The organism is Acidovorax sp. FG60, assembly GCF_057808995.1.
On the sequence record NZ_JBMDJC010000026.1, the window covers coordinates 1 to 57440 of the forward strand.

Here is a 57440-nt window from a genome sequence, read left to right on the forward strand (position 1 = left end):
TGAGGTGTTTTATGACCAGTTCACATGAAGGTTGTCGAATGTCGGACATGGGCCCGTTGCACCCGTTGCAACGACTGTTGCTATTGACCATACGAGCCGTCCAGGGCTACCGGCAACGGATGCTTGATCTACTGAGGAGCGGGAATATTTGCGTACGTTCGCCGCAATGATGGGCTACGCGAAGCCAGTGCGCCAAGGCCAAAGCATGTTGCTATGCCAACCACTGCACACAGCGACCCGAGAGCCACCCAAGAAAACGATTTGGCGATGAGGATGTAGGCTTGCCAACTCATCAACGCGATCAGCATGGTCGCGCAAGCTTTCAGCTTATGTGAGGGCGCGAGCAACACGCCAGTGCAAACAAGAAGTATCGAAACTGCAGCGTAGCTAATCGACCAGATCGAAATTGATACGGGTGGAAAAGCACATAGTCCGGGCGACGAACGCCACCACCCTTCTGGACAGACAAACTTCCCCCAACGCGTGACCTGATAAAAAATCAGCATTTGGCCGACAGTGACAATGCCGAAGCAAAAAATTGCCAAAGCCAACCAACGAACGGCTGCAACAACGCTGAGGGGAAATCTTTGCATAGCTCAGTCTATCCCTTCGTACCTGGCAATGGGCTCCATCAATGATCTCATCGGTAGCAGCGTGCACTTAGCTGAAGGTCACGGCAGCCAACAAGAGCGTCGAGGGCTGGTGGAGTCCTTCACAATCAAGACTTACCCCCGCTTGTTCGAGATGCCGACCCTTCATCATGGATAAATTTTTGCTGCAGAAGCAGGTGCTGGAACGGCTCGCCGAAGACCTGGTGCAAGCAGAACAGGCAATGCGGGCGGCCCATGAAACGGCCACTCACGAAGAAAACATCGCCGAAAACAAATACGACACATTAGGACTCGAAGCCGCCTACCTGGCCACCGGCCAAGCTCGGCGCGCCGAAGCCATCCGCCAGGCGATAGCCAATTGGCGCCAATTCCGCCCGCGCCCCTACGACGCCAGCAAAGGTATCCAGCTCGGCGCGCTGGTCTGCCTGGTTGATTCTGACGACAAGCAGCAGCAGCTCTTCCTCGGCCCGGATGGGGGCAGCATGAAGTTGGTCAGCGGCGCACAGCTCGTTCAGGTCATCAGCAGCGAGGCCCCTTTGGGCGGGGCCATGCTGGGTAAATGCGAGGGTGACGAGGTGTCGATACAGGTCGCTTCAATCAGACAGCAATTTGAGGTGCTGCGGGTTCATTGAGCTGCATGCAAGTCCACGCCGAATGGGCCGATGTCAATAGAGGTTCGGGTGTGGTGAACGTACCGGCTGGCTGGCAAGGTCAGCCGAACTTTGAACCAGGCCACTGGGTCCGAGGTGTCGTATGCGCGTGAATGAGCGCTGAGTGGCCCAGACCGTGAACTCAGAGGGCCGACATCACCGACAGCAACCGCTGCAATGCGCCCGTTCCGGGCAGTCCCGCCGGAACAGTGGCACAGACTGGGCCTGACCTGTAGCGGCATACCCGCCACTTCTCGCTCCCGTTGGGTCAAAAAACTTTGCGAAAAGATAAAATTTATACTCTTTTAGAATATTAAGAGTATAAATAGCATCATGTCTACTGACCTCATACCTACCCTTGCCGCCGCCCGCAAGGCCCACCAGATGACCCAGGCCCAGCTTGCCGAGCGTGCAGGCCTTAGCCGCATGACGGTGCAGCGCACCGAAGGCGGCGACCTGGACCCGCGCTATTCCACCCTGGCTGAAATGGCCCGCGTGCTGGGCATGGACATCATTGCCGTGCCCAGCAGCCTGCGGCCCAGTCTGGAGGCGTTCATCCAGTCGGGGGGCAAGTTTCTGGGGCAGCCCGAGGGCGTGGATGCGCCGCCATCCGTGGTGGACGGCATGCGACGCTGACCAATAGCGGTCACCACGTGCGCACCCATTCCGCCAACACTCCATGAGCACGTCCATCCGCTACCTGCGCCTGTACCTGCACCGCCCGGCGAAGGCGGACGGGGCGGCGGGCGGTAGCGAGCCGATTGGCTACCTCTCGCAATACGGCGACATCCTGCGCGTGTCGTTTGACGAGAGCTACATCCGCAACCCGCAGCGCCCCACCCTGTCGCTGAGCTTTCAGGGGGCCGACGAGGCCGCGACGCAGCAGATCCTCGCGTCGGCGCGCGATGCGCGGCTGGTGCGCACCGATGGGCGCTGGCCGGTGTATTTTCAGAACCTGCTGCCCGAGGGCCACAACCGCGAGCGGCTTGCGCACGAGCGCGGCTGTAGCCCCGATGACGAGTTCGAGCTGCTGGCCGCCGCAGGCCACGACCTGATGGGCGCGCTGGAGGTGGAGCCCGTGCCTGCGCAAGACGGCATCCCGGACGTGGTGCGGCACTGGCACACCACGCAGGGGCTCGATGTGCTGGAGCCGGGGTTTGTGGAATACCCGGTGGAAGACGCGGCGTCGCTGCCCGGCGTGGTGACCAAGTTCAGCGCGGTGCAGGACGGCCGCCGCTACACGGTGCATCGCAAGGGCGCGGCGGGCAGCGTGATCTTGAAGCTGCCCACCACCGCCCACCCCGACCTCGTTGCCAACGAGTTCACCGGCTACCAGCTGTGCAAGGCACTGGGCCTGCATTGCGCCGATGTGCGCGTCATCACCCGCGCTGAGGCCGACCTGCCCGATGCCGTGCCCTTCAACGAAATTTTGGCCGTGCAGCGTTTTGACCACCTGCCCGGCGGCGCCCGCGTGCACATGGAAGAGTTCAACCAGGTGCTGGGCTACACGCCGCGCCAGAAATACGGCAAAACCCATGGCAAGGGCGCGCTGCAGGACTGGGCCACCATGCTGCGCGTGCTCAACCGCCTGAGCCGCCAGCCGGTGTTGGACACGCGCGAGTTTCTGGCGCGCATGGTGGCCTTCATCCTGATGGGCAACACCGACGCGCACCTGAAAAACTGGGCCCTGGTCTACCCCGACGGCCGCGTGCCGCAACTGGCCCCGGTGTACGACCCGGTGTGTGTGGCCGCGTTTTTTGATGGCGTGCCCGACCAGCAATACGCCGTGAACCGCGCCATCGACAACACCCTGCGGGCGCTGACCTGGGACGACATGGAAGGCCTGATGAAATCGGCCGGGCTGCTGCGCGTGCCCCGGCACCTGGCCTTGTTGCGCGACACGGTGGCGCGGGCCAAAACGGAATGGCCCAGCTTGCTGGAGAGCGCCCCGGCGTCTGTGCGCAATGTGGTGGCGCAGCGGCTAGCAGGCGATGTGGCCCTGGCCCGGTGATGGCGGACCACCCTGCAAAATCGGCAGGCCTGCGCGCAGGGTTCGGCGCGGGCCGCGCCTTGTGACCCCGAACCGTTTTTGATTTGCTCCATCCATGCACTCCCCGATCCCAAACACCACGCCCCCAACAGCGTCTGGCTCCTTGCCGCCCGATGCGGACAGGGGCGCCCTGCAGGTCCCACACCTCAAACGCTGTTGGTCACGCTGGATGGCCGCACGCCAGGGCCAGGGTTTGAAGGGCGCCGAAGCGGAGGCCCACCGCACACAGATCGTGCTGGCCGCGCTGGGTGTGGGGCTGGAGCAGACCATGCAATATGTGCTGCGCGAGGCCCCGGAGTTCGCTGCCTTTGAGGACTGGATCGTGCGCACGGCGGGCGCGCCCGATGCCGCCACCGTGGCGCGGATTCAAGCCCTTGTGGATGGCGGCCCGGCGCCCGAAGCGGCCTTGCAGCTGCAGGCCCGGATCGATGCGATGGAGCCCGTGCTGAATGCGGACGACCTGGCGCATTGGGACGAGCATGGCTATGTGGTGGTACGCCAGGCCACCACGCCAGAGCACAGCGCCGCCGCCGCACAGGCGGTGTGGGAAGCCGTGCGCGCCGACCCCGCAGATGTGGAGTCGTGGTACGCCCACGCCCCGCGCAACACCATGGTGCAGATGTTTCAGCACCCGGCATTCGACGTCAACCGACGTTCCCTGCGCATCCACAAGGCATTTGCGCAGCTGTGGGGCACGGCAGACCTGTGGCGCAGCACCGACCGCTGTGGCTTCAACCCTCCAGAACACCCCGGCTACCCCTACGGCGGCCAGGGCATGCACTGGGATGTGAGCCTGCACCAGCCTATTCCCTTTGCCACCCAGGGCATCCTGTACCTGACCGACACGCCCCCCGAACAAGGTGCCCTCACCCTGGTGCCAGGTTTTCACCGCCGGGTGGGCGACTGGCTGGCCCAGCTACCCGCTGGGGTCGAGCCCCGCCAGCAAGACCTGCATGCGCTGGGTGCCACACCCATCGGCGCGGGCGCGGGCGATCTGGTGATCTGGCACCAGGCCCTGCCCCATGGCCCCAGCCCCAATCGGGGCACGCAGCCCCGGCTGGTGCAGTACATCAACCTGGCCCCCGCCCATGTGCCCTGCCACGACACCTGGGTCTGAGAGGCTGAGAGTCTTTTATCCATGCTCGCCTTGCACGCGAAAACGCCCCGGCTCGTCGTTGCAAATGCTCGCCATAGCCCGAGCTATGGCTGTGCTTTGCGCCTAGATTCGAGGCGTTTTCGCGCGCCTTTCGGGCACGGCTAAAAAACTCTCAGCCTCTGAGGTGCGGCGAGCGGGAGGCGCACCTCCCCCAAAAACCGCAAAACTCATAGCAATAAAACCATACGGATAAAGCGCTAGCGGTCATTTTCGATTGAACCGGTCTTGCTAACTCACCGTGGCCGCTGCGCCTTGGTCTTCCTGCGGGTCTCGTAGCGCCGCATCAGCGGCGTTACCGACACCCCGTGCAGCAGCACCGATGCCACCACCACCGCTAGCGTGATCGCCAGCAGGCGCTGCGCAATCACCGGGTGCAGGTCGTGTGTGATGGCGTACATGAGGTAGTAGATGGAGCCAATGCCCCGGATGCCAAACCATGCGATCAGGCGGCGCTGCGAGCGCTCTACCTTGGCGCCCACCAGCCCTGCATACACCGCCAGCGGGCGGATCACCAGCAGCAGCACGGGCACAAACCACAACACCTCGGTGCCAAAGTCCACCACCGAAAGCAGCGCACCCACCACCAGCACCACGGTCACTTCGGCCAGGCGCTCCAGCTGGGCGTTGAAGCGCTCGACCGACTCCATCATGTGGCCCGGCGCCTGAGCGGCCACGGGAGCTTCACCATCGTTGTTGTCGCCTTGAGCAGGCGATGCCACGGACGCAGCTGGCTCCGCCGCCGCGCGCCGCAGCGCCAACCCGGCAGCAAACACCGCCAGAAAGCCGTAGGTATGGCACAACAAGGCCACGCCATAAGCCAGCGCGATGAGCCCCAGCACCATGAACTCGTCCGGGCCCAGCGCCTCGCGGTGGCGGATGCGCAGGTACAAGATGGCCCGGCCCACAACCACGCCCAGCAGGTAGCCAATCACCAGGCCACCCACCACGGCCCAGAGCACGTCCACCGCCCACCAGCGCCAGCCACTCTCGCCCAGGTCGTGCAGCGACATCAGGCCCAGACCCAGCATCACCAGCGGAAACGCCGCCCCATCGTTCAGGCCGCCCTCGCCCGTCAGGCCAAAACGCAAGCGATCACGGTCTTGCGGGTCGGACACCTGCACATCGGACGCAAGCACCGGATCGGTGGGCGCCAGGATGGCCCCCAGCAGCACGGCAGCGCCCAGCGGCAGGTGCAGCAGCCACACGCCCACGGCGGTGATGGCGCCCACGGTGATCAGCATCGACACGGTGGCCAGCTGCACCGGAATGCGCCAGCGCCGGTCGCGCAGGGGCAGATCCAGCTTCAGGCCCACGGTAAACAGCGAGATGAGCACGGCAATCTCGGTCAGCCGCTCCAGCAGCGGGGCATCACCCACCGGGTCCAATACCAGCAGGCCCAGCCCCCAGGGCCCAATGCCAACGCCCACGGCCAGGTACAGGATGGCCGAGCTGAGCGGCACGCGCGCGATGAATGAGCTGGTCAGCGTCATCACCACCAGCAGCAGGCCGACCAGCACAAAGCCCAGGGCGGGTAACAGCTCAGCGGTCATGGAACACAGACTGGAGGAGGAAAAGGTTGCACGCGCATTCCGCTACTGTGCACGCCACCCGGGCCCACTGCTGCGGGGGGGTGGCCCCCCGGGCTGTCAGCAGATGTCGCCAATCGGTGAGGCGCCTTTCGGCGTTACCTGGCGGTGCATCTGTGCACAATTCCGTGACTTTTGTGAAAGCCCATGAACGTCTCCACCCTCCTCAAGATCGCCATGGCCCTGCTCGTGGCGTTTTTTGCCGTCGAGAAGCTCAGGGTGCACTACGCCGACCAGCGGCTGCAAAACCACGGGCTGGCCGCTGTCTCTCAGCCGCTGGCAGACAGCCCCGTGCAGGAGGCCACCAGCCAGGCGGCTTTCGAGTTCCGGGGCTACCAGGTCAAGCCACTGGCCACGTTTGCCGTGCGCGCACGGGTGTTGTCGCGCGAAGACTATTACGTGGGCAAGGAGGCCGAGCTGTCCCCGCTGGACCTGGCCCTGGGCTGGAAGCGCATGGCCGACCCTGCGGTGTACGAAGCCTTGAACATCACCCAGGGCGGCCGCTGGTACCGCTACACCTGGCGCGACCAACCGCCCATCCCGCTGCAGGAGATCATCGAATCGTCAGCCAACATGCACATGATTGCAGCCACGCCCGTGGTGGAGCGGGCGCTCAAAAAGGCCCGTGCGGGGGCCTACATCCGCATCACCGGCAGGCTGGTGGAGGTGACACACCCCAGCGGCTGGCGCTGGACGAGTTCGCTCACACGGTCGGATTCCGGGGCCAATTCCTGCGAGCTGGTGTTTGTAGAGTCGGTGCAGGTGGAGAACTGACCCGCCACCGGGCCCAGGTTGCTCCTCGCACTCCCAATTTGATAGCTGCTTGCGCTTTCCCATCAAACGCCAGGCCCTGTTTTTACTCAAAATCTTACATCTCTACAGGGCAACCCGGGGGCTGGCGCGCCCAAAGTCTGGATACCCTTGGAAGGACAACCTCCCGCCCGAACCACCGCCCGAAAGGATGCCCATGGCCAAGATCCTGGAAGTGAAATACGAAAACCAGGCCGACGCCCACATTTGCGAGGTGGCGCATGAAAGCCAGGCCGACCTGTGCTGGCACGAGGTGCACTACGCCACCCAGGCCAGCGGCGATGCGATCTGGTTCTTTGTGGCCTATGCCAACCAGGCCAGCTTCAAGGTCTACCGCGTCAAGCACGCCAGCCAGGCGGACCTGAAAATCTTCAGGGTCAGCACCCCGGAGCAGGCTGGCTGGCGAACCAAGGACCATCTGCTGATCGGCAAGCTGGGCAAATAGGTCCGGCCCCAAGAGCGCTGCGCCGTGTGAACCGCACCAGGCCCACCGCCCGACTCATCCTCCCACGCACTTTTGCACCTGTTCACCCAGGCCCGTGGCGCCCAGGCGCATCACATCACCGGGCTTGAGGAACCAGGGGGCGGGCTTTTGCCCCAGCCCCACACCTGCGGGTGTGCCGGTCAGCACCACGTCGCCGGGCTCCAGCGTCATGAACTGGCTGATGTACGACACCACGGTGGGCACGCCGAAGATGAAGTTGCGGGTGCTGCCGTTTTGCACGCGCTGGCCGTTGACCTCCAGCCACAGGTCGATGGCGTGCGGGTCGGGGACCTCGTCAACCGTGGCCAGCCACGGGCCGATCGGGGCAAAGGTGTCGTAGCTCTTGCCCTTGTCCCACTGGCCGCCGCGCTCCATCTGCCATGCGCGTTCAGACACATCGTTGGCCAGCACATAGCCCGCCACATGCTGCAGCGCATCGGCTTCGGCCACCTGGCGCGCACGGGTGCCGATGACGATGCCCAGCTCGACCTCCCAGTCGGTCTTGACGGCGCCGGGCGGAATGCGCACATCGTCGTTGGGGCCGCTGAGCGCCGTCACGGCCTTCATGAACAACACAGGCTCGGCGGGCGGCTGCAGGCCCGCCTCGCGCGCGTGGTCGGCATAGTTGAGCCCCACGCACACGATCTTGCCCACCCCAGCCACCGGGCTGCCCAGGCGCGGTGTGCCATAGACGGGCGGCAGGCGGCTTGCGTCGATGGCGACCAGGGCAGAAAGCGTGCGCGGGTTGAGCTGGGCAGGGCCCATGTCGGGCAGCAGCATGGACAGGTCGCGCAGCGTGCCGGTGGCGTCGATCAGGCCGGGGCGTTCTGCGCCGGGCTGGCCGTAACGGATGAGTTTCATGGCGGGAAATCCTGGTGGGGTCGGCGAAAGGTGGCAGTCGCAGCCAGAGCCGCGCTGCGCCGACACGCAGCATAGCGGCACGCAACCCCCAGCGTGTACGCCAATCACCGGCCCTGCCTTGCCGCAAGACGAGGGCCGCACCCCCTGCGCAGCCCGTGTGGCGCGCGTAACATGGTGCGGGGTGCACCGCAGCGCCAGCCGCGCACCCCAAATACTCCTGATTTAATAGCTTCCAACGCTTACCAGATAAGCGCTAGCAGCCATTTTTACTCAATTTTCCATGGCCACTGCCACCGATCTGCCCTCCCCGCCCCCGGAATCCCCACCCCGGCCCCAACCCCGCAACCCGTCCGATCTGTTCTGGTCTTTCACCTGGCTGGCCCTGCAAGGTTTTGGCGGCGTGCTGGCCGTGGTGCAGCGCGAGCTGGTGGAGAAAAAGCGCTGGATGACGAACGAGGAGTTTGTCGAGGACTGGGCCGTGGCACAGATCATGCCGGGCCCCAACGTGGTCAACCTCAGCATCATGATCGGCGACCGCTACTTTGGTCTGCGCGGCGCGTTGGCGGCGCTGGCGGGCATGCTGACCTTTCCGCTGATCCTGGTGCTGGCCCTGGCCGTGGTCTATGCGCAGTTTGCCAGCCACCCGGCCGTGGCCGGTGCGCTGCGCGGCATGGGCGCCGTGGCGGCGGGGCTGATTGCGGGGGTGGGCATCAAGCTGTTTGTGTCGATCAAAAACCACCCGTTGGGCCGCCCGCTGTGTGTGGCGTTTGCAGGGCTGACCATCGTGGCCATGGCGTGGCTGCGCTGGCCTCTGTTCTGGATTTTGCCGATGATCGGTGGCGCGGCCTGCGTGCTGACGTGGAGAAAGCTCGCGCCATGAATGCAGCCACCACCCTCACCACACCCTTGACGGCCCTGAGCGCGGGCGACTGGTTCAACCTGTTCCTGTACTACCTGTCACTGTCACTGCTGGCCGTGGGCGGCGCCATTGCCACCGCGCCCGACATGCACCGCTACCTGGTGGAACGCAACGCCTGGCTCACCGACCCGCAGTTCAACGCATCCATCGCCATTGCCCAGGCAGCACCCGGCCCCAACGTGCTGTTCATCGCCCTGCTGGGCTGGAACGTGGGCATCAACGCAGGCGGCCCAGGCCTTGCAGGCTGGCTGCTGGGCGCCCTGGGCATGGCGGTGTGCATGCTGGGCGTGATGCTGCCCAGCAGCCTGCTGACCTGGACCGCCACCCGCTGGGGCCACCGCAACCGCGAGCGGCGCGGCGTGCGCGCCTTCAAACAAGGCATGGCGCCGGTGGTCATTGGCCTGCTGCTGGCCACCTCGTGGGTGCTGACACGCGCACACGGCAGCTTCGACACCGCTTGGCCCCTCTGGCTGCTCAGCGCCGTGACCGTGGTGCTGGTGTGGCGCACCAGGCTGCACCTGCTGTGGATGCTGGGCGCCGGGGCGGTGCTGGGGGCTATCGGCTGGGTGTAGCCGATGGCAGAGGTGCCGCGCTTGGCACCCCTGCGTGACACGGGGCTGGGTCAGCTGATCCGGCGCCCGTTTTCCGCGTACACGGCCAGGTAGATCGCGTCGGAGCCGATGTAGGGCGCCTTGTTGCCAAAGGCAACGTTGAAGTCCCCAAAAGACAGCGCACGGATGCTGGCCAGGCCCGCGCGAAGGCGGTCGCGTGTGAGGTCCTTGCCCGCGTTTTTGAGACCCTCGATCATGATCTGGCCGTTGAGCCAGCCTTCAAGCGCGCTGCCGCTGTTCAAGAAGGCCGGGTCGGCCCCGGTGGCCTTCATGGTGCTCTGAAATTTGCGCACCACCACCGATTTTTGCGAATTCGCGTCCGGAAACACCTGCACCAGCGCAAGGCCCCGTGTGGACGCAGCCAGCTTGGGCAGCTCGGACGAGATCACCGTAACCGACAGCCCCGCCAGCGGCACGCCCTGTGCCTTGGCACGGAAGGCCTGCACAAACGCGGTGTTGGCTGTGCCCGTGGTGGCCAGCAGGACCGCACCCGGGCGCTCTGCAGCCACCTTGTCTGCCAGCTCAGCGCCGTTCTTGCCGTCCACGGCCAGTGCAAACTCGCCACCGCGTTCGACCTTGATCTCGTCCAGCGCGCGGGACATGTCCTTGAGCACTTCCTTGCCAAACGGGTTGTCCAGGTACACCACGGCAATGCGTTTGAGGCCCATGTCCACGATCTGCTTGACCAGGCGCTGCGTCTCTTCGCGGTAGGTGGGGCGCAGGAAGAATACATGGCGGTTCTCAGGCGCACGCAGCGAGGTCGCGCCCGTCACCGGGCCCACGGTGGGAATGCCCTTGGATTCGATCAACGGCAGGATGGATGCCGTGTTGGCCGTGCCCAGCGGCGAGATCAGCGCGAACACCGACTGGGCCTCGACCATCTCGGTCACGTTCTTGAGGGTGCGTGCAGCCACATAGCCATCGTCCTTGGGGTCCATGCGGATCTCGCGGCCATGCACGCCGCCAGCGGCATTCACTTCAGCAAACGCGGCCTTCATGCCTGCCACCTGCTCGATGCCAGCCTGGCCCAAGGGGCCGGTCAGTGCGATGGAGCAACCCAGGTTGATGGTGCGGGCGGTCAGTGCTTCTTCGGCGGCCTGGGCCGTGTGGGCCCATGCGGGCAGGCCAGTGGCAGCAACGGCCTGGGTGGCGCGCAAGAGAAATTGACGACGGCTCATGGTGTGGGAGATCCCGAAGAAAGCAAAGGTGGGGCAGCCTAGCGGGAGCTGGGGAAACTTGCTGTCAGTTTCGCGACAGAACATACCCAGAAAGGACCGGCTCTCTCCGGGGGATGCAGTACTTGGCGACGGCAGCCTGCAGTGCACAGGGTGCCGAACCGCACGACACCCCGACATCGTGCGAGCCAACGCCGCACTCCGTGAAACTCACCGGGGCATGTTGTGGATCAGCAGATCACCGCACAACGGCGGCGTCTGTCTGCGTCGCTGCGCCCATGGTTTCTCGACCTACAGGCCCTTGCGCCGAATTGCAGCAAATCCCGCAATGGCCAGAAGTCCGGCGAGGAACAGCATCGCCCACTCGGAAAGGGAGGGGATGGTCGAGGGCGGAACGAATCCATCCAAGTTGTTGGTGAAGGTGCACGCGATGGCCGCCCCTGCTGCAGTGGCCGCTGCATCCAGCGTGACGGTGCGCGTCAAGAGGTCGTTTGTCTGCGTTCCACCTGAACCCAGGCCGGTGCAACTGATGGAAGCCAGGGTGTAACCCAAGGGTGGCGCTGCTTCAGTGATGGAAGTGCTGACACCCGCTGCGGTCAGCGTCTGCGTCGCCCCAGCCACGGCCGAGCCGGATGCCAGGGTCGTGATGGACTGGTTGGCAAAGCCGTTGCTGCCGCTGAAGCCAAACGTACCCACGCCACCATTGGAGATTTTGGATACCGTGATCGAAGGCACGGTGGGGGCTGCACACACGCCAGGGAGCGAAATAGCATTGGCGCTCGTCGTGACGGTTCCGCCCGACGTCAAGGCTCGGCCGGACAAGGTGGCACCGGCGCCCATGGACATACCGGCGTTTCCAATGACCGTTCCGATGAAAGTGGAGTTGGCACCCAGCGTGGTCGCGGCAGTGGGCGCCCAAAACACATTGCCGGCGCAAGCGCCACCATTGAGGGAAACGATGGAGTCGGCGGCGGTGTTGAGCGCCGCAGTCGTCGCCCCGGCGCCGGGGCGAAAGACGTAGATTCCAGAACCGTTCAGGGTTACCGTCGAGCCAACACTCATGGCTCCCGTGCTGGAATAACAGCCAGGCGGGATCACTCCAGGCGTGCCGCCGCTCACAACGACGGCGCTGAGATCAACGGCGGAGCCGAGGGGAATGCAGGTGCCCAGTTGGGAATCCAGATCCGCCAACGCAATGCCTTGGTCGGCAATCTCGGTATCACACGGCGTTTTGATGATCCCGGTCACTGTGGTGGGCGCAGTGGACGGGGGGGTGGTGTAGCAAACCGAGCCGTTGATCGTGGTCGGATTTCCACTGTTGGTAAAGGTGTCGGAAACGATGGCGAAGTTGCTGGCACTACCCAGCGGCGGTGCCGTCGCCGCCAATGCGCCACAGCTGTATGTCAGGGACAGCAGGGAAACAAGCCCCAGGCTCAGCAGCAAGGCGGGATTTTTCCGACCGAACTTGGACTGGAGGGGGGCAGCATCGCGTGTGGCGTACGCTGATTTGGAGAGGGTGGTTGTGCTGTCGGATGGCATGGTGTTAAACCTTCTGTGGTGACTTAAAAGTCATTAATCAAACAAAAACTTATCTTGTGTGACCCACAGTACTGCGCTTGTCTGCCCAGCGGTGCGATTTGCGCGACTTATGTCCACGGCGGCCATTAGTCGGGCAGTTGGCCTACACCCATGACCCCGTCGCGTTACACATGGGCGCCCCCTTGGGCAAGCCTTCCGCGCATCGGCCCTGGTTGTGCCACGGCGATGCCTGAACCAGAACAGCGCTCACTTTGGGCCATTGGGCATTGGGGATGCGCAGTGCTTCTTGTGCAGAGGGGTGCGCAAGGGTCATTGCCCCCTATAGCCCCCTATTGACCCCTTGCATGCTCATCTGCCACTCGCATTCCAGCGTCGCTCCGTTGCAGAGATTGCTTCTACATGAGGGCCAAAGGCAGTGCGCGTGTCTGTCGCTTGTTCAAAAAGCAATACGGTTTAACGCCAAGCGGCTACCACTATCCAACGCACTTGCGGCTTGCCGCCTAACATCCGCAAAATGTGCATGCAAAGCCAGAGACTTGAGACATGCCCCTTTGAGGGATCAACCGTTGATCATGCTTGCGAAGGAACAGGCTGATTGACTGGCTGCGGACCCATGCGGTGTATCTAAAGTGCCTATCCATGCCGAATACACCCCGGCGCGATGTCTGAAGGAATTTTTGAACAGCGGCCTGGGGACTGTGCCGCGCAGCCACCCAGCCTCATGAATCGCCAGGGGTCCGCACTTCCGGCATCCAGACAATGAACCAGGGAGACCCACACATGTCCGACGGACCACCCGCTTGTCGCCGCCACAGCACCTTTGCAGCCATGGCATTGAGCGCATTCGTTGGGCTGTGCGCGGCTCCGCAGGCCTCGGCGGAAGGCAGCCGTACGCTGTACCCCTCCACCTACCCTACCAGCGGCGGCACCTGTGCCAACACGCTCGACCGGGGATGCCGCGCCAACCTGGACCTCCAGCCAGGCAACCGCTATGTGGGCAAGGTCCAGCGCCGCACCTTCCTGTACGTCTACGCAGAGGCGGGCGAGTATGTGCTGCTGGGCTCCCGCAACCGCACGACGGGCGGCGACATCCTGGTCTACAACCCGCAGGATTTCGGCACACCGGGCGACGAGACCCTGCCGGCCAGCGCCGACTTCTCGTGCGCATCCAACACGCCGCCGCCGGGGAGCTTTGGCGGCAGCACTCTGGGGGAACTGAACTCCCGCGACCAGGAGCTCGCTGGCCCCCACAGCGCCGACGGCAGCGCTACCGTCACCAACGGGTTCGCGCCCTGCGCCTACCGTGTTCCCGCCACCGGGATCTATGGCGTGCAGTTCATGCCCGCCACCAGCGGCAACACCAATCTGAATGCCGACATCTTCAATCCGCTGCCCAGCACCTCCACCGTGGCCGCCTGGGACGTCACGGTGCGCGCATCGGCCAGCAGTCTCAGCGATCTCAATGGCCGCCTGTTCACCTACGCCTGGCTGGGCTTCACGGGGGTGAACAACCGCCCTGTCTATTCGCGCCACGACTACGTGACGCTTGATGGCTACCGCTACTCGCAGGCACTGGCGGGGCTCGATCCCAATGGCTTTGCGCTGTATGCCAACCGGCTGGGGTTTCTGGACAACGGGCAGCCCCTGTACAAGGGTGTGCGCGGCAGCGACTCGTTTGTGACGAACCTGGCGGCGGGCCTGTCTGCCCAGCGGCCGGAGTTTCCGATTTTTTTCAGCAGCATTGCCCCCGCAGCCCCCCACTCGGCCGAGGTCAACAAGGTGCTCACAGCGCTGCGCATTCCGCTCACGCCCCAGTCACCTTCGCTGTCGGCCGCCACATTCACCGGGCGCCCGCCCAGCGTGGGTTCACGCACCCTGCCGGGTGCGGGCGGCACGTTCCGGCTTTCGATCACCGGTGCCTCCACCTTCCAGATCGTCGTGAGCCGCGACGGTGTGGATTTCAGCCCCTCCAATACGGCCAACGCGGTCATCACGGGTATCGCCGCCACGGGCACACAGGATGTGCCGTGGGATGGCAACGATGCCGCGGGCACCGCCTTTCCCGCCAGCGCCACGCCCTACGCCTACCGGGCATTCGCGCGTGCGGGCGAGATTCACCTGCCCATGATCGATACCGAGAACAACGGCAATGGCACCAGCACTGCCACGGCGACCTTTGGCGGTGGCCCCACCATCACCAAGCTCAACGGGCCGCAGGCTGGCAATACCACCGTGTATTTTGATGACCGGGGCTATGTCACCCAGAGTGGCACCCTGGTGGGTCAGTTGAACGGCACCCTCTGCCCCGGCTCCCCACCACCCGCCTCCGACCCTGCGCAGGCCCTGGGCGGTGCGGATTCAACACTGGTCTATGGCGCTTCGCCACAGCTGTACCGCTGGTGGCCGCCCGGTGCCAATGCCAACGCCGACTGTGCAGCCACCGGCGGGTGGGGCGATGCCAAGGGGCTGGACCTCTGGACCTACATCACATCCCCGGCCGGCAATGGCGTGCTCTGGATTGACCCGCTCCTGCGGGATACAGCGGCGTCCATCTTTGTGCCTGCAGCGGCAAGGCCGGGCAGCGGGGTGCAGGGGCGCCTGACTTTTGCGAACCGTGGTGCAGACACAGCCACGGGGCTGCAGTACACCCTGACCCTGGATCACAGCTGTGCCGATACGGCAGTGAGCTTCTCCAATCTGCCCACCGGTGCGTCCGCATCCTGCGTGGACACGCTGGGCCAAGGCCGCTACGTGTTCTCGGGCTTCCCGGCCACGCTGGCAGGCGGCGCGTCGGTGCTCGGCGCCGATCCCGCGGCACCCATGGCGTTCTCGTACACCGCACCAGCGGCCGGAACCGTGACTGCGGCCGCCACGATTTCCGGCCCCGTGCCCGATGACCTGCCCGCCAACAACTCGGCCACCGGCACCACGGTGATCAGCCCGGTGGATCTGCAAACCACCGCCAGCGCGCCCCTGACGGCGCTGGCTGGTGAATCGGTGACCGTCCTGGCATCGTTTGCCAACCTGAGCGGTACCCCAGCGACACCCTGGACACCCAGCATTGCCATCGGGGCGGCGCTGAACTGCCCCTCTGCCGTGCAACTGGTGAGCGCCCCGCCCGGGGTGACCATGGTCGGCTTCGACGCTGCCACCTGTGCGGTGGCCCTCTCGGGCCTGCCCCCCACGCTGGCCGACGGGCAGATCCTGTCGTTGAGCTTCCGCTACCAGGCGCCCACCCTGGGTCAGGTGCCCATCGCCACCACGGTGGCAACCCCGGGGGACGCGCACACCGCCAACAACAGCGCCACGGCCACCACCACCATCGCGGTGGTGAACATGGTCATCAGCCTGTCGGGCATGCCGCTGCAAGCGATCTCCGGGCAGCCCTATTCCGGGACGTTTTCCTGCACCAATGCGGGACTGCTGGACGCAGTCGGCGGCACGCGCTGCGCCATCGACTCAGGACTCCCCCCGGGCCTGAGCCAGACCGGCTGCGTGCTGGACAGTACAAATGCGGCTTGGTCGGCGGGAGACACCGTGCCAGCAGGCGCCACCGTCATCTGCAGTGTGGCCGGTACGCCTGTCACCATCGGGCAGATGGTGATTGTGGCCAGCACCGCCGCCGTGGGCGAGGCCATCCTGTCTGACAACACCGCCGCCCAGGGCTTGGCGGTGGTGCCCTTGCAAACCATCCCCACGCTCACACAGCCTGCGACCGTGGCAGTGGCTGCGCTGCTTTTTCTGATGGCGGCGCGCCTGCGGCCCCGGCGCCGGGCGGGCTGATCGGCGTGTCCCGCAGGAACGGCCCCCCGCCGGCGCACTTGAGCGCCTGAGAGCGTTTCAGGTGCGCTGGCGCAGCGCCTCGTACAGGCACACGCCGCTGGCCACCGATACGTTCAAGCTCTCCACAGCGCCCTTCATCGGGATGCTGACCAGCTCGTCGCAGGTCTTGCGCGTGAGCTGGCGCATACCGTCGCCTTCGGCGCCCAGCACCAGGGCCACGGGGCCTTTCAGGTCGACCTGGTAAATGGTCTTGGGCGCGTCGTCGCTGGTACCGATGCACCAGATGTTGCGCTCCTTGAGTTCGTTCAAGGTGCGCGCGAGGTTGGTCACCATGAAGTACGGCATGGTTTCGGCTGCGCCGCTGGCCACCTTGGCCACGGTGGCGTTGATGCCAACGGCGTGGTCCTTGGGGGCGATGACGGCATGCGCGCCCGCTCCATCGGCCACTCGCAGGCAGGCGCCCAGGTTGTGCGGGTCGGTCACGCCGTCCAGCACGAGCAGCAGGGGCTGCTCAATGCCGGCGGCTTCCAGGTCTTCCAGCAGTTCATCCAACGAGGTGGCAACCTTCACGGGCTCAACCCGCGCAGCCACGCCCTGGTGGCCATGGCTGCCGGCCAGCTTGGCGATGCGCACGCTGTCGGCTTCAATCAGGCGGGCACCGGCCTCGCGGGCGCGGTCGAGAAACTGGCGCATGCGGGCATCGCGCCGCGTGGCCTCGTAGTAAATCTCGATGATGGATTTCGGCGCGGTCTTCAGACGCACGCCCACGGCGTGAAAGCCGAAGAGAACTTTGGGGCTGGACATGGGGGGATTATCCGCTGGCGCAGGACACCGGCTTTAGAGAGCTATCAATTTGATAGCTATTGGCGCTTTATGAATAAGCGCTAGAGGCCAAAAACACTCAAAAACCTGGTTTCCTCCTCCCTCTCAGCGCGGCAAATAGCGCTTACACGACCCGCCCAGCTTCGATGGTGATACGCCGCTCGCACTGCTCGGCGATGGCGCGGTCATGGGTGACCAACACCAGCGTGGTGCCCTGCTCGCGGTTCAGGTCGAACATGAGCTTCATGATGGTTTCGCCGGTGGCAAAGTCGAGGCTGCCCGTAGGCTCATCGGCCAGCAGCACGGCAGGTTGCACCACAAACGCCCGCGCCAGCGCCACGCGCTGCTGTTCGCCACCCGAGAGCACCTTGGGGTAGTGAGAGAGGCGCTGGCCCAGCCCCACGCGGGCCAGCATGTCGGCGGCGACCTTGCGGGCATTTTTGCGAACTTCAGGGCGGTTGGCCAGCTCCAGCGGCAGCATCACGTTCTCCAGCGCGGTGAGGTTGCCCATGAGCTGAAAGCTCTGGAACACGAAACCCACCTTCTGGGCCCGCAGCGCAGCGCGTTCATCCTCGTCGATGGCAAAGAGGTCGTGGCCATCGAGCCGCACCGTGCCACGGCTGGGGGTGTCCAGCCCCGCGATGATGGACAGCAAGGTGCTCTTGCCCGAGCCCGACGCGCCCACGATGGCGGCGGTTTCCCTGGCGGCCAGGCGGAAATCGATATCCCGCAGAATGTCGAGGGTTCCGGTGGAATCCGTGACCGATTTGAAGACATGCTCCACGGCAATGATGGGTGTGGCAGCAGCTGTCTTGGGCAATGGAGAGGATTCGGACATGAAAGGCTCTTTACTTTGATTCGATATCAGCAACGGCGCCACTTTATCCTGCGCGCCTCTATCGGGCTTCTGGTGGGGCTTTCGGCGCCCTGCGCCATGGCCCAGGCAACGTCCAAGACAGCGGCCGCGCCGATTCGCCAGCCCGTGATCCTGGTGCTGGGAGACTCTCTGAGCGCCGAATATGGCCTGGCACGCGGCACGGGCTGGGTGGCTCTGCTCGAAAAACAGCTGACCCAGGAAAAGCTGGCCGCTACGGTGGTCAACGCCAGCGTGAGTGGGGAGACTACTTCGGGCGGCCGTTCGCGCCTGGCGGCGCTGCTGGCGCAGCACAAGCCCAGCCATGTGGTGATTGAACTGGGCGGCAACGATGCCCTGCGGGGATTGCCGCTCAAGAACACGGAAGAGAATCTGACGGTTATGACGCAGGCGGCGCAAAAGGCCGGGGCCAAGGTGCTGCTGGTGGGCATGCAGGTGCCACCCAACTATGGCACCGACTACGCCAACAAGTTCGCGGGCCTGTTCACCACAGTGGCCAAGGCCCAGAAGGTGGCCGTGGTGCCTTTCTTCCTGAAGGGGGTGGCCGACGGGCCCGATCCGACCCGCCTGTTCCAGCCTGACCGCATCCACCCGCGCGCCGAGGCGCATCCGCAGATGCTGGCCAATGTGTGGCCGGAACTGAAAAAACTCTTGCGCTGAGGGCTCAGGCGCCGGGAGCGCCTGTGGGCTGGTCCGGGGCCGCAGCATCGCCGTTCGGCTGGCCGTCAGCGGGCTGGTCGTCGCCTTGCGGATCGTCCGGCCTGCGCTGTGTTTTGGACCTCAGCTTCTCTTCCTTTTTTTTCTTTTTGGCGAGTTCGCGCTGGCGTTTTTCGTATCCGTAGTTGGGTGTTGCCAAGGTAATTGCTTCCTGAAGTTGAGACTCACTGTAACAGCATGGGTTTTTCAAGCCCCCGCTGGGGGGCGTTGGAGCGGGATGACCGATGCGCGGTACGCATGCCAGCTTGCAAAGCCCAGAACCGGCCCGGCCACCAGCAGCCCGATGCCCCAGAACCAGAGGGAAAACACCACGATGGTGGTGATGAGTGCGCCCCAGAGCAGCATGACCAGGGGGTTCTCCAGCACCACGCGCATGCTGGTGATACCGGCCGTGAGCGCATCGGTGTCTCGGTCCAGAATCATGGGGATGGACACCACGGAGGTGGAGAACACCAGCGCTGCAAATACGCCGCCCACCACGAGGTACACCGCCACAAAGCTCCAGTTCTGTGGGCTGAAGACCGCCTGCAGCACGCCCGTGGTGGACGGCATGCCGGTGTTGAAGAACACGGCAAACACCACCAGCGATGCACGCCCCCACAGCAGCTCCAGCACCACAAGCACCAGCACCAGCATGCCCATGCTGCCCATGTGGCTGTCCCAGCAGGTGAGCGATTCGCTCAGCTCGGGCTTGAGCCCCGCCTCGCGCCGACGGCTGGTGTCGTACAGCCCCATCGCCAGGAAGGGGCCTACCAGCAGGCAGCCACTCGCCAGGGACATGGTGTATTCAGGCCGGGTGCGGAACACCCAGCCCAGCACCAGCGCCATGCACCAGAAGCAAACGCCATAAAACAGGGCAATGCCGGGAGCCGCGCGCACATCCTGCAAGCCCCTGGCCAGCCAACGGAACGGGTCCGCCAACCCCAGGCGCTGCAGGCTCACGGGCTGGGCCACCGAGGTGTCTGGCGCCGGTTGCTGGACCGGATCGGCAGACGCAGGGAGGGGGTTGGAGGAATCCGATGGGGTGGCGGTCATTCGGGCAGTTCGTGGAAGTGGCAGCGGGACACCCGCGAACACTCACACTAAGCCAGCCCTCGGCGGTGCGCCACTGAGGAAACTACCACCCCGCGCAAAAAAGACAGGCCTCAGCCTGCCGGGAAGGCGTGCTCCAGGGCCTGCTGCAGATCGCGCCGCAGGTCTTCCACCGCCTCCAGCCCGATCGAAAACCGCACCAGCGTGCCCGGCTTCAAGTGTGCGGGCGGGCGGCTGCGCATGCTGGCGATGTTGTAGGGCACCACCAGGCTCATGGGGCCGCCCCAGCTGTAGCCCAGCTTGAACAGCCGCAGGCCGTCGCAGAACGCATCCACCTGCTTCTGGGTGTAGCGGGCATCAATCATCACGCTGAACAGGCCCGCTGCCAGCCCCGCCCCGCCCTGCCCGGCGCCACACAGTGCCTTCCAGTGTGCGTGGCCGGGCGCGCCTTCCAGCGCGGGGTGCAAAACCTGCGCGATGGCGGGCTGTTGCTGCAGCCATCGCGCCAGAGTGCGGGCCGCTTCGTCATGGGCGCGGTAGCGCAGGCCGATGCTGGGCAGTGCGCGCAGCACAGCCTCTGCGTCGTTGGCCCCCACCCCCAAGCCCAGCCGCATGTGCGTTAGCTTGATCTTCATGTGCAGGCCCGGGTCTCGCGTCATGACGCTGCCCATCAGCACATCGCCACCGCCACTGGGGTACTTGGTGAGCGCGTGGGCCGAAATGTCCACTCCCAGGCTGCCATCACCTGGGAGGTCAAACGGCGCAAACGCGAGACCCGCGCCCCAGGTGTTGTCCAGCGCCGTGGTCACGCCGTGTGCGCGGCAGATGCGCACCTGCTCGCACAGGTCGGGAAACTCCATGCTGACCGAGCCCGGAGCCTCCAGCCACACCAGCCGGGTTGCAGGGGTGATGCGGGCGGCCAGATCGGCTGGGTCGAGCGGATCGTAAAACCCATGGGTGATGCCAAAACGCGCCAGTTCACCATTGGCAAGGTCTTTGCCAGGGCCGTAGGCGTTGTCCGGGATCAGCACTTCGTCGCCGGGCTGAAGCAGGGCCAAGGCCACGTTGGCAATGGCGGCAAGGCCGCTGGGAACCAGCACGCACTGCAGGCCACCCTCCAGCGCACACAGGCGCTCTTCCAGGATGAAGGTGGTGGGCGTGCCGTGCAGCCCATAGGTGTAGCCGCTTTTGTCCTTCCATTCGCGCGAGCGCATGGCTGCGACGTTGGGAAAGATGACGGTGGAGGCCTTGTAGACCCCCGGCTGGGGCGCTACGAAACCAGCAGGAGGAACGTAGTCGTGGTGGACGATGCGGGTGGCGAGGTCGGTGTCGTGCTCTTTCATGCCGACCATGGTAGCGCGCCGCCAGGGCGTGAACCCGGGCGGCGCGTGGTGTGAAGCGCTGTTTGCGGCGCCGGGGCTGATGCCAGCCCGCGCGCTTAGCTCGCGCTGACCACCAGCTGATTGTTCACAGAACTAACGCCATTCACGGCCTTGGCAATGCCTTCGGCGCGCTCACGGGCCACGGCGGAGGGTGCGGGGCCTTTCAGCGTCACACGGCCATTGGCTGTATCGACATCAATCTTCACTGCGCTCAGGTCGGGGTCCTTGGCAAGGCTGGCGCTGATCTGTGCGGTGATTTCTGCGTCACTCAGAAAAACCATGCCCTTATTGGCGGCATCCTTGGCCGAAGATTCTGCATTCGCAGCACCCTGCTCCACCTTCGTCTGAGCGTTCTCCATGGCGCTTTCGGCCTTGGCGCGGGCTTCGGCAGCGGCCTGCTCGGTCTTTTCGACGGCGGAATCCAGGCGCTGGCCCACAGTCGGCTCTTCCTTCTTGCCGCAGGCAGACAGGCCCAAGGCCAGGGCGCTCACGGCCAGGATGGTTGCAATACGGTGTGCAGGACGCTGGGAAATCTTCAGATTGTTCATGCGGAAACTCCTTGCGGTTGAAACATGGCGAGACTGTAAACGCAGGCAGGTGCGCACTAGGTCGGATGCAGCCTAGGCACCTGTAGGACGATGCCGCAAATTGCGCAAAGCTGGCCCGATGCCGAGGCGCGACAATGTACCCATGGCTTTTTCCGCTGCGTCACTCACCCGTTGGTTCCCCTTTTTGTCCTGGCCCCGGCCAGACCGCGCCCTGATCAAAGGAGAGTTCTGGGCGGGCATGACGGTGGGCCTGATGCTGGTGCCGCAGGGGGTCGCCTATGCAGCGCTGGCCGGCATGCCGCTGGTGACGGGTATCTATGCCTCGCTGATTCCTGCACTGGTGGCGGTGTTGTTCAGCGCATCGACGCGGCTCGGCGTGGGGCCGACAGCGCTTACCAGCCTGCTGATCGGCGCGTCACTCACAGGCTTGGCCGAGCCGGGCAGCGCGCAATGGGTGGCCATGGCAGCGTGGATCGCTTTGCTGTCGGGCCTGCTGCAGCTGGTCATGGGGATGGCGCGGTTTGGCTGGCTGCTCAATCTTGTGACGTCCCCCGTATTGAGCGGGTTTACCCAGGCAGCGGCGCTACTGATTTTGGGCTCGCAGCTGGCCGCACTCACCGGGTTGCGGTCAGACTGGGGTGCCCTGCTGTCAACGCCTTCGACCGGGCTGTTTGACCTCACGGCGGCGGCGTTTGGCCTGGGCAGTCTGGCGCTGCTGATACTGGCCCGCCGCTGGCGGCCGAATTTTCCTGCAGCCATTGTGGTGGTGGGCGCGGCCGGCGCCCTGAGCTGGGCCCTGCACTATGCCGACGCTGGCGGAGCCGTGGTGGGCGCGTTGCCCTCGGGCCTGCCGGCTCCGTACTGGCCCGGTGCGCTGCCATGGTCCAGCTTTTCTGCGCTGGTGATGCCGGTGCTGGTCGTCACGCTGGTGAGTTTTCTGGAGACGGCGTCCAGCGCCAAGGTAGAAAGCCAGCGGTCCGGTGAGCGCTGGAATGAGAACCAGGACCTCATTGGCCAGGGCCTGGCCAAAATCAGCAGCGGACTGTTTGGCAGCTTTGCGACCAGTGCCTCGTTCTCGCGCTCGGCCATCAACCTCTATGCGGGCGCCAAAAGCGGCTGGGCCACGCTGTTTGCCATTGCCCTGGTACTCGTGGTGCTGCTGTGGCTCACTCCGGCGCTTTACCACGTGCCGCAGTCGGTGCTGGCTGCCGTGGTGGTAACCGCCGTGACCAGCCTCATCAAGCCCGGCATGCTGCTGCGCCTGTGGCGGGTGTCAAGGGTCGAGGCCGTGATCGGCGGCATCACCTTCGCACTGACACTGGCCACGGCCCCGCGCATGTACTGGGGCGTGCTGGTGGGCTTGCTGATGAACCTGAGCCACTTTCTGTACCAGCGGCTGCACCCCCGCATCATTGAAGTGGGCCTGCACCCGGACGGCAGCCTGCGCGACCGGCACCTGTGGCACCTGCCCGCTCTGGCTCCCCGGCTGCTGGCGCTGCGCATGGATGCCGAGCTGGACTTTGCCTCGGCCAGCGCCCTGGAGCGGCGCGTTACCGAGCATCTGGCTACCCATCCCGATGTAGTGCACCTGTGCCTGATGGCCCAGCCCATCAACCGGATCGACGTGACGGGCGTAGAGACCTTCGCGCAGCTGCTGGCCCTGCTGCAATCACGGGGGGGCACATTGCACCTCAGCGGCCTCAAGCTTCCCGTAGAGCAGGTTCTGCGCCAAGCCGGTTTGCTGGAGCCCGGAACGGGCCTCGCGATGTACCGCACCGACGCCGAAGCACTGGTAGCGTTGCAGCAGCTTCCGCAGCCGGTGGAACGGGTGTGATGCTGGAGCCTTTCACCCCCCTTTTCCCAGTACCGCTGCGGGTTTCACCTAGACCTGGGGCGGGGGCCCTTCCCGCTGGCGCACTGGTACACTGCACAAACTCTTTTTGCTCCATTTGTGTCTGACTCTGCGGCCTCTCATCTGGTAGATCTGCGCGACCTTCGCCTGGATACTGCCCACGCGCTGGTGGCTCAGGCTGGCGGCAGCGAAGCAGCGTTGCACCGCGAGGTGCCCTCGCGCTACCTGCAGGGCCTGATCGACGGACTGTGTGAACTCTCCCTCAAAGACCCGCTCACCGGTCTGGCCAACCGCCGGCACTTCCGCGCCGTGCTGGAACGCGAAATCGATCGCGTCACCCGCTCGGGAGAGGCAGCATTGCTGCTGATGCTCGACATTGACCATTTCAAGAAAGTCAACGACACGCATGGCCATCTGGCTGGCGACATCGTGCTGCAGTCGGTGGCGCGCACGCTCAGCGCCTGCGTGCGCCCCATGGACACGCTGGCGCGCTACGGTGGCGAGGAATTCGCCGTGGTGCTCCCCGCATGCCAGGCCGGCTTTGGCAGCGTGGTGGCCGAACGTATCCGGCGTGCCGTTGCCAACACGCCCATCAAGGTCTCGGGCTCGGTGGAACTCCACGTCACGGTGAGCATTGGCGGCGCCTTTGCCCTGCAGTGGATCCGCTCCACCACCTTGCTGTGGACCGACCGTGCCGACCACCAGCTCTACCAGGCCAAGGCGGCAGGCCGCAACCGCGTCAGCATTGAGGAGCAACCCGACAGCACTGTCAGTGCCGAAGAGAAAAGCCTGTTGTTTGGCCCGCTCTACACCCCCTCGGGTTGGGGCGACCTGCCTCCGGTGGACCCCAACCCAACAGGCAGCGCCTACTGAAAGTTAGAAGATGAGCGACGCGCTGTCCCCTCCCCCACCCACATCGCCAGCGGCTCCTGCTGGCGCCGCCTCACCCTCGCACTCTGCAACGGGTGCCCGCATCATTGCCATCACCAGCGGCAAAGGCGGGGTTGGCAAGACCTTTGTGTCGGCCAACCTGGCTGCGGCCCTCACCCGCCGTGGCCAGCGCGTGCTGGTGCTCGACGCCGACCTGGGCCTGGCCAACCTGGACGTGGTGCTGAACCTGCACCCCAAGATCACCCTGCACGACGTCTTTACCGGCAAGGCCACGCTCGAAGAGGCCGTGATCCAGGCCCCGGGTGGCTTCAACGTGCTGCTGGCAGGCTCGGGCATGGTCGAGTATTCGCGCCTCACGCCCGAGGTGCGCAATCAATTCCTGAGCGTGATCCAGGCGCTCACGCCCCAGTACGACGTGGTGCTGCTGGACACCGGCGCCGGCATTTCCGACGTGGTGCTGTTTTCCATTTCGCTGGCATCCGAGGTGCTCATCGTGGCCACGCCCGAACCCACCTCGCTGACCGACGCCTACGCCGCCATCAAGGTGCTGGCCATGCAGCAAAAGCGCCAGCATGTGCGCATGGTCATCAACCAGGCCGCGCGCCCAGGCGATGGCCGCGCCATCACCAGCCAGCTGCAGCAGGTGCTGGACCGCTTTGTCACCACTGAATCCGGTCGCCCGATGCGCTTGATCCACATGGGCGACATCCCGGCCGATCCCTCGGTACGCGACGCCGTCATGCGCCGCCAGTTGCTGCTGCTGCAAACCCCGGGCTGCCCTGCGGCCCTGGCGATTGCCCAGTTGGCCAACAAGATCGAAACCACGCTGCTGACCCCGGCCGCCTGAGACGCCCGCAGGCGCCACAGCCCGGCAGCAGCGCGGTGCCCCCGCTAGCCTCAGCGAGTTGCCTTGACCGAAGTGCAAGCGCGCCCCTCGCTGCGCTCATTTGATTTGCCGTGAACCCCATCGACACCGTCCTGAACATCTCCTGCTACAAGTTCGTGCCTTTGCCCGATGCGGCGGCCCTTCGCGAGCTGCTGCATGCGCGCGCCACGGCGGCGGGACTCAAGGGCACCATCCTTCTGGCCGAGGAAGGCATCAACTTCTTTCTGGCGGGCGCGGCCGAGGCCGTGCGCGGGTTTGTCGATGCGCTGCGCACCGATGCCCGTTTTGCCGATCTGGAGCCCAAGGAAAGCTGGTCGGCCACGGTGCCGTTTCGCAAGATGCTGGTCAAGGTCAAGCGCGAGATCATCCGCATGGACCACCCCACCATCCGCCCCGCCCAGGGCCGCGCGCCCTCGGTGGACCCGGCCACCCTGCGACGCTGGCTGGCGCAGGGCCATGACGATGAGGGGCGCGAAGTGGTCACACTGGATACCCGCAACGCCTTCGAGGTGGACGCTGGCACCTTCGACAACGCCATCGACTGGCGCATCGACAAGTTCACCGAATTCCCGCCAGCCCTGCGCGCGCACAAGACCGAGCTGCAGGACAAGACCGTGGTGAGCTTCTGCACCGGAGGCATCCGGTGCGAGAAGGCCGCGATCCTGATGCGCGAAGAAGGCCTCTCGCATGTCTACCAGCTCGAAGGCGGCATCCTCAAATACTTTGAACTGACCGATGGCGCGCACTACCACGGCGGCTGTTTTGTGTTCGATGAACGCAGGGTGCTGGCGGCAGACCTGTCTACCGACCCCTTACCCACCGACAGCGAAAACGCTATCAATAAGTGAGCTTATAGCGCTCATCCATCAAGCGCTAGATGCCAATTTTGCTTGAAATTTCAGGCATTCAAAGCCAACAATTTGGCCAAGTCAGGCCTTGAAGCGGCGCTCTGGCAGCGGAATCCACTCCACCTCCCCCGGCACCTGCCCCATGGCCTGGGCATCCCAGTCAGCGGCAGCCCGCACGATGCGGTCCTTGCGACTGGAGACAAAGTTCCACCACATGTGGCGCGGCGCATCCAGCGCGTCACCACCGATCACCATCAACCGCACCGGGGTATCACCTGCAGCAAGGTGTGTGGCCTGCCCGGGCTCCGCCACTGCCAGAAGCTGCGCAGCCACGGTGTCCCCGTTGAGCTGGACCGGAGCATCCACGGTATAGACCGCCATCTCGGGCACCAGCGCCGGAATCTCCAACGTGGCACCGGCGGGCAACTGGACATCCAGGTACAGCGTGCGCGAATAGGTGGCAACAGGAGAGGTCTGCCCAAAGGCTTCCCCAATCAGCACCCGCACGGTGGCATCTCCCACCTGCACTTGCGGAATGGCAGCGGCAGGCGTGTGCACAAACGAAGGCTCTGTTTCTTCATGGGCCACCGGCAAAGCTGCCCACAGCTGAATGCCATGGTTCACGTAGGCCTGGTTTGCGAGACTCTCCGGGCGGCGCTCGGAATGCACGATGCCTCGCCCCGCCGTCATCCAGTTGATGGCACCGGGCTCAATCTGTTGCACATAGCCCAGGCTGTCGCGGTGCATGATGGCGCCAGAGAACAGGTAGGTCACGGTGGCCAGGCCGATGTGGGGGTGAGGCCGCACATCGTGGCCCGCATCGGGCTCCACCGTCACCGGCCCGAAGTGGTCAAAAAACAGGAAGGGTCCCACCGCCTGGCGCTGCACGGCGGGCAGCAGGCGCCGTACCGTGAAGCCACCACCCAGGTCCTTGGCTTGGCCCGACACACGCAGAGGAGCGTTCATGACAGCACCCCCATCGCATCGACGACAGAGACAAGTTCAAAAAGGTGATTCATCGGGTGGCTCCTTGAGGGCTGGACAACAACGCCGCCAGCCTACCAGCTTCAGCGGTTCAGCTGCCCAGCTTGGCAGCCATCTCTGCCACACGCTGGCCAAACTGCTTGCCGGTTTCCAGGTCGCCAGGGAACATCTCGGCGGCCGAGGCGTCCGATGGCGACTGCGCCATGGCGCCACTGAACGAGCCGATCCAGTTCACATCGTTGCGCGTGGCGGCCTTGGAGTTGGCGGGCATCATGCCGTTGCCCACCCACAGGCCGCCGTGCTGCATGGCCAGGTGGAACATGTAGTCCAGCGTGATCTGCTTGTCGCCATTGGTGCTGGCGCTGTTGGTAAAGCCTGCGAACAGCTTGTCCTTCCAGGCCTGGCTGAACCAGGGCTTGGACGAGGCGTCGGCAAACTTCTTGAACTGCCAGCTGGGGCCGGCCATGTAAGTGGGCGAGCCAAAGATGATGGCGCTGGCAGCGGCCAGCGTTTCCCAGCCGCCTTCGGGCAGATTGCCCTCGGCATCGATGGCGATCAACTGGGCGCCAGCGCCCTCTGCCACGGCCTGCGCCAGGCGCTGTGTGTGACCGTAACCCGAGTGGTAAACAACTGCGATGTGTGCCATGAGAAAACTCCTGTTGAAACGAGGGGGACAAGGAAAGCGAGAACGGCGGAAGGACGGATTGAATGCTGGAAACCACAGCCCTGCGGTCAGCAGGCCTTTTGAGGGGATCGCTCAGCGGCCCGACTGGCGCGCATCCAGGCTCCAGCCGCCTGCGCCAAACGCTGCCAGTGCCAGCAGGCCGCCGGTCACGCCCACGTTCTTGAAGAACATGAGCTGCTGCATCATTTGCTTGTCAGCGGGCAGGTCCCAGAACGCATGAAAGAAGAAGCTGGCCACCAGCGTGAAGAATGCCAGCGCGAGCGCTGCCAGACGCGTGCCAAAGCCGAAGATCAGCGCCAGGCTGCCCAGCACCTCGACCGCAGCGGCCACGGCGGCGGCCACGGTGGGCATGGGCAGGCCTACCGACGTGATGTAACCGACAGTGCCAGCAAAGCCGGTGATTTTGCTGATGCCCGCAGGCAGAAACAGGGCGGCCAGCAACAGGCGCGATGCGAGAGCCAGGGGGTTTTGCAGGGATGTGAACATGGTGAAGAACTCCGGGTGAAAGTGGGTTGAAAAATGAACGTCGACTGTCAGGCGGCCAGATCAAACACCAGCACCTCGGCGTCGTGGCCATCGGTCAACGACAAGGTGGTTTCCTTTTCCATCAGCAGCGCATCGCCGCCCGACAGGGCTTGCCCATTGGCGCTGAGTGCACCGCGCACCAGGTGCACATAGGTCTTGCGGGCGGGGTTCAGCGCCAGCGTGGCGGATTCAGCGCCATCCAGCAAGCCTGCGTAAAGGGCCGCATCGGCATGGATCTTGACCGAGCCCTGGGCGCCGTCGGGCGATGCCACCAAGCGCAGGGCGCCGCGCTTTTCAGCCTCGGCAAAAGTCTTTTGCTCGTAGCTCGGCGGGATGCCGCGCACATTGGGCTCGATCCAGATCTGCAGGAAGTGCGTGGTCTGGCCCGCTGCGTGATTGAACTCGCTGTGCTGCACACCGGTGCCTGCACTCATGCGCTGCACGTCGCCGGGCGGAATGCCCTTGACGTTGCCCATGCTGTCCTTGTGGGCCAGTTCACCCGACAGCACATAGCTGATGATTTCCATGTCGCGGTGGCCATGGGTGCCAAACCCCGTGCCCGGTGCGATGCGGTCTTCGTTGATGACCCGCAGGTTGCCAAAGCCCATGTGGGCAGGGTCGTAGTACCCAGCAAACGAGAAGCTGTGGAAGGAATTGAGCCAGCCATGGTCGGCGTGGCCCCGGTCTTGCGATTTACGAACAGTCAGCATGTGAGTGCTCCTTTCAAGACTCGACTGTAGGACTGCAGTGCGCCCTGCAGGGGCAGATGAATTGATGGCAATGTTCAAATAATCTGAATTAACATGGCACCACCATGCAAAACGCACGCGATGTCCTGACCCCCGATGCGCTGACCATGCTGCAGGTGATTGCCGAGGCGGGCAGCTTTGCTGCCGCCGCCCGGCAATTGGGCCTGGTGCCCAGCGCCCTCACCTACCGCGTGCGGCAGATTGAAGACGCACTGGATGTGCTGTTGTTCGACCGCAGCGCACGCCAGGCTCGCCCCACGGAGGCCGGAGTGGAGCTGTTGCGCGAAGGCGCGCGCCTGTTGCAGGACATTGACGCCGTGGCCCACCGCGTGCGCCGCGTGGCCACAGGCTGGGAGCCGCAGCTCACGCTGTCCATCGACGGCATCATTTCGCCCCACACCATGCTGGAGCTGGTGGATGCGTTTTACGCCATGAAGCCTCCGACGCGGCTGAAGCTGCGCGACGGCATCATGACCGGCACGCTGGAGGCGCTGACCTCCGGCCGGGCCGACCTGGCCATCGGCGTATCCGTGGCGGGCAACAACGTGGCGGGCCTGCAGCAGGGCACGCTGGGCGATGTATTGTTCATCTACGTAGTAGCGCCCCACCACCCGCTTGCGGCGGCTGCCGAACCGATCTCAGACGCCACCTTGCTGGAACACCGGGCCGTGGCCGTGGCTGATTCGGCCACACGTGGCGGCGCCACCATGGGCCTGCTCGGTGGGCAGGACGTGCTGACGGTGGACACCATGCAGGCCAAGGTGCGCGTGCAGCTGCGTGGCCTGGGCGGCGGTTTTCTGCCCGAGCCCATGGTGCGCCCCTACCTGGAGGCCGGCCGCCTGGTCGAGCGCCGCGTGGCCCGCCCGGAACGCAACGTGCGTGTGCACTACGCCTGGGGCGGCCCGGGCTTCACCGCACCAGGCCGCGCGCTGCAATGGTGGCTGAACCAGCTGCAAAGCCCCACCACACGCCGCGCTCTGCTGGAAAACCACCATCATTTCTGATCCCGATCAAGTCCCGACAGGGTGATACCGCGTGTAGAGTGGTTCCTGTTGGTTTTGTATTGCATCTCGCTTGCCGACCGTCACCGAAAGGCCTCCCATGAGCAAACCCGATCCTCTTCCCGCCAAACGGCTCCGACGCAACACTGCACTGGCAACCCCCCCCGTTGCAGCCCCCGCAGCCCCCACCACGTTCTCTGGCAAACCCCAGCGCCACTTCGCCATCATCGGCGCTGGCATGGCTGGTATTGCCTGTGCACGCACCCTGGTGCAGGCCGGGCACCGCGTGACGGTGTTCGAGAAATCCTCCCAGGCGGGCGGCCGCACTGCCACCATCGACACCCCTTTTGGCAACTTTGATGCCGGTGCCCAGTACTTCACCGTGCGCGACCCGCGTTTTGCCCGCGCCATCGACACCGTGCCCGGCATCTGCAAGCGCTGGAGCGCCAATTCCGTGCAGGTGCTGGACGCCGCAGGCCGTGTGGCCGCTGCGGGCCTGCCCCACCGCGAAGCACACTGGGTGGCCAGCCCAGGCATGCAGTCCCTGGTGGGCGCCTGGGCCGAGCCGCTGCTCAAGGCCGGCCAGCTCATCACCCACACCCGCGTCACCTCCATTGAGCCCGATTCGTTGAACGCCCCTGGCTGGCAACTGCGCACCGAAGGGCCTGCGGGCAGCCAGCACGTCTATGCCGGTTTCGACGCTGTGCTGCTGGCCCAGCCTTCGGTGCCCGCCCAGGCCCTGCTGGCCAGCTCGGCGGTGGACACCCCGCTGACCGACGCCCTGTCCAAGGTGGCCATTGCCCCCTGCTGGACACTGATGCTCGCCTACCCGCAGGCCGTGCGCCCCGGCCTGACCACGCTGGGCCCGCAGTGGAATGCGGCACGCAGCACACACCACCGCATCGCCTGGCTGGCGCGCGAGTCGTCCAAGCCCGGCCGCAATGTGGTCGAACGCTGGACGGTGCAGGCCAGCCCCGCCTGGTCTGCCGAACACCTCGAAGACGACGAAGCCCGCGTGCAGGCCAAGCTCATCAAGGCCTTTGCCGAAGTCACGGGCATTCGTGCCGCCCCCGCCCATGCGGACACACGCCGCTGGCGCTATGCCCAGACCACCCACCCGCTGGGCAAGAGCCACCTGTGGGACAAATCCATGGGCCTGGGTGCATGCGGTGACTGGTGCCTGGGGCACCGGGTTGAAGACGCCTTCGTGTCGGGACTGGAACTGGCACTTGCCGTGGCATGACGGCCGAGGTGGGCGCTGCACGGCGCTACGTGGGCCGGTTTGCCCCTTCGCCCACGGGGCCGTTGCATGCGGGCTCCCTGGTAGCGGCCCTCGCCAGCTGGCTGGACGCGCGGGCGCACCGGGGCCAGTGGCTTGTTCGCATTGAAGATGTGGACACACCCCGCTGCGTGCCGGGGGCGGATCGGCTCATCCTGCAACAGCTGGCCAGCTGCGGCATGGTGCCCGACGCTCCCCCCCAATGGCAGTCCACCCGCAGCCCGCTCTACCAGCGGGCGTTGGACCAATTGGTAGCCCAAGGCCACGCCTACCCCTGCGCCTGCTCGCGCAAGGACATCGAAGACGCCCATGCCGCCCAGGGCCACACGCGTGAGCGCCATGCCGCGCTGCCTTACCCAGGCACCTGCCGCCACGGGCTGCAGGGCCGCGCCGGGCGCGCATGGCGGTTCAATGTCACAGATTTCAAGCAAAAACAGGCCCTGGCGCTTGACGGCAAAGCGCCAGTAGATGCAAAAATCATAGCAAATCATCTCCTGCAGTGGGAGGACCGCCGCCTGGGTCTGCAGCAGCAGGACGTGGAACAAGCGGTGGGTGATTTCATCCTGCGCCGGGCCGACGGGCTCTGGGCCTACCAGCTCGCCGTGGTGGTGGACGACGCCGACCAGGGCGTCACCGATGTGGTGCGCGGCGAAGACCTGGCCGACAACACCCCGCGCCAGATCCTGCTGCAGCAGGCCCTGGGCGTGCCCACGCCCCGCTACCTGCACACCCCGCTGGTGTGTGGCGACAACGGCGAAAAACTCTCCAAGCAGAACGGCGCCCGCGCGCTGGACCTGTCCCACCCGTTTCAGGCTCTTGACGATGCCGCGCGGGTGCTGGGCCTGCCACCGCTGCCTGCCCCGCACAGCCCTGGCATCTCTGACGCACTGACCCTGTGGGTCGCCGCGTGGCGACGAAACTACAATGGCGCACCGTGACCGAACTGACCCCTACCGCTTCCGCCCCCAACGCTGCGCCCGCTGCAGCCCCCGCGACGACATCTGGCGGGGTTCCCGCTGGCGTGACCCACCCCAAGACCATCAAAAGCTTTGTGCGCCGTGCTGGCCGCACCACCACGGGCCAGGCCAAGGCCTTTGAAGACTTCGGCCCCCGCTTTGTCCTGCCGTATGCCCCGGCGCCGCTCGACGCCGCTTCGGCCTTTGGCCGCACGGCACCGCTGATTCTCGAAATTGGCTTTGGCATGGGCGAGGCCACGGCCCACATCGCCCGCGTGCGCCCCGATGACAACTTCCTGTGCTGCGAGGTGCACGAGCCGGGGGTGGGCGCACTGCTCAAGCGCATTGGCGAACAGGAGCTGACCAACATCCGCATCCTGCAGCACGACGCCGTGGAGGTCATCGACCACATGCTGCCCGAGGGCAGCCTGGACGGTGTGCACATCTTCTTTCCCGACCCCTGGCACAAGACCAAACACAACAAGCGCCGCCTGATTCAGGGCCCGCTGGTGGCCAAGCTGGCGGCCCGCCTCAAGCCCGGTGGCTACCTGCACTGCGCGACCGACTGGCAGCCCTATGCCGAGCAGATGCTGCAGGTGCTGGGCGCCGAACCCCTGTTGCAGAACACCGCCACGGACTTTGCCCCGCAGCCCGACTACCGGCCCCTGACCAAGTTCGAGAACCGGGGCCTGCGGCTGGGGCATGGCGTGTGGGATGTTGTGTTCGTGCGACGACATTGACAAGCTGTGCCTAGTGCTCCACCGTACATCCCAATGAAGCCCATTCTCCAGAACCTGGTGGAAATGACTGGCCACCGCGACCACTTGCGGTTGGAGGTGTCGGTGCTGTCCACGCTGCAAACGCTCAGTGGCATCGTTGAAGTGCGCGCGCTGGAGCTTTTCACCGTTGACGGCGTGGCCCATGTACGCCCCCGTTCCTGGGTTGAGGACGGACAGCTCGTCTCGACCGATTCCGAAGCCGCCGCAGACCCTCGCCGCGAAACGCTGGAAAAATACCCCGCACTTCGCGATTGCGTAGCCAGCCAGGGGGACAGCGCCCTCGCATCGCCCCGCAGGGGGCGCCATGTGCTCTGGCTGCCGGTGTGGATGCATGACAAGGTCACCACCTGTCTGGAGATCACGCAGTCGCGCGCGTTCTCGGCGCACAAGCTGGAAGTGCTCAAGGGCGTGTTCCAGGTCTACCAGAACTACCAGAGCCTGCTGGACTACAGCGAACGCGACGCCCTCACCGGCCTGTTCAACCGCAAGACCTTCGATGAGCAGTTCTCGCGCCATGCGCTCAATGGCCTTTCCAGTGGCCGCCCGGGCACTGTTACCGAATCTCTTCCCCCCGAAGAAGGCTCACAGCCCGGCGAGCCCGTGCAGCAATGGCTGGCGGTGGTGGATATCGATCACTTCAAGCAGGTCAACGACCGCTTTGGCCACCTGTATGGCGACGAAGTGCTGATCCTGATTGCCAACATCCTGCGCAGCTCGTTTCGCAGCCACGACCGCATCTTCCGCTTTGGCGGCGAAGAATTCGTGGTGCTGCTGCGCTCCACCACGCTGAGCACCGCCCACAAGGTGTTCAACCGCTTCCGGCTTGCGGTGCAGGAATACAACTTCCCGCAGGTGGGCCAGGTCACGGTGAGCCTGGGTTTTGTGAGCACCATGCAGGGTTCGCCCGTGGAGATACTGGGGCAGGCCGACCAGGCGCTGTATTACGCCAAAGAGCACGGACGCAACCAGGTCTGCTTTTATGACGACCTGGTGGCCAGCGGCCAGCTGGCCGCCAAGGTGGCCAACGACGACGTCGAGCTGTTCTGAAGCTACCCAGGCGGAGCGAAAGGGCACCAATGCCCGCCTTCAGCGCATTGGCTCATTGGCTCAATGACTCCAGGATCGCCTCCACATCCACTGCGTCCCGCTGCGCAGCAGGCAAGAACTGCTCCGCATACTCACGCCAGACCCCGCTGCGCAGGAAGAAGCGGAACACCTCGGCATCGATATGGCGTTCGCGCACCATGTGGCCCATGATCCTGAGCGATTCCGACAAAGTCTTGGGCGGCTTGTAGGGCCGGTCTGCCGCCGTCAAGGCCTCGAAGATATCGGCCAGTGTCATCACCCTGTCTGCCAGCGTCAGCTCTGAAGCCTTCAGGCGCCGGGGGTAGCCCGTACCGTCCAGTTTTTCATGGTGCGAGCCCGCAATCGACGGTACGCGCGCCAGATGCGGCGGGAACGGCAGGCCGCTGAGCATGACGATGGTCTGCACGATGTGATCGTTGATCTTGAAACGGTCTTCTGCAGTGAGCGTGCCGCGCTGGATCGACAGATTGTGCAGCTCGCCGAGGTGGGCTTGTTGCGGTGGCAGCACCATGTCAAAGCTCCACAGGTTGGCCGGGTTGCCAACCTCCACCGGCGGTTTGCGGGCACCCCAGGGCACGATGTGTTCAGGCCGATCTGCCAGCAGGGGCTCATTGGCGGGCAAGGGGCGCGTCGGCACATTCGCCAGCCGCCCCAATTCGGCTGCTGACAAGCCCAGCCGGTCATCAAAATGCCGCTGCCACACCTGGCGCCCGATGGTGGCCAGCCGCTTGATGTCGGCATCGGCCATGAACTCGCCGCCCACATTGCTGCGGGCCACAAAGGCAAACTCTTCCTGCAGGCGGTCACGCCGCTGCAAAAGCTCGCGCTGCAGCCGCACCGGGTCCACGCCGGACACGTGCTGCTTCCAGTAGTCCAGTTCCGCGTCGCGCCACAGCACCTCAAAGCGCATGCGCACCTCATGGATGCGGTTGTAAAGCGCCTCCAGCTTGGTCGCCTTGTCGATGATGTGCTCGGGGCTGGTGACCTTGCCACAGTCGTGCAGCCACGCGCCCAGGCGGAATTCGTAGCGCTCGGCATCCGTCATGGCGACGTGGGCAAATGGACCTTCCTCGGCCTCGCACAGGCGCTGCATCAGGGATTCCGCCAACTGGGGCACCCGCTCGCAGTGGCCGCCGGTGTAAGGGCTCTTGGCGTCGATCGCGTCCGCCAGCAGGCGGATGACGGCATCGAACAGCTTCTTTTGCCCTTCGATCAAACTGCGCGTCTCGATGGCGACCGACAACGTGCCCGAGAGTTTCTCGACAAACGCCCGGAAGTGGACATCGTCCTGCTGCTGGTCCGCACGGTAGCGCAGCACCAGCAGGCCCAGCGGTTGGCCGTCGCGCGTGCGTAGCTGCACGCGGAGCACGCGCTGGGGCGTGGCCTGGTCGTCATCAGGGTGCTGGTCGCCGTCCTGCGGCTCGGCAGGGTTGATGAAAAACACCATGGGCAGGTGCTCCGGGTAGAGCGACTGGTGCTCAGGATCTTCGCAATACCTTGCCGTGCGCAGCAGGCCCGCGCGCTGAGCCTCTACCAGGTACACCGCACCGCCGGTGCAGCTGGTGGCGCGCACCAGCTCGTAGAGCACGCTCGACAGCATGAGGTCCAGGCGCGACTCGGCGCTGATGTGGTGCGTGATGTGCAGGAACTCCTGGATGGTGTCGGACATGCGGTCCATCACCTGACCCAGTGCGCGCACCTCGCGCACGCGCGACATGTGGTGTTGTGTCGGCCGCCGGAAATCAAACCGTGCCAAGGCCTGCGCCTGCGTGGCCAGCCCCGACAGGCTGCGCCCCACACGCCTCCCGGCCAGCCACCCAAAAGGCAGCATCAGCGCGATGAGCCCCAGGGACAGCCAAACCTGGCGCTGCAGGTTTTCGTTCACATCCGCCAGCAGCTCCCGGGTGGGAATGGCCATCAGGATGTGCAGCCCCTCCCAGCGCTGCGACTTGAGTGACATGACCTTGGCCAGCCACTCCTCGCCACCTGCCACAAAGCGGCGCGAAGGCCCCTCTTTCATGTCCAAACTGTGCAGGGCCTGAAGGCTGGGCACCCCCAGGCCGTCGAGTGTGCGCAGCTTGAGGCTGGGCTGGTCGCCGTCCTCACGCACCAGCACGCGGGACATGTCCGGGTAGGCCAGCACGCGCTGGTCCTGGTCCACCACAGCGATCTCGGTGCGCGGCATCAGCCGCAGCTCTCCGATCTCGCGGCCCAGGTCGGTGAGCGCGACATCCAGACCGATCACAGCACGGCCGTCTTCGCTGGGCTGGCTCAGCGTAACGCCGACCTCCTGCGTGGTGAAAAACACATAGGGGGCAGTGAGGACCTGCGTGTTCTTTTCAGCCGCCTCGGCATACCATGGGCGGGACCGGGGGTCATAGCGGTAGCCGGGGCGCACGGAGGAATCGATGAGACGCAGCTGTGCGTCGTAATAGTTCCAGCGACCCACCAGGCCCATCAGACCCGCCGCGCTGCGCTCCCGCGCCATCGACTGCACCAGGAATGCAGCCTCCGCAGGCGCCTGAAGCCGTGCCCGCAGCGCAGCGTTGCGCAGCGGACGCATGAGCAAAAACTGCCCGTCGGAATACCCGATGAAGACCGCCGACAGCAAAGCGTTCTGCTCCAGCAGACGCACAAACACCGGCAGGCGGCGCAGCCGCGCCTGGAGGGTGGTGGCCGAAGCAATGGGATCAAACGCCAGCAGCCGCAGCGTGGCATCTGCCGGGTCGACGATATGGTGCACCCGCTCGCTGATCAACAGGCTGATGTGCTGCGCACTGTCGTCCGACGCCGCGATGATGGCCTGCCGCGCGCTGGTGCCTACCTGGTAGACCAAGAGCACCGTGAGCAGCAGCATGGCAGATACCACCACCGAGGCAATCACCACCTCGAACGGAACGGTGATGCGCCGCCACCAGGGCAGTTCGGCCCCTCCCGAATCAGGCGAACCGGAACGGGTGCCGTGGGCGGGCACCGGCTCTTGCGGACTTTCGCGCAGGGGGTCCATGCGCTTGAATGTAGGGGGAAAGCCGGTTTTCCGTCACCCTATTTTTGGCAGAAATGGCTGCCACACCACAGCGGCTGGTGCCGCTATGGCGACCGGTACATCAGCCCAGTTGCTGCGCGACCCAGCCTGTCACCGAAGCCAGCGCCGCTGGCAGCTTGGAGGCATCGGTGCCGCCGGCCATGGCCATGTCGGGCTTGCCGCCGCCTTTGCCACCCACTTGCTGGGCCACAAAGTTGACCAGCTCGCCGGCCTTGACCTTGCCCACGCTGTCGGCCGTCACGCCTGCAGCGATCTGCACCTTGTCGCCATCCACGGCGGCCAGCACGATGGCAGCGGTCTTGAGCTTGTCCTTGAGCTTGTCCATGGTGTCGCGCAGGGTCTTGGCGTCGGCACCCGGCAGCGCGGCAGCCAGAACCTTGAGGCCCTTCACATCCACGGCCTGATTCACCAACTCGTCGCCCTGGCTGGAGGCCAGCTTACCCTTCAAGGCAGCCACTTCCTTTTCGAGCGCGCGGGCGTTGTCCAGCGCCTGGCTGATGCGGCCGTTGAGCTCGGCCACCGGCGCCTTGAGGGTGCTGGCGGCCTGGTTCACGGTGTCTTCCAGGTTCTGCAAGTACGCCAGTGCGTTGGCGCCGGTCACGGCCTCAATGCGGCGGATGCCAGCAGCCACCCCGCCCTCGCCCACCACCTTGAACAGGCCGATGTCGCCCGTGCGCTGCACGTGCGTGCCGCCGCACAGTTCACGGCTGGTGCCGATGTCCAGCACGCGCACGGTTTCGCCGTACTTCTCGCCAAACAGCATCATGGCGCCGGTCTTCTGGGCCGACTCGATGTCCATCACGCGCGCTTGCGTGGGCTGGTTGGCCAGGATTTCTTCGTTCACGCGGCGCTCAATCTCGCGGATCTCGGCCGCCGTCACGGCTCCGTTGTGCGTGAAGTCAAAACGCGTGCGGTCGGCATTGACCAAGCTACCCTTTTGCTGCACATGGCTGCCCAGCACTTCGCGCAGGGCCTTGTGCATGATGTGCGTGACCGAGTGGTTGCGCATGGTGGCAGCGCGCACGGCGGTGTTGACCTGGGCCTGCACGGTGTCGCCCACGTTCAGCGTGCCCTCTTCGAGCGTGCCGTGGTGGCCAAACACATCGGCCTTGATCTTGAGCGTGTCACCCACCGCAAAGCGTGCCGAGCCGCTGGTGATGACACCTTCGTCACCCACCTGACCGCCGCTTTCGGCATAGAACGGGGTGGTGTCCAGCACCACCACACCGTTTTGGCCGGCTTTCAGGGCCGCAGCGCTTGTTCCATCTACATAGATTGCTACGATTTTTGCAGTCTCTGCCAGGTGCTCGTAGCCGGTGAACTGGTTGGCGGCACCGGTGTACTCCAGCGCCTTGTCCATCTTGAACTTGCCGGCCGCGCGGGCCTGGGCCTTCTGCTTTTCCATGGCGGTCTTGAAGCCGGCCTCGTCCACTTCCACGTCGCGCTCGCGGCAGACGTCATTGGTCAGGTCGAGCGGGAAGCCGTAGGTGTCGTGCAGCTTGAACGCCACGTCGCCGGGCAGCACCTTGGCACCGCCGTCCAGGGTAGCGTCCAGGATTTCCATGCCGTTGGCCAGCGTCTCGAAGAAGCGCTCTTCTTCCACCTTGAGCACCTCGGTGATGCGCTGTTCCTGCTCGCGCAGGGATGGGTAGGCATCGCCCATCAGGCGCACCAGGTCGGCCACCAGCTTGTGGAAGAACGGCGTCTTCTTGCCCAGCTTGTAGCCGTGGCGGATGGCGCGGCGCACGATGCGGCGCTGCACGTAGCCACGGCCTTCGTTGCTGGGGATCACGCCATCGCTCACCAAAAACGCGGTGGCGCGGATGTGGTCGGCGATCACACGCAGGCTCTTGTTGTTGAGGTCGGCCACACCGGTCTCACGTCCAGCGGCCTTGATCAGCGCATCGAACAGGTCGATCTCGTAGTTGCTGTGCACATGCTGCAGGATGGCGGCCAGGCGCTCCAGGCCCATGCCGGTGTCCACGCAGGGCGCGGGCAGCGGGGTCACGGCGCCCGTCTCGTCCATGTTGAACTGCATGAACACGTTGTTCCAGATCTCGATGAAGCGGTCGCCGTCTTCATCGGGGCTGCCGGGAGGGCCACCCGCAATGTGCGGGCCATGGTCGTAGAAGATTTCGCTGCAGGGGCCGCAAGGGCCGGTGTCGGCCATCATCCAGAAGTTGTCGGACTTGTAGCGGCCGCCCTTGTTGTCGCCGATGCGGATCACGCGCTCGGGTGGCAAGCCGATTTCCTTGGTCCAGATGTCGTAGGCCTCGTCGTCTTCCTGGTAGACCGTGGCCAGCAGGCGCTCTGGCGGCAACTTGTAGACCTCGGTCAGCAGCTCCCAGGCCCACTTGAGCGATTCGCGCTTGAAGTAGTCGCCAAACGACCAGTTGCCCAGCATCTCAAAGAAGGTGTGGTGGCGCGCGGTATAGCCCACGTTTTCCAGGTCGTTGTGCTTGCCACCCGCACGCAGGCAGGCCTGAACCGACACCGCCCGGTTGTACGAGCGCTTGTCGGTGCCCAGGAACACGTCCTTGAACTGCACCATGCCCGAGTTGGTGAACATCAGCGTGGGGTCGTTGCCAGGCACCAGAGGGCTCGACGGCACCACGGTGTGGCCCTTGGAGACGAAGAAGTCCAGGAAGGACTTGCGGATGTCAGCGACAGAAAAAGTGGGAGTGCTCATGGTGTTGTGGAGTGGTTGCACGCAGCAGGCAGGCCGCAGGACCCACGCCTGCGCGCTGCCTGTCGCTGCCCCTATGGGGACCAACCTTTCATTATAGGTTTGCAGTCTGGCGGTCCGTGGCGGAAGGGCGACAGGGCGGGGATAGACGCCTCCACTCCATGCGCCAACGGATGCGGAAAAATCCGCTTGCGCGCTTTAAATATCTTGTTAATATATTAATAACTGCAACCCATCCACTGATCCAAGGAGCCCCTCGTGAACCCACAACCCCGCTGGCAAGGCATCTTCCCCGCCATCACCACCAAGTTCCACGCCGACGAGTCCATCGACGCCGAAGGCACAGCCCGCCACATTGACTTCCAGATCCGCAACGGCATCCACGGGCTGGTCACCTGCGGCTCTCTCGGCGAAGCCAGCACCCTCACGCTGGAGGAAAAGCTTCAGGTCGCCAAGATCGCCCTCGAAGCCGCTGACGGCCGCGTGCCCGTACTCGCCAACGTGTCCGAAACCAGCACCCGCGAGGCCCTGCGCTACATCGACGGCGGCAACAAGCTCGGTGTGGCCGGCTACATGGTCATGCCCTCGGTGATCTACGTGGCCGACGCCCGCGAGGCCATGGCCAATGTGCGCGCCATGGCGGGCGCCGCCCAGCGCCCCCTGATGGTCTACAACAACCCTGTGGCCTACCGCGTGGACCTGAAACCCGAGCACATGGTGGAGCTGGCCGACTGCGAGTGGATCGCCGCCATCAAGGAAAGCACCGGCGACATCCGCCGCATCACCGACCTGCGCAACACCGTGGGCGACCGCTACCAGCTCTTCCTGGGCGTGGACGACCTGGCCTACGAGGGCCTGGCCCTGGGCTGCGACGGCCTGCTGGCCGGCGTGGGCTGCGCCTTCCCGCGCGAAACCGTGGCGCTGTACGACCTGATGAAAGCGGGCAAATTTGCCGAGGCGCTGCCGCTCTACCAGTGGATGACGCCTATGCTGCACCTGGATGTGTCCAACAAGCTCGTGCAGAACCTCAAGCTCATCGACGCACTGGTGGGTGTGGGCACCGAACACATGCGCCGCCCCCGCCTGCCCCTGGTGGGCGAAGAACGTGCGTTTGTGGAGAGCGTGGTGCGCAAGGCCCTGGCCACACGCCCCACAAAATACCAATCTGTAGCCTGAGACACTGAGCGCCCTACTCCACCACCACCACAGCGCCATGCAACGCATCCACGTGATCGACTCCCACACGGGCGGCGAGCCGACCCGGCTTGTCATCGACGGTTTTCCGGACCTGGGCACTGGCACCATGGCCGAACGGCGTGCGCTGCTGGCCGAGCGCCACGATGCCTGGCGGGCCGCCACCGTGCTGGAACCGCGTGGCAGCGATGTGGTGGTGGGGGCGCTGCTCTGCGCGCCGCAAGACCCGGCCAACGCAGCGGGCGTGATCTTCTTCAACAACAGCGGCTATCTGGGCATGTGTGGCCATGGCACCATCGGGCTGATCGCATCGCTCGCCTACCTGGGCCGCATCACCCCTGGCGAGCACCGCATCGAAACCCCGGTGGGCACCGTCACCACCACCCTGCACACCGATGGCTCTGTCAGCGTGCGCAACGTGCCGGCCTACCGCCTGCACCATGAGCTGGCGGTGGACGTGCCCGGCTATGGCCGCGTGGTGGGCGATGTGGCCTGGGGCGGCAACTGGTTCTTCCTGATCTCCGACCACGGCCAGCGTGTAGCCAGTGACAACCTGGAGACGTTGATGGCCTACAGCTGCGCCGTGCAGCAAGCCCTCAAAGACCAGGGCATTCGGGGCGACGACGGCGGCGAGATTGACCACATCGAGCTGTTTGCCGACGACGACCAGGCCGACAGCCGTAACTATGTGCTCTGTCCCGGCAAGGCCTATGACCGCTCGCCCTGTGGCACGGGCACCAGCGCCAAGGTGGCCTGCCTGGCGGCTGACGGCAAGCTGGCATCGGGCGCACTCTGGCGCCAGGCCAGCATCATCGGCAGCCAGTTCGAGGCCAGCTACACGCTGCAGGACGATGGCAAGGTCATCCCCACCTTGCGGGGCCGCGCGCACATGAGCGCCGACGCTACTTTGCTGATTGAAGACAAGGACCCCTTTGGCTGGGGCATCCGGCTTTAACCCGACCCTGCTGCTGCACCCGCGCCCCATGCAACACACCGATGTCCTTGTGATTGGCGCTGGCATCGTGGGCGCCGCCTGCGCCCATGCGCTGGTGTCGGCCGGGCTGTCGGTACGTGTCATCGATGCGCGCCTCGGCGGTGCCACGGCGGCGGGCATGGGCCATCTGGTAGTGATGGATGACAACCCTGCCGAGCTGGCGCTGAGCCAGACATCGCTGGACCTCTGGCACACCTGGGCACCCCACATGGATGCGGGCTGTGCGTTCACGCCCTGCGGCACGCTCTGGCTGGCCGCCAACGATGCAGAGCTGCAGGCGGCCCATGACAAACGCAGCACCCTGCAAGCACACGGAATCGCCTGCGACATGCTCGACGCGGCCGCCCTGTCCCGCGCAGAACCCGCACTGCGCCCCGGTCTGACGGGTGCGCTCAAGGTGCAGGGGGATAGCGTGGTCTACGCCCCGCGCGCAGCCCAGTGGCTGCTGGACCGGGCCGCAGCCCACGGACACCTTGTGTTGGAGCAAGCTGAAGCCCTGAAGATCGAGGGCCACACCGTCACCCTGCGCGACGGAAGCCAGCGCAGCGCCGGCGCCATCGTGCTGGCCGGCGGCATCCAGGCCCCGCAGCTGTGCCCCGGCCTGCCGTTGCGGCCCAAGAAGGGCCACCTCGTCATCACCGACCGCTACCCAGGCACCGTGCACCACCAGCTGGTGGAGCTGGGCTACATCACCAGCGCGCACCACAGCGACGGTACCTCCGTGGCCTTCAACGTGCAGCCCCGGCCCACGGGGCAGTTGCTGATCGGCTCGTCGCGCGAGTTCGACACCACCGACCTCGCCGTCAACAACGCCGTGATGGCGCGCATGCTGCAACGGGCACTCGACTACCTGCCAGGCCTGGCCGACCTCAACGCCATCCGCACCTGGACCGGCTTTCGCGCCGCCACGCCTGACAGCCTGCCGCTGATTGGCGCGCACCCCGAACACCCGCACCTGTGGCTGGCCGTGGGACATGAAGGACTGGGGGTGACCACCGCCCCGGCCACCGCGCAGTTGCTGGCGGCCCAGATCGCAGGGGGCACCCCGGCGATCGACCCCACGCCCTATGCCCCTGCACGCTTTGCAGGCCTGAGCACACCATGACCGCATCCAGAACACCCGCCCTGGTGCACATCGTGGTGAATGGCACACCACTGCAGGTGCCCGCAGGGACCAGCGTCGCCGCCGCGCTGGCGCAGCAAACTCCAGGCACCACGCGCACTTCCATCACTGGCGAGCCACGGGCGCCGCTGTGTGGCATGGGTGTGTGCCACGAATGCAGGGTCCGCATCCACGGCCGCACCCGCCTGGCGTGCCAGACGGTCTGCACCGAGGGCATGTCGATTCACACCGATGTCGGCACAGCACCCGGGAGCGCCACACCATGAACCAGCCCGTGACCCCACCCATGACCGAGCAACACTCGGCGCACGAGCGCTGCGACATCCTCATCATCGGCGCGGGCCCCGCAGGTTTAGCGGCTGCCCTCGCTGCCGCGCCCAGCGGGGCAGCGATCACCATCGTGGACGACAACCCGCAGCCCGGTGGGCAAATCTGGCGCGATGGCCCCCAGGTGGTCTTGCCCGCCCTGGCGCAACAGCACCGCGCGGCGCTGGCCCGGCACACCAACATCCGCCTGCTGCCTGGCACCCGCGTGGTGGGCCTGGGTGATTCCCAACCCGGCGACAAGGCCCCGGCCCTGCTGCTGGAAGACGCAGACCGGGGCTGGACGCAGCACAGCCACCGCATCGTGCTGTGCACCGGAGCCCGCGAGCTGTTGCTGCCCTTCCCGGGCTGGACGTTGCCCGGTGTGACGGGTGCAGGCGCCTTGCAGGCCCTCATCAAGGCAGGGCTCGACGTGCGCGGCCAGCGCATCGTCATTGCAGGCACAGGCCCTCTGCTGCTGGCCGCTGCCGCCACCGCCAACAAAGCGGGTGCCACCGTGGTGCGCGTGGCCGAGCAGGCGCCGTGGAGCGCGCTCGCTGGCTTTGCAGCGCAACTGCCGCGCTGGCCTGCCAAGGCGCTGCAAGCCCTCACGCTGCTTCACCCGCAGTTGCGCGCCAGCAGCCATATGCTGGAAGTCCAAGGCACCACGCAGGTGCAAGCAGTGAGGCTGCGCAAAGGCCAACACGCCGAAGAAACCATGGCCTGCGACCGCGTGGCCTGCGGGTTCGGGCTGGTGCCCAACACCCACCTGGGGCAGATGCTGGGCTGCACCCTGGGCGGACCGCTCAGCGGTGGCCAGGGCCTGGCTGTCGATGCACAGATGCGCACCAGCGTGCCCGGTGTGTTCGCCGCGGGTGAAGCCACCGGCTTTGGCGGCAGCGAACGTGCACTGGTTCAGGGCGCCATGGCAGGACATGTGGCAGCGGGACAGGTGCAACAGGCCCAGGCGCTGCGCCCGCAACTGGCACGCTGGGAGGGCTTTGCGCAGGCGCTGCACGCTTCTTTTCCACTGAACAAAGCACTCAAAACCCTGGCGCAACCCGGCACCCTGGTGTGCCGCTGCGAAGACGTGCCCTACGCTGCACTGGCCGATTGCGACGGCTGGATCGACGCCAAGCTCCACACCCGCTGTGGCATGGGCGCCTGCCAGGGCCGCATTTGCGGCGCGGCCACCCAGCACCTTTTTGGCTGGACGCCTGCGCCCCCACGGCATCTGCTGGCGCCCACACGCATTGGCACGCTGGCAGCCTGCACGCCCGCGCCCACCACCAGCGCTCAGCGCGAGCCCGCAGCTCCCTCGGGCTGACAGGCGCGCAGCCGTTTTCCCCGGTCCTTCCTTTCAGGGCTTACCCGCACCCAGCAGGCATCCATCTTGCTTTTAAATATATTTGTTAGATATTAAAAAGTACAAGGCTTTTTCTTTCATCGCCGCACCCTCCTCCCCAGGAACCCCATCATGCCCACACCCAACAGTCCACCCGCCCCGCAATCTCCGGCGCCGCGCGCTCCCGTCCGCTGGGTGCTGGCGCTGTCCACGCAGGTTCTGCGCATGGAGCGGCACCTGCTCACCGCCCTCATGACGTTGCTGGTGCTGCTGATCCTGCTCAACGTGGTCACGCGCTACACCGGCATGCCGATCTACTGGGTGGACGAGGCGGCGGTCTACACGGTGGTCTGGCTGACCTTTGTGGGCGCCTCGGTCATGACGCGGCTGCGCATGGACTTTGCCGTGACCATGCTGACCGACCACCTCGGCGCGCGGGGTGCCCAGGCGTTCAAGGTGGTAGCCACCTGCGGCGTGCTGCTGTTTGGCCTGGCCATGCTGGTGATGTGCTGGATGTGGATGGACCCCATCGGCATTGCGCGCTACGGCTTTGACGCCAAGGAGTTTGCGGCCGAGAGCTTCAACTTCATCTATACCGAGCGCACCCAGACGCTGAACTGGCCCACCTGGGTGCTGCAGCTGATCCTGCCGATCTTCTCCGCCACCTTCAGTTTGCATGCACTGGCCAACCTGCTCGAAGACATGGGTGTCGCAGAGCGTGTGACGCACTCAGGTTTCGACGTGGTCAGCGCCGACGCCGTGAACTGACTGACCTCTACACCAGGACCCCACCATGATCACCACCCTGTTTTTCCTTGCCGCGTTGCTGGTGGGTGTGCCCATCGGGGTCTGCCTGTGTCTGGCAGGCATGGTCTACATCGTCAGCATCGGAAGCCCGGTGCTGTTCCAGTCGTTCCCCATGCAGATGTTCGGTGGAGTGGACAGCTACGGGCTCATCGCGATTCCGCTGTTCATCCTGATCGGCGAGATCATGAACAGCGGCGGCATCACGCGGCGGCTGGTGGACCTGGCCATGGCCTTTGTTGGCTCGGTCAAAGGCGGGCTGGCCTACGTGAACATCCTGGCCAACATGCTGGTGTCGTCCATCATCGGCTCCGCCACGGCGCAGGTGGCCATCATGTCGCAGGTGATGGTGCCCGAGATGGAAAAGCAGGGCTACGACAAGACCTTTGCAGCCGGCCTCACGGTGTATGGCGGCATGCTGGGGCCCATCATTCCGCCCTCGGTGATGTTTGTGGTCTACAGCGTGCTGGCCCAGGTGGCCGTGGGCGACATGCTGATTGCAGGCATCCTGCCCGGCGTGCTGCTCACCGTGCTGTTCTTTGTCGTGATCGCGCTCATGGGCTTTGTCTACAACTACCCGCGCAGCGAAAAGCGCACGCTGGCCCAGCGCGCGCGCACCGTGGTGCAGGCCAGCCCCACGCTGCTGATCCCCATCATCATCGTGGGCTCCATCCTCAGTGGCCTGGCCAACCCGACCGAATCTGCCGCCGTGGGTGCGCTGGTATCGGCGCTGGTGGGTCGGTACGTGACCAAGGAGTTCCGCTTCAACGCGATGCCCGCCATCCTGCTGCGCTCAGCCATTTACTCGGCCATCGTGCTGTTTCTGGTGGCGGCAGCTGCCGTGTTCTCGTGGCTGCTGATCTACGGCAAGGTGCCGCAGATGGTGGCCGCCTGGGTGCAGACCGTGGCACACGATCCGGTCACCTTTTTGCTGCTCACCAACGTGATCCTGCTGGTCATCGGCACGGTGATCGACGGCATCCCCGGCCTCATCATGACCGCGCCCATCCTGCTGCCGATTGCCACCGAGGTCTATCACATTGACCCGCGCCACTTTGGTGTGGTGATCGTCGTCAACCTGGTGCTGGGGCTGATGACTCCGCCCGTGGGCCTGAGCTTCTTTGTCGCGTCGGCCGTCACCGGGGCCAAGCCCGGAAAGATGTTCATCGTCACGCTGCCGTTTTTCATCATCAGCTGCGTGGCGCTGGTGATGTTGTCGCTGTTCCCCAGCCTGTCGCTCGGTTTGCTCAAGTAGCCCGTCGAGCAACAGATCCCCCGTCCCCCTCCCAAGGTTCTTTCACACGGAGTTCACCATGACGACCACGCCCGCCCACACTGTCACCCGCCGCCATTTCATCCAGCGCCACGCCGTGGCCGCTGCCACCGTCACGGGGCTGGGCTTTCCAGCGCTGGTACGTGCAGCCGATGCCAAGGAGTTTCGCCTGGGGCTGATCACGCCTGCGGGCCACTCCTGGAACCGCGCCGCACTGCAGTTTGGCGAGGCCTTGAAGAAGGAAACCGATGGCCGCCTGAGCGTCACGGTCTTCCACTCGGGCCAGCTGGGCAACGAGGCCGCGATGATGCAGCAGCTGCAGTCCGGCGCGCTCGACATGGGCTGGATCCAGGCGGCCGAGCTCGGCTCGCGCGTGTCCAGCATTGCAGCCATCAATGCGCCCTACCTGGTGCGCTCCACGCCTGCCGTGGCCAAACTCGTCAAACACCCATCTGCCACCAAACTACTCGAAGTGCTGCCGCGCGAGACCGGCACCATCGGCCTGGGCTGGGGCATCACCGGCATGCGCGCCGTGTTCTCCACCAAGGACATCGCCGTGCCCACCGACATCAAGGGCATGAAGCTGCGCATCAACCCCACGCCGGTGTACCGCGACTTCTACCAAATGCTGGGCGCCGCGCCCACGCCCATCCCCACGCCGCAAGTGTTTGATGCCATGAGCAACGGCCAGGTCGACGGGCTGGAGGCGGACATCGAGTTCTCGTGGAACCAGCGCTTCGACAAGGTGGCCAAGACCCTGCTGCAGATGAACGCCCTGTTCATGCCGTTCGCGCCGCTGGTCTCCGGCCGCATCTGGCAAGGGCTGGACGCCAAGGACAAGGACATCATCCGCAAGCTGGTGGCCCAGTCGCTGGATGCGCAGATCAACGACATCGTGACCACCGAGGCCGGGCTGATCGAGAAGTTCAAGGGCACGTCCATCGCCTTCAAGACGGCATCGTCCTTCAACCCCGACGGCATCATCCAGGAGTTCGACAAGCTGTGGCTGCCCAAGGCGCCGCAGATTGCCGAGCTGCGCAAGGCGGGCGCAAGCCTCTGACAGTCCGCAAGGGTCACCGGGGCCGCATCCCATAAGATGCGGCCTCCCGCAACGTCCTTCACGCCCGATGACACTCCGCCGCCCCTCCCCCCAGCAAGACCCCGCGCCCAAGCGGCGCGCGGCGGACGTGGCCTACGACGCCATCGAGACCATGATCTCCACGCTGCAGCTGCAGCCCGGCAGCCCCGTGGTGGAGGCCGAGATCGCCGAGAGCACGGGCCTGGGCCGCACGCCGGTGCGCGAGGCGCTGCTGCGCATGGTGTCCATCGGGCTCATCGTGCAGCAGCCCCGGCGCGGGCTGCTGGTGTCGCACATCGACCTGGCCGATCACCTGGACGTGATCCAGACCCGCCGCGTGCTGGAGCGCCTGCTGGCCTCCAACGCCGCACGCCGCGCCACGGCGCCGCAGCGCCAGGCCATCGTGCGTTGTGCGGAAAACATGGTGCAAGCCGCAGCGCGCGGCCACCTCGACGACTACATGCTGGCCGACCATGAACTGGACCTCGTCACCCACCAGGCCAGCCAGAACCACTCGGCCGTCAAATGCGTGCAACCGCTCATCGTGCAGTGCCGCCGCTTCTGGTACGCCTACCAGCACGAAGGCGAAGTGTCAGAAGGCGCCCGCGCGCACATGCAACTGGCGCAGGGCATTGCCAGTGGCGACGAAGCCCAGGCCATTGCCGGCGCGGAGCAGTTGATGGAGTATCTGGAGCGGTTTGCGCGGCGCATCATTGACCGGTAGCACGCGCCACCATGCACACAGCGCCTGCAACCGCATGGACAGCCTCAGTTCCAAAGGGAAATTGCTCTAATTTTTATAGCTTATTGCGCTTTACCAATAAGCGCTAGCGACCAAAATGGCCTAAATTTTTCACCCCAGCAGCGGCAACAGCAGGCCTATTCCGACACTTGCTGGCCCAGCAGAATGCGCTGCTCCAGAAAGCGCCACAGACGCTCGTCCTGGCTGAACGCCACGTTAAACCGCAGCCAGCCCGTGGGGCGCGGCTCCACCAGAAACAGCTGACCGGGGCCGAGCATGATGCCCGCACCCGTGGCTTCCTTCGACAGCTCGGCACTGTCGGGCAGATCAGGATGGCGCGCCCACAGGTACATGCCCGCCTCGGGCTCGTGAAACAGCTCGAACCCCAGGTTCAGCAAGCGCCGCCCCACCGTGCGGTGCGCCTCGGCCAGCCGCTCGCGCAGGGACTTGAGGTGCTTGCGCCAGCGCCCGTCGGTCACCACGCCAAAGGTGATGCGCTCGGTGATCTCTGACGAGGTCAGGCCCGAGATCATCTTGAGCTGCACCAGCTCATCGAGCAGATCGCGCCGCGCCGCCAGAAATCCGGTGCGCAGGTTGGGCGAAATCGTCTTGGAGAAACTGCCCAGGTAGATCACACGGTTGAGCTGGTCCAGGCTGGCCAGCGAGGGGCGCACACCGGGGTCCATGTCGGCATAGATGTCGTTCTCCACGAGCATGAAGTGGTGCTGCTCGGCCAGTTGCAGCAGCCGGTGCAGGTGCGCCACCGATGCCACCGAGCAGGTCGGGCTTTGCAGGCGCGGTTGGGTGAAAAACACCGTGGGTTTGTGCTCGGCCAGCAGGGTCTCTAGCGCCGGCAGGTCGTAGCCGGTGGCGGTGCGCGGCACACCCACCACCTGGGCTCCTGCAAAGCGAAGCATGAACAACAGGTTGGGGTAACCCGGGTCGTCCACCAGCACCACGTCACCAGGTTTGACCATGCGGCGCGCCACCAGGTCCAGTGCCTGGCTGGAGCCCTGGGTCAGCAGCACCTGGTCGGCGTCCACCGCCAGATGGTGTTCGGCCAGCGACTCGGCCACCACCATGCGCAGCGCCATGTGGCCGTGGGGCAGGCCATAGCCATCCAGCTCGGGCCCGTCGGACGACAGCTGACGCATGCTGCGTTTGACCGCATCGCCAAACAGCCAGTCGTGGGGCAGCCAGCCGCAGCCCGGTTTCATGGGCAGGTTGCGGTTTTCAAAAATTTGTTTGAGGTACCAGCGCGCATCAAAACGGGGCACCGGCCGCTCGGGCGCACCAGTACCGGGCGAAGCGCCCTCATCGCCCCGTCGCTTCACAAAAAAACCTGCATTGGCGCGCGACACCAGCCAGCCCTGCGCCACCAGGCGGTCGTAGGCCTCGACCACGGTGAACACGCTCACGCCGTGGGCTGCCGCAAAGGCGCGGATGGAGGGGAGCTTGGCACCAGGTTTGAGCACCTGGCCAGCGATGAGACCCCGCAGGCCATCAACGATCTGGCTGACCAGCGGTGTCTGAAGATCCGGGCTGAGAGTGAGCATCAAAAGAACAGGGAAAGGGGCCAAATTGTGCACCGGGCCAACACCCGCGAACTCAGGGATTGCTTGTACAGGACGGGGCACCTGCACAGTGTGCTCCCCTCAACAGCGACGCGTGCCTGGAGGTACCACCGCTGAGCCCGCATCCGGTCCGGCCGGGATGCCCCTATTGTCCGTCAGCCCCACCTACCCTGGGACAGCGGTCTCCAGCGATTTGCAGGGCTGTTGGATGTCTTGCACGTTGATGACGCCGCGCTCGAAAAGGCCCGCACACTGTGAACGGTAGTGTCCAACCGATGGGCGGTATTCAGTCTTTTGTCCGATGCAGCGGCTATCGGATTGCATCCACCGCCTGTCCCTTTTCCGCCGCCGCAATGCTCACACACCCATGCCCCAGCGATAGGCTTGCCCCCCAACTCGATTGGCGTCGGTGACCGCAAATCGGGTTTGAAAACCAATACCCAACACACCGAGGGACACCCATGCTGACACGAACATCTGAACTCAACTCTTCACGGATTTTTCAACCCAGGCCATGGGCCATTGCCTTGGGTCTATGCCTGGGCACAGCGACAGGCCCTGCACTGGCGCAGGCGACCCACACCCCACCGGCAGGCTACAAGCCGTGCGCCGTCGAGGGACAGAAATGCAGCTTCAGCGGCGCGGCCAACGTGGTCTATGGAGCAGGCACGACCTGGACCAGCCCCCGCAGTTTCACCAACGGTGTCAGTTGCAGCAACGCCACCTTTGGCGACCCCCTGTGGGGTGTGCAAAAGACCTGTTATGCCAGCGCACCGTCGCCAGCTCCTGCGCCCGATCCCGTGCTGACAGCACCGCCACCGGGCTACACCTTGTGTGCCGTCGAGGGGCAGCAATGCAGCTTTACCGGTACGGCCAAGGTGGTCTATGGAGCTGGCACCACCTGGACTGCCGCGCGCGCATTCACCAACAACGTGATGTGCAACAACGCCACCTTTGGCGACCCCCTGCGGCAGGTGAAAAAGGCGTGCTACGTCAGCAGCCCCGTCCCAACGCCCGCCCCGCCCGCCCCACCGCCAACGCCTCCGGCACCGCCGGCTCCACCGGCCCCTCCGCCAGCACCGACGCCCGGTGGCTCCGTAACGTACTACTTCTCGGACTGCCAGGCGGGCGCCGCCACCGGTTGCGTGCCAGGGAGCAATTCCAACCCCGGCACGCAGGCGGCACCCAAGCAGAACCTCACGGGGATCAATGTCAACACACTGCCTGCGGGCACAGCACTGCTTTTTGCGCGCGGCGGTGCCTGGGTAGTGGGTGTCACCACGTTCGAGAACATGAACGTCCGCGCAGACGCGCCCCTCACCTTCGATGCGTATGGCGCAGGGCCCGCCCCCCTCCTCAACACCAACAACAATGCCATCGCGCCCTTTGAGCTGGGAGGGCGCTATGCCAACACCTCCAACGACGGCGGCTACGTGTTCCGCAATTTGCGACTCCACGGCTCCAACAACTCGGCCTGGGGCTTCTGGCTGAGTGGCAATGTCCGCGACATCGTGATTGAGAACGTGGAGATATCCGGCTTCCAGATTGCCATCCACTCGCAGGCACGCGCTCCCCACGGTGTGAACAACGTGCTGATCCGCAACAACCACATCCATCACAACGGAAGCATGGGCATCCTGGGCCAGTTCCGCAACAGCGTGATCGAAGGCAACCTGATCGAGGCCAACAACTTCAGCGGCAGCGGCTTCAACCACGGCACCTACCTGTCGGGCAGCCATGGACTGAGTGGAACCAACGTCACCTTGCGCAACAACCGCTACATCCGCAACTCGGTGGTCAATAGCATCTGCCAAGGGGGCAACATGACCTTCCACGGCCAGATGGACGGCGTACTGATTGAGGGCAACCGGATTGAGCAGGATGCTGCGACGGATGGCTGCTGGGAGATGTCGATCACGCAGGGGTATGACTCGGCCGAATGGTTCCGCAACTTCGTGGTGCGCAACAACAAACTCATCAACGCCGGCAACACGGGCATGGCAGTGCAGTCGGCACCCGGGATCGTGATTGAGGGCAACGTCATCATCAATACGCAGACGACGTTTCAGACAGCCATCAATGTGGGCCACACCGAATTCCAGAATGGCGATGTACCCGATGGAAACGCTGTGGTGCGTAACAACATTGCATGTTTCCCCACACCCCACGCGGGCAGCACGGTGGTGCGCGTGATTGCACCGAACAGTGTGGTCACGAACAACACCATGGTGACCGGGGCGGCTGCAACGACCGGGGTGTGCGCCCGGTAGCAGAGCGTTCAAGTTTCGGGCGGCAGAGGCCTCGCAGCACGCTGCGAGGCCTTTTCTCGTTTTTACGCACCGTTTTGGAAGATGGCAAGCGGCCTGCCGCGGCATACCGATACAAGACCCTTCAATCCCCCGAGTGCCCGGTTTTCCTGCAGATCAGCGTGGGGGATTGCGCTACGGCTACGCAAAAGGGTCTGCATTGTGCACCGTGTTGGCGCACACCAAATCAGGGATTGCCTGTACAGGATCGAGGACCTGCACAGTGCGCGCAAAACAGCATGCCGGTGTACATGGACGGGCCGTGGCGCGAATTCCAGAATTCGCCCATTCCTTCATTTCGTGTTCAACCCACCCGCCCACCGCCATGCAGCAAGACCGCCACTTCACCAACGCCGCCCTCCTCACCCGCCGCCATGCCGCTGTGGCCCGGGGCGTGGGTCAGGCCCATGAACTCTTCGTACAGAAGGCGCTTAACGCCGAGCTGTGGGATGTGGAGGGCCGCCGCTTCATCGACTTTGCCGGTGGCATCGCCGTGCTCAACACCGGCCACCTGCACGCCGGAGTGATCTCTGCAGTCAAAGCCCAGCTGGAGCTGTACACCCACACCTGCTTCCAGGTGGTGGCGTACGAGCCCTACGTGGAAGTGTGCGAGCGCCTGAACACCCTGGCCCCCGGCGCGTTTGCCAAGAAGAGCCTGCTGCTCACCACGGGCGCCGAGGCCGTGGAAAACGCCATCAAGATCGCCCGCGTCTACACCAAACGCCCCGGCGTGATCGCCTTCACGGGCGGCTACCACGGCCGCACCAACCTCACGCTGGGCCTTACCGGCAAGGTCGCGCCTTACAAGATCGGGTTCGGCCCCTTCCCTGGCGAGATGTACCACGCCCTGTTCCCCAACGCGCTGCATGGCGTCAGCGTGGAGCAGGCCCTGCATTCGGTGGAGCTGATCTTCAAGAACGACATCGAGCCCGAGCGTGTGGCAGCCTTCATCCTTGAGCCCGTGCAGGGCGAAGGCGGCTTCTACGTGGCGCCACCCGAATTCGTCACCGGCCTCAAGGCCCTGGCAGACCGCTACGGCATCCTGCTGATCGCTGACGAAGTGCAGACCGGCGCTGGCCGCACCGGCACCTGGTTTGCATGCGAGCAATGGCCCGTGGCACCCGACCTCATCACCACTGCCAAATCACTGGCAGGTGGCTTCCCCTTGTCTGGCGTGGTGGGCCGCGCCGACGTCATCGACGCCCCTGCAGCCGGTGGCCTGGGTGGCACCTATGCGGGCAGCCCCGTGGCCTGTGCCGCAGCGCTGGCGGTGATCGAAGCGTTTGAAAAGGAAAACCTGCTGGCCCGCAGCCAGGACATGGGTGCGCTGCTGGTCAGGGCACTGAAAGAAATGGCCGCCAAAGTCCCCTCCATCGGCGATGTGCGCGGCCTGGGTGCCATGGTGGCGATCGAGCTGTTCGAAGACGGTGATGTCCACCGCCCCGACGCAGCACTGACCAAGAAAGTCGTCGCCGAAGCCGCCAAGCGCGGGCTCATCCTGCTGTCGTGCGGCACGTATGGCAACGTGATCCGCATCCTGGTGCCGCTGACCGCCTCCAACGAACTGCTCGAAGAGGGCCTGGCCATCCTGGCCGACAGCTTTGCCGCGCTGGGCTGACATGCGACCCGACCTTCATTCTGCTTACAAGGTGCCCCCAACCATGAACCCATCAGCAGAGCCCCTGGTCCGCTTCAGCGGTGTGCAAAAGACGTACGACGGTGAACAACTGGTGGTGCGCTCGCTAGACCTGGACATCCAGCGCGGTGAATTCCTGAGCCTCCTCGGGCCCTCGGGCTCGGGCAAGACCACCACACTGATGATGCTGGCGGGGTTTGAGTCCCCTACTGCGGGCGACATCCTGCTCGATGGCAAGCAGATCACCGGCACGCCGCCCCACAAGCGCAACTTTGGCATGGTGTTCCAGAACTACGCGCTGTTCCCCCACCTCACCGTGGGTCAGAACGTGGCTTACCCGCTCACCGTGCGCAAGGTGCCCAAGGCCGAACAGGCCGAGCGTGTGAAGAAGGCGCTGGACATGGTTCGCCTGACCGGCATGGCCGACCGCCTGCCCACGCGCCTGTCGGGCGGCCAGCAGCAGCGCGTGGCGCTGGCCCGCGCCCTGGTGTTCAACCCCCAGCTGGTGCTGATGGACGAGCCCCTGGGCGCGCTGGACAAGCAGCTGCGCGAGCATATGCAGATCGAGCTGAAAGAACTGCACCGCCAGCTGGGCGTGACCTTTGTCTACGTGACCCATGACCAGGGAGAGGCCCTGACCATGAGCGACCGTGTGGCGGTGTTCAACGAAGGGGTCATTCAGCAACTCGCGGATGTGGAAACCCTGTACGAAGCTCCATCCAACCGATTCGTGGCCGGCTTTGTGGGCGACAACACGGTGCTTTCGGGCACCCTGCAAGGCGCGGGCGCCGACACCGCCATCCAGCTGCCAGGCGGCTACCTGTTGCCAGGAGTGAACGTGAACCAGGCCGCACTGGGCTCTGCCGTGCACGCCTGTGTTCGGCCCGAACGCATCGTGCTGCATGCGCATTCCGAGTACCCCAAAACCTCGGCCATTCCCGCCACGGTGGCGCGCGCCATCTACTACGGCGACCACCTGCGCCTGATGTGCGACCTGGGCCATGGCCAAGAGCCCGCCACGGTGAAGGTGGCGCTGGCTTCGTCCGCTAGCAACCCCCATCCACAGCCGGGTGATGCCGTGCTGCTGGAGTTCCCCCCGGTCTCCACGCGCATTTACGCGGTCTGACCACCGGCACAGCCACACCCTTTTCCCGTCCCCTGTTCCTCCACAACCCCAAGGAAAAACTGCACCATGAAAAAGAGCCTTATCGCCTGCGCCTCCCTGGCCGCCTGCCTGGCACTTCCCAGCTTTGCGCAGCAGCAACTGACCGTCGTGAACTTTGGTGGCGCCAATGCCAACGCGCAGAAAAAGGCGTTCTACGAGCCCTATGAAAAGCTGGGCAACAAGATCGTGGCCGTGGAATACAACGGCGAGCAGGCCAAGGTCAAGGCCATGGTCGAGGCCAAGAAGGTGACCTGGGACGTGGTGGAGCTGGAGTCGCCAGACGCTGCACGCGGCTGCGACGAGGGCCTGTATGAAAAACTCGATTACAGCAAGATCGTGAGCAAGTCCGACCTGCTGCCCGCTGCGGTGTCCGACTGCGCCGTGGGCATCTTCGTGTGGTCCACCGTCATGGCCTACAACGGCGACAAGCTCAAGACCGCCCCCACGAGCTGGGCCGACTTCTGGGACACCAAGAAGATCCCTGGCAAGCGCGGCATGCGCAAGGGTGCGCGCTACAACCTCGAATTCGCGCTGATGGCCGATGGCGTAAAGCCCGCCGATGTTTACAAGGTGCTGGCCACGAAAGACGGTGCCGACCGCGCCTTCAAGAAGCTGACCGAACTCAAGCCCAACATTCAATGGTGGGAAGCAGGTGCCCAGGCGCCGCAGTTCCTGGTGGCGGGCGACGTGGTGCTGACCACTGTGTTCAACGGCCGCATCGACGCGGCCAACCGCGAAGGCCGCAATCTCAAGATCTACTGGCCCGGCGGCATCTATGACCTGGACTACTGGGCCATCCCCAAGGGCACACCGAACAAGGACGCGGCGGTGAAGTTCATCGCCTACACCATGCAGACCGCCAACCAGGCCGCCTACGCGCAGAACATCGCCTATGGCCCGGCCAACACCACGGCCCTCGCCAAGCTGGACAAGAAGGTGCTGGACGACCTGCCTACCTCAGCCAGCAACGCCAAGGAAGCCATCCAGTTCGGCGTGAGCTTCTGGGCCGATCAGGGCGAGGCGCTGGAGAAACGCTTCGCAGCCTGGGCCACCCAATAAGTCAGTAAACCGCACCCTCGGAGCACAAGACACCATGCAAGCCTCTTCTGCCATCGCCCCCGCCGCGCTTGCGCTGGACGCCCACGCACCCGGCGCACTGCGCAAGGCGCTGTCGCGTGCCGAAGCGCGGCGCAAATGGCGGGCCTTTGCCCTGACCCTGCCCTTGCTGGTGTTCTTGCTGCTCACGCTGCTGGTCCCCATTGCCGCGCTGCTGCAGCGCGGCGTGGAGAACCCCGAGGTCGCCAACACGCTGCCCGCCACCATCGAGGCCTTGCATGGTTGGGACCGCCACGAGGCGCCGGGCCCCGCTGCCTATGCCGCGCTGATCAAAGACCTGGCCCGCCTGCCCGACAGCTCTGATGCAGGTGCCCTGGCGCGCAGGCTGAACTCGGAAGTGCCTGGAGCACGTTCGATGGTGATGGGCGCTTTCCGCGCCCTGCCCCTGCAGGGCACGCCCGAGTCCATCCGCGACCAGCTGATCGACAAGGATGCACGCTGGGGCGAAGCGCCTTTCTGGCGTGCCATTGCCAAAAACGGGGCGCGCTGGACGCCCGACTACCTGCTCGCCTCGGTGGACCTGCAGCGCGATGCGCTGGGCCAGGTCGAACGCATGCCCGAGGAGCAGCGCGCGTTTGGCGGCATCCTGCTGCGCACCTTTCACATCAGCTTTGTGGTTACGGTGCTGTGCCTGCTGCTGGGCTACCCGCTGGCCTGGTGGCTGGCCTCGCTGCCCGCACGCCAGGCCAATGTGCTGATGATTCTGGTGCTGGTGCCGTTCTGGACGTCGATCCTGGTGCGCGTGGCCGCATGGATCGTGCTGCTGCAGTCCGAGGGGCTGGTCAACCGGGGGTTGATGGGCCTGGGCGCCATTGCCGAGCCTTTGCCACTGCTGTTCAACCGCACGGGCGTGGTGATTGCCATGGTGCACATCCTGCTGCCCTTCATGGTGCTGCCGCTGTACAGCGTGATGAAAAGCGTGCC

51 protein-coding genes (1 of these 51 running past the window's edge) are annotated in these 57440 nt (G+C 65.1%); 34 read left to right on the forward strand and 17 right to left on the reverse strand.

The genetic code is table 11. The features are described 5' to 3' along the window. The first annotated feature begins 760 nt into the window (after positions 1–760). The 5 genes from ACODS0_RS24850 to ACODS0_RS24870 all read left to right on the forward strand — a co-directional run bounded on the left by ACODS0_RS24850 (position 761) and on the right by ACODS0_RS24870 (position 4428). The gene (locus ACODS0_RS24850) at positions 761–1243 is read left to right on the forward strand and encodes a GreA/GreB family elongation factor (protein ID WP_488837816.1); all 483 of its coding nucleotides are present in this window, start codon (positions 761–763) and stop codon (positions 1241–1243) included. Positions 1244–1248: 5 nt separating this feature from the next. Beyond that, a complete protein-coding gene (locus ACODS0_RS24855) occupies positions 1249–1374 on the forward strand; it encodes a hypothetical protein (RefSeq protein ID WP_488837817.1) in 126 nt (41 codons plus the stop codon). A 220-nt stretch (positions 1375–1594) separates the two neighbouring features. Next, positions 1595–1897 (forward strand): helix-turn-helix transcriptional regulator, encoded by a 303-nt coding sequence (locus ACODS0_RS24860; protein WP_121506503.1) that lies wholly within the window; start codon positions 1595–1597, stop codon positions 1895–1897. Between the two features lie 43 nt (positions 1898–1940). Next, positions 1941–3272 carry a type II toxin-antitoxin system HipA family toxin gene (locus ACODS0_RS24865; protein WP_488837820.1) on the forward strand — a complete coding sequence of 444 codons (1332 nt, stop codon included), beginning with the start codon at positions 1941–1943 and terminating at the stop codon, positions 3270–3272. A gap of 208 nt (positions 3273–3480) precedes the next feature. Then, positions 3481–4428 carry a phytanoyl-CoA dioxygenase family protein gene (locus tag ACODS0_RS24870; RefSeq protein WP_488837821.1) on the forward strand — a complete coding sequence of 316 codons (948 nt, stop codon included), beginning with the start codon at positions 3481–3483 and terminating at the stop codon, positions 4426–4428. Positions 4429–4700: 272 nt separating this feature from the next. Here the strand turns inward: ACODS0_RS24870 and ACODS0_RS24875 are convergent, their stop codons facing one another. Beyond that, positions 4701–6017, reverse strand: coding sequence for a cation:proton antiporter (locus ACODS0_RS24875; protein ID WP_488837823.1), 1317 nt, complete (start codon positions 6015–6017; stop codon positions 4701–4703). Positions 6018–6200: 183 nt separating this feature from the next. On the opposite strand from ACODS0_RS24875, the gene ACODS0_RS24880 reads away from it, so the two are divergent. Both ACODS0_RS24880 and ACODS0_RS24885 read left to right on the forward strand, forming a co-directional pair. After that, the gene (locus ACODS0_RS24880) at positions 6201–6827 is read left to right on the forward strand and encodes a hypothetical protein (protein ID WP_488837825.1); all 627 of its coding nucleotides are present in this window, start codon (positions 6201–6203) and stop codon (positions 6825–6827) included. A gap of 193 nt (positions 6828–7020) precedes the next feature. After that, positions 7021–7308, forward strand: a complete 288-nt coding sequence (locus ACODS0_RS24885; RefSeq protein ID WP_055401176.1) for a 7(1) septoil knot domain-containing protein — start codon at positions 7021–7023, stop codon at positions 7306–7308. A gap of 54 nt (positions 7309–7362) precedes the next feature. Here the strand turns inward: ACODS0_RS24885 and ACODS0_RS24890 are convergent, their stop codons facing one another. Then, positions 7363–8208 carry a fumarylacetoacetate hydrolase family protein gene (locus ACODS0_RS24890; protein ID WP_488837828.1) on the reverse strand — a complete coding sequence of 282 codons (846 nt, stop codon included), beginning with the start codon at positions 8206–8208 and terminating at the stop codon, positions 7363–7365. 280 nt (positions 8209–8488) lie between these two features. Here ACODS0_RS24890 and ACODS0_RS24895 point away from each other — a divergent pair, with 280 nt between their 5' ends. Together ACODS0_RS24895 and ACODS0_RS24900 are read left to right on the forward strand one after the other, a co-directional pair. After that, entirely contained in the window at positions 8489–9088 is a 600-nt protein-coding gene (locus ACODS0_RS24895; RefSeq protein WP_488837829.1) for a chromate transporter, read from the forward strand. Further along, positions 9085–9699 (forward strand): chromate transporter, encoded by a 615-nt coding sequence (locus tag ACODS0_RS24900; RefSeq protein WP_488837831.1) that lies wholly within the window; start codon positions 9085–9087, stop codon positions 9697–9699. The genes ACODS0_RS24895 and ACODS0_RS24900 overlap by 4 nt, the downstream gene beginning before the upstream one ends. Positions 9700–9749: 50 nt before the next feature. Here ACODS0_RS24900 and ACODS0_RS24905 read toward each other — a convergent pair whose 3' ends face one another. Further along, positions 9750–10916 carry an ABC transporter substrate-binding protein gene (locus ACODS0_RS24905; RefSeq protein WP_488837833.1) on the reverse strand — a complete coding sequence of 389 codons (1167 nt, stop codon included), beginning with the start codon at positions 10914–10916 and terminating at the stop codon, positions 9750–9752. Between the two features lie 288 nt (positions 10917–11204). Next, positions 11205–12356 (reverse strand): IPTL-CTERM sorting domain-containing protein, encoded by a 1152-nt coding sequence (locus tag ACODS0_RS24910; protein WP_488837835.1) that lies wholly within the window; start codon positions 12354–12356, stop codon positions 11205–11207. 876 nt (positions 12357–13232) lie between these two features. Here ACODS0_RS24910 and ACODS0_RS24915 point away from each other — a divergent pair. Next, the gene (locus ACODS0_RS24915; RefSeq protein WP_488837836.1) at positions 13233–16235 is read left to right on the forward strand and encodes a hypothetical protein; all 3003 of its coding nucleotides are present in this window, start codon (positions 13233–13235) and stop codon (positions 16233–16235) included. A 57-nt stretch (positions 16236–16292) separates the two neighbouring features. Here the strand turns inward: ACODS0_RS24915 and rlmB are convergent, their stop codons facing one another. Continuing rightward, a complete protein-coding gene (gene rlmB / locus ACODS0_RS24920) occupies positions 16293–17039 on the reverse strand; it encodes a 23S rRNA (guanosine(2251)-2'-O)-methyltransferase RlmB (RefSeq protein ID WP_056644258.1) in 747 nt (248 codons plus the stop codon). A 142-nt stretch (positions 17040–17181) separates the two neighbouring features. Further along, positions 17182–17895 (reverse strand): ABC transporter ATP-binding protein, encoded by a 714-nt coding sequence (locus tag ACODS0_RS24925; RefSeq protein ID WP_055398119.1) that lies wholly within the window; start codon positions 17893–17895, stop codon positions 17182–17184. Positions 17896–17910: 15 nt separating this feature from the next. On the opposite strand from ACODS0_RS24925, the gene ACODS0_RS24930 reads away from it, so the two are divergent. Then, positions 17911–18591, forward strand: coding sequence for an arylesterase (locus ACODS0_RS24930; RefSeq protein WP_228895166.1), 681 nt, complete (start codon positions 17911–17913; stop codon positions 18589–18591). Between the two features lie 4 nt (positions 18592–18595). Here ACODS0_RS24930 and ACODS0_RS24935 read toward each other — a convergent pair whose 3' ends face one another. The 4 genes from ACODS0_RS24935 to ACODS0_RS24950 all read right to left on the reverse strand — a co-directional run bounded on the left by ACODS0_RS24935 (position 18596) and on the right by ACODS0_RS24950 (position 21610). Continuing rightward, a complete protein-coding gene (locus tag ACODS0_RS24935; protein ID WP_055398117.1) occupies positions 18596–18787 on the reverse strand; it encodes a hypothetical protein in 192 nt (63 codons plus the stop codon). Positions 18788–18834: 47 nt separating this feature from the next. After that, positions 18835–19683, reverse strand: a complete 849-nt coding sequence (locus ACODS0_RS24940; RefSeq protein ID WP_488837838.1) for a DUF2189 domain-containing protein — start codon at positions 19681–19683, stop codon at positions 18835–18837. A gap of 110 nt (positions 19684–19793) precedes the next feature. Next, the gene (locus ACODS0_RS24945; protein ID WP_488837840.1) at positions 19794–21032 is read right to left on the reverse strand and encodes a PLP-dependent transferase; all 1239 of its coding nucleotides are present in this window, start codon (positions 21030–21032) and stop codon (positions 19794–19796) included. Between the two features lie 86 nt (positions 21033–21118). Further along, the gene (locus ACODS0_RS24950) at positions 21119–21610 is read right to left on the reverse strand and encodes a BON domain-containing protein (RefSeq protein ID WP_055398114.1); all 492 of its coding nucleotides are present in this window, start codon (positions 21608–21610) and stop codon (positions 21119–21121) included. Positions 21611–21752: 142 nt separating this feature from the next. Between ACODS0_RS24950 and ACODS0_RS24955 the strand changes: the two genes are divergently transcribed. From ACODS0_RS24955 to ACODS0_RS24970, 4 genes are all read left to right on the forward strand, one after another. Continuing rightward, positions 21753–23444: a SulP family inorganic anion transporter gene (locus ACODS0_RS24955; RefSeq protein ID WP_436130176.1), complete on the forward strand. Its 1692-nt coding sequence runs from the start codon at positions 21753–21755 to the stop codon at positions 23442–23444. A gap of 117 nt (positions 23445–23561) precedes the next feature. Continuing rightward, on the forward strand, positions 23562–24335 hold the full coding sequence (locus tag ACODS0_RS24960; protein WP_055398112.1) for a GGDEF domain-containing protein: 774 nt from the start codon (positions 23562–23564) through the stop codon (positions 24333–24335). 10 nt (positions 24336–24345) lie between these two features. Then, positions 24346–25200 (forward strand): MinD/ParA family protein, encoded by an 855-nt coding sequence (locus tag ACODS0_RS24965; RefSeq protein WP_121506525.1) that lies wholly within the window; start codon positions 24346–24348, stop codon positions 25198–25200. Between the two features lie 119 nt (positions 25201–25319). Next, positions 25320–26087 carry a sulfurtransferase gene (locus ACODS0_RS24970; protein WP_121422718.1) on the forward strand — a complete coding sequence of 256 codons (768 nt, stop codon included), beginning with the start codon at positions 25320–25322 and terminating at the stop codon, positions 26085–26087. Between the two features lie 81 nt (positions 26088–26168). Here ACODS0_RS24970 and ACODS0_RS24975 read toward each other — a convergent pair whose 3' ends face one another. The 4 genes from ACODS0_RS24975 to ACODS0_RS24990 form a co-directional block, all read right to left on the reverse strand. After that, on the reverse strand, positions 26169–27053 hold the full coding sequence (locus ACODS0_RS24975; protein ID WP_488837843.1) for a pirin family protein: 885 nt from the start codon (positions 27051–27053) through the stop codon (positions 26169–26171). A gap of 109 nt (positions 27054–27162) precedes the next feature. Next, entirely contained in the window at positions 27163–27717 is a 555-nt protein-coding gene (locus ACODS0_RS24980) for a flavodoxin family protein (protein ID WP_055398109.1), read from the reverse strand. A gap of 111 nt (positions 27718–27828) precedes the next feature. Beyond that, the gene (locus tag ACODS0_RS24985; RefSeq protein WP_488837845.1) at positions 27829–28242 is read right to left on the reverse strand and encodes a DoxX family protein; all 414 of its coding nucleotides are present in this window, start codon (positions 28240–28242) and stop codon (positions 27829–27831) included. Between the two features lie 47 nt (positions 28243–28289). Continuing rightward, positions 28290–28991, reverse strand: a complete 702-nt coding sequence (locus ACODS0_RS24990; RefSeq protein WP_176885861.1) for a pirin family protein — start codon at positions 28989–28991, stop codon at positions 28290–28292. Between the two features lie 104 nt (positions 28992–29095). On the opposite strand from ACODS0_RS24990, the gene ACODS0_RS24995 reads away from it, so the two are divergent. The 5 genes from ACODS0_RS24995 (at position 29096) to ACODS0_RS25015 (ending at position 34092) form a co-directional block, all read left to right on the forward strand. Continuing rightward, a complete protein-coding gene (locus ACODS0_RS24995) occupies positions 29096–30034 on the forward strand; it encodes a LysR substrate-binding domain-containing protein (protein WP_055398106.1) in 939 nt (312 codons plus the stop codon). A 97-nt stretch (positions 30035–30131) separates the two neighbouring features. Beyond that, positions 30132–31274: an NAD(P)/FAD-dependent oxidoreductase gene (locus ACODS0_RS25000; protein WP_255669567.1), complete on the forward strand. Its 1143-nt coding sequence runs from the start codon at positions 30132–30134 to the stop codon at positions 31272–31274. Further along, positions 31271–32248, forward strand: a complete 978-nt coding sequence (gene gluQRS / locus ACODS0_RS25005; protein ID WP_488837848.1) for a tRNA glutamyl-Q(34) synthetase GluQRS — start codon at positions 31271–31273, stop codon at positions 32246–32248. The genes ACODS0_RS25000 and gluQRS overlap by 4 nt, the downstream gene beginning before the upstream one ends. Further along, complete coding sequence (gene trmB, locus ACODS0_RS25010) at positions 32245–33006, forward strand: tRNA (guanosine(46)-N7)-methyltransferase TrmB (protein ID WP_487254891.1); 762 nt, start codon at positions 32245–32247, stop codon at positions 33004–33006. The genes gluQRS and trmB overlap by 4 nt, the downstream gene beginning before the upstream one ends. A 33-nt stretch (positions 33007–33039) precedes the next feature. Beyond that, positions 33040–34092 (forward strand): GGDEF domain-containing protein, encoded by a 1053-nt coding sequence (locus ACODS0_RS25015; protein ID WP_055398103.1) that lies wholly within the window; start codon positions 33040–33042, stop codon positions 34090–34092. A 52-nt stretch (positions 34093–34144) separates the two neighbouring features. Here ACODS0_RS25015 and ACODS0_RS25020 read toward each other — a convergent pair whose 3' ends face one another. Both ACODS0_RS25020 and alaS read right to left on the reverse strand, forming a co-directional pair. Next, the gene (locus ACODS0_RS25020; RefSeq protein ID WP_488837851.1) at positions 34145–37138 is read right to left on the reverse strand and encodes an HD domain-containing phosphohydrolase; all 2994 of its coding nucleotides are present in this window, start codon (positions 37136–37138) and stop codon (positions 34145–34147) included. A gap of 100 nt (positions 37139–37238) precedes the next feature. Beyond that, on the reverse strand, positions 37239–39866 hold the full coding sequence (gene alaS, locus ACODS0_RS25025) for an alanine--tRNA ligase (protein ID WP_488837853.1): 2628 nt from the start codon (positions 39864–39866) through the stop codon (positions 37239–37241). 255 nt (positions 39867–40121) lie between these two features. Between alaS and ACODS0_RS25030 the strand changes: the two genes are divergently transcribed. The 9 genes from ACODS0_RS25030 (at position 40122) to ACODS0_RS25070 (ending at position 48701) form a co-directional block, all read left to right on the forward strand. Continuing rightward, positions 40122–41039 carry a dihydrodipicolinate synthase family protein gene (locus ACODS0_RS25030; protein ID WP_010458555.1) on the forward strand — a complete coding sequence of 306 codons (918 nt, stop codon included), beginning with the start codon at positions 40122–40124 and terminating at the stop codon, positions 41037–41039. A 37-nt stretch (positions 41040–41076) separates the two neighbouring features. Continuing rightward, positions 41077–42012 carry a 4-hydroxyproline epimerase gene (locus ACODS0_RS25035; protein WP_488837855.1) on the forward strand — a complete coding sequence of 312 codons (936 nt, stop codon included), beginning with the start codon at positions 41077–41079 and terminating at the stop codon, positions 42010–42012. 28 nt (positions 42013–42040) lie between these two features. Then, the gene (locus ACODS0_RS25040) at positions 42041–43156 is read left to right on the forward strand and encodes an NAD(P)/FAD-dependent oxidoreductase (protein ID WP_488837857.1); all 1116 of its coding nucleotides are present in this window, start codon (positions 42041–42043) and stop codon (positions 43154–43156) included. Beyond that, positions 43153–43440 carry a (2Fe-2S)-binding protein gene (locus ACODS0_RS25045; RefSeq protein WP_199731199.1) on the forward strand — a complete coding sequence of 96 codons (288 nt, stop codon included), beginning with the start codon at positions 43153–43155 and terminating at the stop codon, positions 43438–43440. Before ACODS0_RS25040 ends, ACODS0_RS25045 begins: the two co-directional genes overlap by 4 nt. Next, on the forward strand, positions 43437–44804 hold the full coding sequence (locus tag ACODS0_RS25050; protein WP_488837859.1) for an FAD-dependent oxidoreductase: 1368 nt from the start codon (positions 43437–43439) through the stop codon (positions 44802–44804). The genes ACODS0_RS25045 and ACODS0_RS25050 overlap by 4 nt, the downstream gene beginning before the upstream one ends. A gap of 150 nt (positions 44805–44954) precedes the next feature. Continuing rightward, complete coding sequence (locus ACODS0_RS25055; RefSeq protein ID WP_488837861.1) at positions 44955–45590, forward strand: TRAP transporter small permease; 636 nt, start codon at positions 44955–44957, stop codon at positions 45588–45590. Positions 45591–45615: 25 nt separating this feature from the next. Then, entirely contained in the window at positions 45616–46881 is a 1266-nt protein-coding gene (locus tag ACODS0_RS25060; protein WP_121419988.1) for a TRAP transporter large permease, read from the forward strand. Positions 46882–46939: 58 nt separating this feature from the next. Then, entirely contained in the window at positions 46940–47959 is a 1020-nt protein-coding gene (locus tag ACODS0_RS25065; protein WP_108498414.1) for a TRAP transporter substrate-binding protein, read from the forward strand. A 67-nt stretch (positions 47960–48026) separates the two neighbouring features. Then, positions 48027–48701, forward strand: coding sequence for a GntR family transcriptional regulator (locus ACODS0_RS25070; protein WP_055398092.1), 675 nt, complete (start codon positions 48027–48029; stop codon positions 48699–48701). 155 nt (positions 48702–48856) lie between these two features. Here ACODS0_RS25070 and ACODS0_RS25075 read toward each other — a convergent pair whose 3' ends face one another. Next, complete coding sequence (locus tag ACODS0_RS25075; RefSeq protein ID WP_218300990.1) at positions 48857–50275, reverse strand: aminotransferase-like domain-containing protein; 1419 nt, start codon at positions 50273–50275, stop codon at positions 48857–48859. 479 nt (positions 50276–50754) lie between these two features. Here ACODS0_RS25075 and ACODS0_RS25080 point away from each other — a divergent pair, with 479 nt between their 5' ends. From ACODS0_RS25080 to ACODS0_RS25100, 5 genes are all read left to right on the forward strand, one after another. Further along, positions 50755–52563 carry a right-handed parallel beta-helix repeat-containing protein gene (locus ACODS0_RS25080; RefSeq protein ID WP_488837864.1) on the forward strand — a complete coding sequence of 603 codons (1809 nt, stop codon included), beginning with the start codon at positions 50755–50757 and terminating at the stop codon, positions 52561–52563. A 361-nt stretch (positions 52564–52924) separates the two neighbouring features. Then, positions 52925–54217 carry a 4-aminobutyrate--2-oxoglutarate transaminase gene (gene gabT, locus ACODS0_RS25085; RefSeq protein WP_488837866.1) on the forward strand — a complete coding sequence of 431 codons (1293 nt, stop codon included), beginning with the start codon at positions 52925–52927 and terminating at the stop codon, positions 54215–54217. 43 nt (positions 54218–54260) lie between these two features. Continuing rightward, on the forward strand, positions 54261–55361 hold the full coding sequence (locus ACODS0_RS25090; protein ID WP_218300988.1) for an ABC transporter ATP-binding protein: 1101 nt from the start codon (positions 54261–54263) through the stop codon (positions 55359–55361). Positions 55362–55427: 66 nt separating this feature from the next. Beyond that, positions 55428–56459: an ABC transporter substrate-binding protein gene (locus ACODS0_RS25095; RefSeq protein WP_010458579.1), complete on the forward strand. Its 1032-nt coding sequence runs from the start codon at positions 55428–55430 to the stop codon at positions 56457–56459. 34 nt (positions 56460–56493) lie between these two features. Further along, positions 56494–57440 carry the 5' portion of an ABC transporter permease gene (locus ACODS0_RS25100; protein ID WP_487262787.1) on the forward strand. It continues 319 nt past the right edge of the window, so the window shows 947 of its 1266 coding nt (coding positions 1–947); the start codon lies at positions 56494–56496; the stop codon falls past the right edge of the window.

Bases quoted from the DNA above. Each gene is read 5' to 3' on its own strand.
- ACODS0_RS25020 (WP_488837851.1), bottom strand. From the start codon at position 37,138: ATGGACCCCCTGCGCGAAAGTCCGCAAGAGCCGGTGCCCGCCCACGGC.
- ACODS0_RS24900 (WP_488837831.1), top strand. From the start codon at position 9,085: ATGAATGCAGCCACCACCCTCACCACACCCTTGACGGCCCTGAGCGCG.
- ACODS0_RS24965 (WP_121506525.1), top strand. From the start codon at position 24,346: ATGAGCGACGCGCTGTCCCCTCCCCCACCCACATCGCCAGCGGCTCCT.
- ACODS0_RS25065 (WP_108498414.1), top strand. From the start codon at position 46,940: ATGACGACCACGCCCGCCCACACTGTCACCCGCCGCCATTTCATCCAG.
- ACODS0_RS24875 (WP_488837823.1), bottom strand. From the start codon at position 6,017: ATGACCGCTGAGCTGTTACCCGCCCTGGGCTTTGTGCTGGTCGGCCTG.
- ACODS0_RS24955 (WP_436130176.1), top strand. From the start codon at position 21,753: ATGGCTTTTTCCGCTGCGTCACTCACCCGTTGGTTCCCCTTTTTGTCC.
- rlmB (WP_056644258.1), bottom strand. From the start codon at position 17,039: ATGTCCAGCCCCAAAGTTCTCTTCGGCTTTCACGCCGTGGGCGTGCGT.
- ACODS0_RS25055 (WP_488837861.1), top strand. From the start codon at position 44,955: ATGCCCACACCCAACAGTCCACCCGCCCCGCAATCTCCGGCGCCGCGC.
- ACODS0_RS24985 (WP_488837845.1), bottom strand. From the start codon at position 28,242: ATGTTCACATCCCTGCAAAACCCCCTGGCTCTCGCATCGCGCCTGTTG.
- ACODS0_RS25015 (WP_055398103.1), top strand. From the start codon at position 33,040: ATGAAGCCCATTCTCCAGAACCTGGTGGAAATGACTGGCCACCGCGAC.
- ACODS0_RS24995 (WP_055398106.1), top strand. From the start codon at position 29,096: ATGCAAAACGCACGCGATGTCCTGACCCCCGATGCGCTGACCATGCTG.
- ACODS0_RS24855 (WP_488837817.1), top strand. From the start codon at position 1,249: ATGCAAGTCCACGCCGAATGGGCCGATGTCAATAGAGGTTCGGGTGTG.
- ACODS0_RS24945 (WP_488837840.1), bottom strand. From the start codon at position 21,032: ATGGTCGGCATGAAAGAGCACGACACCGACCTCGCCACCCGCATCGTC.
- ACODS0_RS24950 (WP_055398114.1), bottom strand. From the start codon at position 21,610: ATGAACAATCTGAAGATTTCCCAGCGTCCTGCACACCGTATTGCAACC.
- ACODS0_RS25070 (WP_055398092.1), top strand. From the start codon at position 48,027: ATGACACTCCGCCGCCCCTCCCCCCAGCAAGACCCCGCGCCCAAGCGG.
- ACODS0_RS24880 (WP_488837825.1), top strand. From the start codon at position 6,201: ATGAACGTCTCCACCCTCCTCAAGATCGCCATGGCCCTGCTCGTGGCG.
- ACODS0_RS24925 (WP_055398119.1), bottom strand. From the start codon at position 17,895: ATGTCCGAATCCTCTCCATTGCCCAAGACAGCTGCTGCCACACCCATC.
- gluQRS (WP_488837848.1), top strand. From the start codon at position 31,271: ATGACGGCCGAGGTGGGCGCTGCACGGCGCTACGTGGGCCGGTTTGCC.
- ACODS0_RS24850 (WP_488837816.1), top strand. From the start codon at position 761: ATGGATAAATTTTTGCTGCAGAAGCAGGTGCTGGAACGGCTCGCCGAA.
- ACODS0_RS24940 (WP_488837838.1), bottom strand. From the start codon at position 19,683: ATGACCGCCACCCCATCGGATTCCTCCAACCCCCTCCCTGCGTCTGCC.
- ACODS0_RS24885 (WP_055401176.1), top strand. From the start codon at position 7,021: ATGGCCAAGATCCTGGAAGTGAAATACGAAAACCAGGCCGACGCCCAC.
- ACODS0_RS24895 (WP_488837829.1), top strand. From the start codon at position 8,489: ATGGCCACTGCCACCGATCTGCCCTCCCCGCCCCCGGAATCCCCACCC.
- alaS (WP_488837853.1), bottom strand. From the start codon at position 39,866: ATGAGCACTCCCACTTTTTCTGTCGCTGACATCCGCAAGTCCTTCCTG.
- ACODS0_RS24980 (WP_055398109.1), bottom strand. From the start codon at position 27,717: ATGGCACACATCGCAGTTGTTTACCACTCGGGTTACGGTCACACACAG.
- ACODS0_RS24975 (WP_488837843.1), bottom strand. From the start codon at position 27,053: ATGAACGCTCCTCTGCGTGTGTCGGGCCAAGCCAAGGACCTGGGTGGT.
- ACODS0_RS25000 (WP_255669567.1), top strand. From the start codon at position 30,132: ATGAGCAAACCCGATCCTCTTCCCGCCAAACGGCTCCGACGCAACACT.
- ACODS0_RS25060 (WP_121419988.1), top strand. From the start codon at position 45,616: ATGATCACCACCCTGTTTTTCCTTGCCGCGTTGCTGGTGGGTGTGCCC.
- ACODS0_RS25045 (WP_199731199.1), top strand. From the start codon at position 43,153: ATGACCGCATCCAGAACACCCGCCCTGGTGCACATCGTGGTGAATGGC.
- ACODS0_RS24860 (WP_121506503.1), top strand. From the start codon at position 1,595: ATGTCTACTGACCTCATACCTACCCTTGCCGCCGCCCGCAAGGCCCAC.
- ACODS0_RS25040 (WP_488837857.1), top strand. From the start codon at position 42,041: ATGCAACACACCGATGTCCTTGTGATTGGCGCTGGCATCGTGGGCGCC.
- ACODS0_RS24870 (WP_488837821.1), top strand. From the start codon at position 3,481: ATGGCCGCACGCCAGGGCCAGGGTTTGAAGGGCGCCGAAGCGGAGGCC.
- ACODS0_RS25035 (WP_488837855.1), top strand. From the start codon at position 41,077: ATGCAACGCATCCACGTGATCGACTCCCACACGGGCGGCGAGCCGACC.
- ACODS0_RS25050 (WP_488837859.1), top strand. From the start codon at position 43,437: ATGAACCAGCCCGTGACCCCACCCATGACCGAGCAACACTCGGCGCAC.
- gabT (WP_488837866.1), top strand. From the start codon at position 52,925: ATGCAGCAAGACCGCCACTTCACCAACGCCGCCCTCCTCACCCGCCGC.
- ACODS0_RS24990 (WP_176885861.1), bottom strand. From the start codon at position 28,991: ATGCTGACTGTTCGTAAATCGCAAGACCGGGGCCACGCCGACCATGGC.
- ACODS0_RS25080 (WP_488837864.1), top strand. From the start codon at position 50,755: ATGCTGACACGAACATCTGAACTCAACTCTTCACGGATTTTTCAACCC.
- ACODS0_RS24865 (WP_488837820.1), top strand. From the start codon at position 1,941: ATGAGCACGTCCATCCGCTACCTGCGCCTGTACCTGCACCGCCCGGCG.
- ACODS0_RS25090 (WP_218300988.1), top strand. From the start codon at position 54,261: ATGAACCCATCAGCAGAGCCCCTGGTCCGCTTCAGCGGTGTGCAAAAG.
- ACODS0_RS24915 (WP_488837836.1), top strand. From the start codon at position 13,233: ATGTCCGACGGACCACCCGCTTGTCGCCGCCACAGCACCTTTGCAGCC.
- ACODS0_RS24905 (WP_488837833.1), bottom strand. From the start codon at position 10,916: ATGAGCCGTCGTCAATTTCTCTTGCGCGCCACCCAGGCCGTTGCTGCC.
- ACODS0_RS25095 (WP_010458579.1), top strand. From the start codon at position 55,428: ATGAAAAAGAGCCTTATCGCCTGCGCCTCCCTGGCCGCCTGCCTGGCA.
- ACODS0_RS24890 (WP_488837828.1), bottom strand. From the start codon at position 8,208: ATGAAACTCATCCGTTACGGCCAGCCCGGCGCAGAACGCCCCGGCCTG.
- ACODS0_RS25075 (WP_218300990.1), bottom strand. From the start codon at position 50,275: ATGCTCACTCTCAGCCCGGATCTTCAGACACCGCTGGTCAGCCAGATC.